Consider the following 57181-nt stretch of genomic DNA (forward strand, 5'->3'; position numbering starts at 1 on the left):
GTCGCAGCTTCGCGGGCTCGGCAGCGGCTACAGGGAGCGCGATCGGTGTAGCCGCTGCCGCAGGCTGCGATCGGCCCTGAACGGGACGTGCTCTTGAGGCCGTCGAAGGTCCTGCGGACCTTGTCGCAGCTTCGCGGGCTCGGCAGCGGCTACAGGGAGCGCGATCGGTGTAGCCGCTGCCGCAGGCTGCGATCGGCCCGGAACGGGACGTGCTCTTGAGGCCGTCGAAGGTCCTGCGGACCTTGTCGCAGCCTCGCGGGCTCGGCAGCGGCTACAGGTTCCGCGTTTACGTGGAGCGCTGGCCCGGCTTCAGAACGACCGCACGATCCTGCCCAGGGTTTCCATGGCCTGTTCCGCCGCTTCGTTCCACGGGCTGCCGTAGTTGAGGCGGATGCAGTTTCGAAAGCGCTGGGTCGGCGAGAAGATCGGTCCCGGGGCGATGCTGATGCCCTGGGCCAGGGCCATCTGGAACAGCTTCAACGAATCCATCTGCGCCGGCAGTTCCAGCCACAGGAAGTAGCCGCCGGCCGGCTGGCTGACCCGGGTCTGCGCCGGAAAGTAGCGGGCGATGGCGGCGAGCATGGCGCTCTGTTGTTCTTCCAGGGCATAGCGCAGTTTGCGCAGGTGGCGGTCGTAGCCGCCGTGTTGCAGGTAGTCGGCGATGGCCGCCTGGGCCGGCATCGAGGCGCACAGTGAGGTCATCAGTTTCAGCCGTTCGATCTTCTGCGCGTAACGCCCGGCGGCGACCCAGCCGATGCGGTAACCCGGGGCCAGGCTCTTGGCGAACGAGCCGCAATGCATCACCAGGCCCTCGGTGTCGAAGGCCTTGGCCGGTTTCGGCGCCTGCTGGCCGTAATACAGCTCGGCGTAGACGTCGTCCTCGATCAGCGGCACCTGATGGCTGCGCAGCAACGCCACCAGTTCCTGCTTCTTCGCCTCGGGCATGGTCGCGCCCATGGGGTTCTGGAAGCTGGTCATGCACCAGCAGGCCTTGATTGGGTGCCGTTCCAGGGTCTGCGCCAGCACCCCGAGATCAATGCCGTCCCGCGGGTGCACGGGGATTTCCACCGCCTTGAGTTTCAGGCGCTCCAGCACTTGCAGGCTGGCGTAGAAGGCCGGGGCCTCGATGGCCACCAGGTCGCCGGGTTCGGTCACCGCCTGCAGGCACAGGTTCAGGGCTTCCAGGGCGCCGTTGGTGATCAGCAGTTCTTCCATGGGCAGCATCAGCCCGCCGACCATGTAGCGCAGGGCGATCTGCCGGCGCAGCTGCGGGTTGCCCGGCGACATGTCGGTGACCACCACCCGTGGGTCCATCTCGCGGCTGGCGCTGGCCAGGGAACGCGACAGGCGTTGCAGCGGGAACAGGGTCGGGCTGGGAAAGGCCGAGCCGAACGGCACGGTGGTCGGGTCCTTGATCGAGTCCAGCACCGAGAACACCAGTTCGCTGACATCGACCTCGGTGGACTCGTTGACCTGGCTGCTGATCACCGGCTCCGAGAACGGGCTCGGCGCATGGGTGTTGACGAAGTAGCCGGAGCGCGGCCGGGCGCGGATCAGGCCGCGCCGTTCCAGCAGGTAATAGGCCTGGAACACCGTGGACGGGCTGACCCCATAGGTCTGGCTGGCATAACGTACCGAAGGTACGCGCTGGCCGGGGCCGAGCACCCCGGAGCGGATCAGTTCTGCGATGTCGTCGGCGAATTTTTCGTAGCGTTTCATGGGGCGGCTCGGGTTGGAGGCTGCGGTGGCTGAGCGATTTATCGCGAGCAAGCTCGCTCCTACAAGGACCAATGCGCACCTGTAGGAGCGAGCTTGCTCGCGATAGCCGCAAAGCGGCGCCCAGTCTAAGGGATCAACGGTTCAAGGGCGCAACAAACCGGCTCTTGGCCACGCTGTAGATCTGCGGCTGGTCGGCGTCGACCACCTTGAAACTCAGCTCCTGGGAACTGCTCTGCGGCTGGTCTGCGATCATCGCCACCGACACCGGCAGGTCGACGATCTCGCCCGCGGCCAGGCTGACTTCGGTCTTGCCTTGCAGCTGGAAGCCGTCGCCGTCCACCAGTTGCAGGCGGTAATCCTGGCGTTGCTGGGTCTTGTTGATGATCTTCAGGCTGTAGATGTTCTCGATCTGGCCCAGGCTGTTTTCGCGGAACAGGCCGCGGTCCTTGCTGACGTCCAGCGACACCATCGGTCGCTCCACCAGCGCCAGGGCCAGGGCGCCGATCATCACCAGCAGCACCGCGCTGTAGCCGATCAGGCGTGGGCGCAGCAGGTGGGTCTTGCCACCCTGCAACTGGTGTTCCGAGGTGTAGCTGATCAGGCCCCGGGCATAACCCATCTTGTCCATGATCGAATCGCAGGCGTCGATGCAGGCGGCGCAGCCGATGCATTCCATCTGCAGGCCGTCGCGGATGTCGATGCCGGTCGGGCAGACCTGCACGCACAGCTGGCAGTCGATGCAGTCGCCGAGGCCGATATTGGCGGGTTTCACGCCGCGTTTGCGCGGGCCGCGGATTTCGCCGCGGGCCGGGTCGTAGGAGATGGTCAGGGTATCCTTGTCGAACATCACACTCTGGAACCGCGCATACGGGCACATGTGCATGCACACCGCCTCGCGCAGCCAGCCGGCGTTGAGGTAGGTGGCGCCGGTGAAGAACAGCACCCAGAACAGGCTGACCCCGCCGATCTGCAGGGTCAGCAGCTCCTCGGCCAGCGGCCGGATCGGCGTGAAGTAACCGACGAAGGTCAGGCCGGTGAGCAGGCTGATGGCCAGCCACAGGGTGTGCTTGGCCGAACGGCGGATCAGCTTGTTCAGGTTCCAGGGCGCGGCCGCGAGCTTGATGCGCTGGTTGCGCTCACCCTCGGTGATCTTCTCGCACCACATGAACAGCCAGGTCCAGGAGCTCTGCGGGCAGGTGTAGCCGCACCAGACGCGGCCGGCGAACACGGTGATGGCGAACAGGCCGAAGGCGCAGATGATCAGCAACGCCGAGAGCAGGATGAAATCCTGCGGCCAGAAGGTGGCACCGAAGATGTGGAACTTGCTTTCCGCCAGGTCCCAGAGCACCGCCTGGCGGCCGCCCCAGTTCAGCCAAACGGTGCCGAAGAACAGCAGGAACAGGAAGCCCGCGCCGCTCATGCGCAGGGTACGGAACAGGCCGGTGAAACTGCGGGTGTGGATCAGGTTGTCGCTGGATTTGGCCTTCGTCTTTGGGCGCGCAGGCTCGAATGTTTCTACTAATCGGACGGGGATTCTTTCGCTCATGGTCGTTCGCTCATCAGCCTCCATCAGGCAGACGAACTATGCCCAGCGATCTGTTTGCATAACAGACTCAGGTATCGCAATAAAAAGCAGATCAGATGCCCGTCAGGCGCCGCCCTGCGACAACTTGCCATACCCGGCCAGGCGCCTGCTATCGGGCGCCGTCGGCGTCTGGCACAAGCCTACGCGAGGCACCGTGATGCAGATCAGTCAAATCACCGAATCACTGTTGCTGGCGCGCAGATGGCGCCGGCCGTCGGTGGCGCCTGCTACGGTCAATGCGTCGGCTTCTGCTTCGGTGATGTAGATACGCCGGCCTTCGAGGTCGACCGCCGACATCGACCTGGCCGCGTCGGTGATCACGGTCACGGCGCTGGCAGGCGGGCGTGAAGGTCTTCGGTGTCGAAATGGCAGATCCGGTTTTCGATGCGCAGGCTCATGGTCGAATCCTGTTGTGCGGTGGGTACGGTTTTTAGGGCCCGGCTGCCGTCCGGGGTTCTGCTCGACCGATCAATGGTCGCCCGCTGGCGGATCGCACCTTTTGCCCGGCGTCGCTGTCCTTTCATTAAGGAGGGCTGCCTCGTTGTCCGCCCGCCCGCCAATAAGAACCTGAGAACCCGAACCGAAAGGACCTGCGCATGAACGCCTGGTGGCATGAAGTCTGGGTCACCCTGCAAGCGGAGTTCGCCGACATCGGCGATGCCCGGCAACTCACCCAGATCACCGTGCGCCTGCTGATCGCCGCGCTGCTGGGCGGCATTCTCGGTTTCGAACGCGAGCACAAGGGCAAGGCCGCCGGGGTGCGCACCCATATGCTGGTGGCGCTGGGGGCGGCGCTGTTCGTGCTGGTGCCGCAGATGTCCGGCGCCCAGGCCGATGCCATGAGCCGGGTGGTGCAGGGGGTGATCGCCGGTATCGGTTTTCTCGGCGCGGGCACCATTCTCAAGGGCAAGCAGGACGAGGAAGGGCATGTCAAGGGCCTGACCACCGCGGCCGGGCTGTGGATGACCGCGGCGATCGGCGTCTCGGCGGGCGTCGGCCGCGAAGCCACGGCGGTGTTCAGCACTCTGCTGGCGCTGGCGGTCTTCAGCGTGATGCCCTGGATAGTGCGCAAGCTGGAAGGCGACGATGAACCGCCCGGATGAACGCCCTGAAGCGTCGCGGGCACACTCGCCGCCAGCAACGAAGGGATGCCCGCTGCCGGTTGGCGACGGCAGCGACGGGCAACCGATTGTCTACGCTTGTCATGGTTTGGGCGTAATGCTGTGACCGCAAGCGATGACCGGTGCCGGATCGATCGGCGGCTCTTCCTTGGGTGGTGGGGTAGTTTCGGGTGGATCTTCTTCGGGCACCGGTTGCGGCTCGGTGGGCGGCAACGTCGGGTGGTCGATGTTCGGGTCGGGCGTTTCCGCAGGGATCGGGATACTCATCGGCATGGCCTCCTTTGTGCTTGGTTTTGCACAGTCTCCCAAGGTGGACCCTCGCCCCGGTGATTTGATTCCCGGCGCGAAGGGAGGCAAATCCAGGTGAACTTTCCCGGCCCTGGTGTCTCGGAACCTAAGTGCTTCGCTGATCCGCGCGGGTCGTCGCCGACCCTGGGGGCCGCTCCCAAGAGAGGGCCCGCGCCGGAATAGACCAGCAACAGAGCGTCCATGGGGCGTAAGGGGTGATGCTCGATGACTGCCGAAAAAAGACCGACTGAACTGCAATACAACCCGAACCTGCCCCTGTCGCAGGCCTTGCTGCTGCCGCGTATCGTCATCGAGAACACCCGGCCGCTGATCGACGGTGGCCAGTTCGCGGTCAAGGCGGTGGCAGGGCAGGTGGTGCGGGTCAGCAGCAAGGTGTTCGCCGACGGCCACGACAAACTGGCCGTGCGCATCCGCTGGTGCGCCGAAGCCGACAGCCACTGGCACAGCGAAACCATGGAAGACCTTGGCAACAACGGCTGGGAAGGCCAGTTCACAGTGCCCAGCCAGGGCCGCTACCTGTATTGCATCGAGGCCTGGATCGATCAGTTCGCCAGCTTTTGCTACGACCTGCAGAAGAAACACCAGGCCGGCATCGCGGTCAGCCTCGAATTGCAGGAGGGCCGCAGCCATGTGCTGCACGCCGCCGAGCGCAGCGAAGGGCCGCTGCGCGAGCAGTTGCTGGCGCTGCACCATGAGTTGGCGACGCTGCTCGAAGCCGAGCAGGTGGCGCTGTTCCTGCACGAACGCAGTGCACGGCTGATGGCCGAGTCCGACCACCGTCCCTACCTGAGCCTGAGCCCGGAATACCCGCTGGACGTGGAGCGCGAACGCGCGCAGTTCGCCAGCTGGTACGAGCTGTTTCCCCGCTCGATCACCGATGATCCGGCCCGTCACGGCACTTTCAATGATGTGCACTCGCGCCTGGCGATGATCCATGACATGGGTTTCGACGTGCTGTACTTCCCGCCGATCCATCCCATCGGCCGCAGCTTTCGCAAGGGCCGTAATAACTCGCTGACTGCCGGCCCCGACGAGCCGGGCAGCCCCTATGCGATCGGCAGCGAAGAGGGCGGCCACGAGGCGATCCATCCGCAGCTCGGCAGCCGCGAGGACTTCCGCCGCCTGGTGGCCGCCGCCGCCGAGCACGGCCTGGAGATCGCCCTGGATTTCGCCATCCAGTGTTCCCAGGACCATCCCTGGCTCAAGCAGCATCCGGGCTGGTTCAACTGGCGCCCGGACGGCAGCATCAAATACGCTGAGAACCCGCCGAAGAAATACCAGGACATCGTCAACGTCGACTTCTATGCCATCGAGGCCATCCCCAGCCTGTGGCTGGAGTTGCGCGACATCGTGGTCGGCTGGGTCGAGGAGGGGGTGAAGATCTTTCGCGTGGACAACCCGCATACCAAGCCGCTGCCGTTCTGGCAGTGGCTGATTGCCGATGTGCGGGCGCGCTACCCGGAGGTGATCTTTCTCGCCGAGGCCTTCACCACGCCGGCGATGATGGCGCGCCTGGGCAAGGTCGGTTATTCCCAGAGCTACACCTATTTCACCTGGCGCAACACCAAGAGCGAACTGGCGACTTACTTCACCGAACTCAATCAGTCGCCGTGGCGCGAATGCTACCGGCCGAACTTTTTCGTCAACACGCCGGACATCAACCCGTTCTTTCTCCATGACTCGGGGCGCCCGGGGTTTCTCATCCGCGCCGCGCTGGCCACCATGGGCTCGGGCCTGTGGGGCATGTATTCGGGGTTCGAGCTGTGCGAGGCGGCGCCGGTTCCGGGGCGCGAGGAATACCTGGACTCGGAGAAATACGAGATCCGCCCCCGGGACTTCAGCGCCCCCGGCAACATCATTGCCGAGATCGCCCAGCTCAACCGCATCCGCCGACAGAACCCGGCGCTGCAGACGCACCTGGGCTTGCAGGTCTACAACGCCTGGAACGACAACATCCTGTATTTCGGCAAGCGTACCGCCGACCTCAGCAACTTCATCCTGGTGGCGGTCAGCCTCGACCCGTTCAACGCCCAGGAGGCGCATTTCGAGTTGCCGCTGTGGGAACTGGGCCTGCCCGACGATGCGCAGACCCAGGGCGAGGACCTGATGAACGGCCATCGCTGGACCTGGTACGGCAAGACCCAGTTCATGCGGATCGAACCCTGGCAGCAACCGTTCGGTATCTGGCGCATCAGCGTTGCCTGATTTTGCGGACGGCCCGGAACGGGACGTGTTCCTGGCGGCCTCGAAGGTCCTTCGGACCTTATCGCAGCCTCGCAGGCTCGGCAGCGGCTACAGGCGCGATCGGTGTAGCCGCTGCCGCAGGCTGCGATCGGCCCGGAACGGGACGCGCTCTTGGGGCCGTCGAAGGTCCTGCGGACCTTATCGCAGCCTCGCAGGCTCGGCAGCGGCTACAGGGCAGTTACACAGCCACGGACCAATGAATTTTTCAGGAGTTACCCATGGCGAAGAAACACAGGTCAGCCACCTTCATCAAGGACCCGCTCTGGTACAAGGACGCGGTGATCTATCAGGTTCACGTCAAATCCTATTTCGACTCCAACAACGACGGGATCGGCGACTTTCCCGGGTTGATCGCCAAGCTCGACTACATCGCCGACCTGGGGGTGAACACCATCTGGCTGCTGCCGTTCTACCCCTCGCCGCGCCGCGACGACGGCTACGACATCGCCGAATACCGCGGCGTCAGTCCCGACTACGGGACCCTGGCCGACGCCCGGCGCTTTATCGCCGAGGCCCACAAGCGCGGGCTGCGGGTGATCACCGAGCTGGTCATCAACCACACCTCGGACCAGCACCCCTGGTTCCAGCGGGCGCGCAAGGCCAAGGCCGGCTCCAAGGCGCGGGACTTTTATGTGTGGTCCGATGACGATCAGAAGTACGACGGCACGCGGATCATCTTTCTCGATACCGAAAAATCCAACTGGACCTGGGACCCGGTGGCCGGCCAGTACTTCTGGCACCGCTTCTATTCCCACCAGCCGGACCTCAACTTCGACAACCCGCAGGTGATGAAGGCGGTCCTGTCGGTGATGCGCTACTGGCTGGACATGGGCATCGACGGCCTGCGCCTGGACGCCATTCCTTACCTGATCGAACGCGACGGCACTAACAACGAGAACCTGTCCGAGACCCACGACGTGCTCAAGCAGATCCGCGCCGAGATCGACGCCAACTACCCGGATCGCATGCTGCTGGCCGAAGCCAACCAGTGGCCGGAAGACACCCAATTATATTTTGGCGATGTGAAGGGCAATGACGGCGACGAATGCCACATGGCCTTCCACTTCCCATTGATGCCGCGCATGTACATGGCGCTGGCCCAGGAAGACCGCTTCCCGATCACCGACATCCTGCGCCAGACCCCGGAGATTCCCGCCAACTGCCAGTGGGCGATCTTCCTGCGCAACCACGATGAGCTGACCCTGGAGATGGTCACCGACCGCGAGCGCGACTACCTGTGGAACTACTACGCCGCCGACCGCCGCGCGCGGATCAACCTGGGCATTCGCCGGCGCCTGGCACCGCTGATGGAGCGCGACCGGCGCCGGGTCGAGTTGCTCAACAGCCTGCTGCTGTCGATGCCGGGCACGCCGACCCTGTATTACGGCGACGAGATCGGCATGGGCGATAACATTTACCTGGGCGACCGCGATGGCGTGCGCACGCCGATGCAATGGTCGATCGACCGCAACGGCGGCTTCTCCCGGGCCGACCCAGCGAGCCTGGTCTTGCCGCCGATCATGGACCCGCTGTACGGCTACCAGTCGGTGAATGTCGAGACCCAGGCCGGCGACCCGCATTCGCTGCTCAACTGGACCCGGCGCATGCTGGCGATCCGCAAACAGTCCAAGGCCTTCGGCCGCGGCAGCCTGAAGATGCTGTCGCCGAGCAATCGCCGGATCCTGGCCTACACCCGCGAATACACCGGGCCGGACGGCAAGCACGAAATCATCCTCTGCGTGGCCAATGTGTCGCGCAGCGCCCAGGCGGCGGAACTGGACCTGTCGGCGTTCGCCGGCATGGTGCCGGTGGAGATGCTCGGCGGGAATGCCTTCCCGCCGATCGGCCAGCTGAATTTCCTCCTGACCCTGGCGCCCTACGGTTTCTACTGGTTTGTCCTGGCGACGGAAAACCAGATGCCGAGCTGGCATGTGGAGCCGGCCCAGAGCATGCCGGACTTCACCACCCTGGTGCTGAAAAAACGCCTCGAGGAATTGCTCGAAGCGCCGTCGCGCACCACCCTGGAGCAGAGTTCGCTGCCGACCTGGCTACCCAAGCGTCGCTGGTTCGCCGGCAAGGACAGCGCCATCGAACAGGTGCACATCGCCTATGGCGTGCGCTTTGGCGATCCGCAGCATCCGGTGTTGCTCAGCGAGCTGGAGGTCAGCGGCGGCGGCCAGAGCGGGCGCTACCAGCTGCCGTTCGGCCTGCTCGGCGAAGAGCAGATCGGCGCCGCGTTGCCGCAGCAACTGGCCCTGGCGCGGGTGCGCCGTGGCCGCCAGGTGGGGCTGATCACCGACGCCTTTGCCCTGGAAAGTTTTGTGCACAATGTCCTGCAGGCGATCCAGACGCACACCGTGCTGCCGTGTGGCGAGGGCGAGATCCGCTTCGAGGCCACGGAGCAACTGGCCGGGCTCGGCCTGGGCGCGGAATCCGAAGTGCGCTACCTGTCCGCCGAGCAATCCAACAGCTCGGTGGTGATCGGCACCAGCCTGGTGCTCAAGCTGATCCGCAAGGTGGCCAGCGGCGTGCACCCGGAACTGGAGATGAGCGCCTACCTGACCGCCGCCGGCTTCCAGCACATTTCACCCTTGCTCGGTTCGGTGATCCGCCGGGACGGGCAGGGCGAGGACAGCCTGCTGATGATCGCCCAGGGTTACCTGAGCAATCAGGGCGATGCCTGGGAGTGGACCCAGAACAACCTGGAGCGGGCGATCCGCGACGAACTGGCCGACGCCATGTCCGAGCAGGACCAGCATTACAACGCCCTGGGCGAGCTGCGCGACTTTGCCGGCATGCTCGGCCAGCGCCTGGGGGAAATGCACCAGGTCCTCGCGGCGCCGACCGCCAACCCGGCCTTCCGCGCGCGGCCGAGTACCGACAAGGACGCCCAGGCCTGGGCCAGGCAGATTGGCGCGCAACTGGAACGGGCCTTGCACTTGCTCAAGCAGCATCAGGCTGAGCTGACGGCCGAGGATCGACAGCGCGTGGCGTCGTGGAGCCAACACAAGACGGCGATCCTGGCGCATATCCAGGGCCTGGCGAAACAGGCGGTCGGCGGCCTGCGCATGCGCGTCCACGGCGACCTGCACCTGGGCCAGGTGCTGGTGATCAAGGGCGACGCCTACCTGATCGATTTCGAGGGCGAACCGGCCCGGCCGCTGGACGAGCGCCGGGGCAAGCACAGTCCGTACAAGGACGTCAGTGGGGTGCTGCGCTCCTTCGACTATGCCGCGGCGCTGGCCCTCGGCGGCCAGAGCCTCGACGCCTCGGCCCACGCCCTGGCGGCCCGGCAGCGGGTCACCGAGCGTTATCTGCGCGAAGCCCGCGAGTCGTTTGTCCAGGCGTACCGGCTGGCGGCAGCTAGTCTTGCTCATGCTTGGCAGGAAAAGAATGGCGAGGACGCCGCGCTGGCCTTGTTCAGCCTGGAGAAAGCAGCCTACGAAGTGGCGTATGAAGCGGAAAACCGTCCGGCCTGGCTCGCGGTGCCGCTGCGGGGGCTGCATGTGCTGCTAAGTGATATGAAGGTTGAGTGATGTGAAACCCTTTTCCGATACAAAAAGTGCTGGAGAGCAGTCATGAGTTTCTCGAACAAGGAACAGGGTGAGGTCAAACAGGCAATGCCCGCCGCGCGGGATGTCGAGGCATTGGTGCGTGCCGAGCACCAGGACCCCTTTGCTGTGCTCGGCCCCCATGGCGACGGCGCCGGCGGCCAATTCATCCGTGCCTTCCTGCCGGGCGCCCTGAGTGTGCAGGTGCTGGCTCGCGATGGCGGGACAGTGCTGGGCAGCCTGGAAGGCACCGAGGTGCCGGGGTTGTTCGTCGGGCACTTTGCCCAGGCCCAGCCCTATCTGCTGCGCACGCAATGGGCCGGTGGCGAGCATATTGGCGAAGACCCTTACAGCTTCGGCCCGTTGCTGGGGGAGATGGACCTGTACCTGTTCGCCGAGGGCAACCACCGCGACCTCAGCGCCTGCCTCGGCGCGCAGCTGAAAACCGTGGAGGGCGTCGACGGCGTGCGTTTTGCGGTCTGGGCGCCGAATGCCCGGCGGGTCTCGGTGGTCGGCGACTTCAACGTCTGGGACGGACGGCGGCACCCGATGCGCCTGCGTCATCCGTCCGGGGTCTGGGAGCTGTTCGTGCCGCGCCTGGGCCCGGGCGAAGCCTACAAATATGAAATCCTCGGCGCCCACGGCATCCTGCCGCTGAAGTCCGACCCGGTGGCGCTGGCCACCCAGCTGCCGCCGGATACCGCCTCGAAAGTCGCCAGCCCGCTGAGCATCGACTGGCAGGACCTCGACTGGATGCAGGCCCGCGGCGAACGCCAGCGCACCGACGCGCCCTTGTCGATCTACGAACTGCATGCCGGCTCCTGGCAATGCGAGGTGGACGATCTGGGCGAGGTGGCGCGCCAGTACGACTGGCACGAACTGGCCGAACGCCTGATCCCCTATGTGCAGAACCTGGGGTTCACCCATATCGAGCTGATGCCGATCATGGAACATCCCTTCGGCGGTTCCTGGGGCTATCAGCCGCTGTCGCAGTTCGCCCCCAGCGCCCGCTACGGCAGCGCCGACGACTTCGCGGCATTCGTCAACGCCTGCCACCTGGCGGGCATCGGGGTGATTCTCGACTGGGTGCCGGCGCACTTTCCCACCGACGCCCACGGCCTGGCGCAATTCGACGGCACCGCGCTGTACGAGTACGGCAACCCGCTGGAAGGTTTCCACCAGGACTGGGACACCCTGATCTACAACCTCGGGCGCACCGAGGTCCACGGTTTCATGCTGGCGTCGGCGCTGCACTGGCTCAAGCATTTCCATGTCGATGGCCTGCGGGTGGATGCCGTGGCCTCGATGCTCTACCGCGACTATTCGCGCAACGCCGGGGAGTGGGTGCCCAACCGCCATGGCGGACGCGAGAACCTCGAAGCCATCGACTTTTTGCGTCACCTGAATGACGTGGTGTCCCTCGAGGCGCCGGGCGCCCTGGTGATCGCCGAGGAGTCCACGGCCTGGCCGGGCGTCAGCCAGGGCACCCAGCAAGGCGGCCTGGGCTTCGCCTATAAATGGAACATGGGCTGGATGCACGATTCGCTGCATTACATCCAGCAGGACCCGGTGTACCGCGCCCATCACCACAACGAACTGAGCTTCGGCCTGGTGTATGCCTGGTCCGAGCGCTTCATCCTGCCGATCTCCCACGATGAAGTGGTGCACGGCAAACGCTCGCTGATCGACAAGATGCCCGGCGACCGCTGGCAGAAGTTCGCCAACCTGCGGGCCTACCTGAGCTTCATGTGGACCCACCCGGGCAAGAAGCTGCTGTTCATGGGCTGCGAGTTCGGCCAGTGGCGCGAATGGAATCACGATCAGCAACTGGACTGGTACCTGCTGCAATACCCCGAGCACCGCGGCGTGCAGAAGCTGGTGGGCGATCTCAACCGGCTGTACCGCGAACAGCCGGCGCTGCACGACCAGGACGACGCGCCCCAGGGCTTCCAGTGGCTGATCGGCGACGACGCGATCAACAGCGTCTACGCCTGGCTGCGCTGGAGCAAGGACGGCAAGCCGCTGCTGGTGGTGGCCAACTTCACCCCGGTGCCGCGCCAGGCCTACCGGATCGGCGTGCCCTTCGCCGGGCGCTGGGGCGAGTTGTTCAACAGCGACTCCGATACCTATGCCGGGTCCAACTATGGCAATGGCGGCGGGGTGTTCACCGAGGACGTGGCGAGCCACGGCCAGGCGTTGTCGCTGGCGTTGAACCTGCCGCCGCTGGCGGTGCTGATCCTGCAACCCGAAGCGTGATATCGACTGCCCGCTGCGCGCAGCGGATCGCGAGCAAGCTCGCTCCTACAGAGGTTGCGTGTTCCCTGTAGGAGCGAGCTTGCTCGCGATGACATCCGCCCAGACACCCTCAAGTTGTCCCTGAAAACCCAATCCCTGTAGCCGCTGCCGCAGGCTGCGATCGGGCTCGCAGAGCCCGCAACCCGGACGACGCGTATGGCCGATGCTCCCTTTGCGTTGGCTGCGCCGCCGATCGCAGCCTGCGGCGGCTACAGGTTTTTACCAGCGCATCCGCACACCCAGGCTGCCGATCAGCCCGTTGAGGTCGTTGTCGTCCACGTCGCTGCTGTAGTCGGCGCTCACATACAGGCTGACGACGGGGGTAAGCCTGGCCACCAGGCCCAGGCCGACTTCGACCGTGGAGGACTTGCGGCTGCTGCTGATCTTGTCGACCTTGTCCAGGGTCAGGGTGTCGCCGCTGTATACCGTGTGCCACAAGCTGGTGCGCACATAGGGTTCCACCGAGTGCCCGGCGACGTCGTAACGGCCTTGCAAGTGGGCCCCGACGCGGCCGCTCCAGGCGTTCAGGTTGCCGGCGGAGTGGGTGCTGCTGTCGGCATTCGGGTTGTCCAGGCTGACGCGCTGGTTGATCAATTGCGCCTGGGGTTCGACCACCCAGTTGTCGCTGATGCCGATGGGAATCCCGCCTTGCACCGACAGGGTCACCGCGCTGCCTTCGGCGGCTTGCCGCTGGCCTTGCTCGGTGCGGCTGAAGCCGCTGACCCGGGCGCCGCTGGCCGACAGATCGACGTGCCAGCCCTGCGGACCGGTCAGGCTCCAGAACGCGCCAAGACTTTGACCCTGGACACTGAAACGGTCGTTACGCGGGTCGCTGAAGCCGCCGGGCACGCCCTGGCCGTTGGCCTGGAACTGGCTCTGGCCGCCCAGCAGGCCGATGCGCTGGGTATGCCCGCTGCTGCTTTCCAGGGTGTAGAGCACCGGGCCGTCGGGCGTGTCGTTGATGCTGCTGGCAAAACGCGAACCGAGGTAGCCGACTTCGGTCTGCCGCGCCGCGGGCCCGTACAGCGGGTCCCAGACCTGCGGGCTGCCTTGCACGATACCCAGGCTGTTGCCCCGGGGCTGGCTGGCCGGCATGGGCGTCGCGGAGGGCGCGGGTGTCAACAGGCGGTTCAGGAGCAGGTCCTGGCGATACCAGAGCTGCGCCTCGTCCTCGGCAGGGGACGCTTGTACCTCCATGGAAGAACACAGCAATACCGAAGCGGAAACTGTGCACAGAATGATCTTGATCTCTTGTGGGGTGAGTGAAGTTTTCATGGAGGGCTACCTTGCAATCGCATGCCGTGTCTCGCCGTGGCGTCTCTCCTACCCCGAATGAGGGGCGACCGAGTTCGTTGAGGCAAGGCTCGGCGGCCCGCTCTAGAGCAGGTATCCGAGGCTTGCCCCTGGTTGTATTTCCGGGGGTAGTAAGCTGTAGCTAAGGAGACGACTCCGCGATCGTCAAGAAAATGACCGACCAATGGCGTAGGTAATTCAGGCGCTGTAACCGACTGAAAAAAAGCGATTCTCTAAGTTCTTGTTTGTGCAAAAAAACGTCGGAAGAGACGGGGGAAAGCAATTTTCGGTAGCCCACTACCGACTCGTCCTTTGCGGGCGAGTCGGTGATTTTCCTGGGCCAAGGGCCGTGGCCAGCGCGCTGGCCGCTTCGTCCATCAGGTCGGCGACCGCGGTTGCCGGAGAGGCGAGAGTGGCCTGGTGGGCCGCCAGACAGATGATCCTCGATGCCTGGGCGAAGGCATCAGAGGTGCACTTCCACCGCCAGCGGCAGGTGATCCGACAGGTGAGTCCAGGGCTTGTGCCCGAGGATCTTCGGTGCGTGGCTGCTGGCGTTGCGCAGGTAGATGCGGTCCAGGCGCAGCAGTGGCCAGCGCGCCGGGTAGGTCTTGGCCGGCCTGCCATGGTGGCGTTCGAAGGCTTCGTGCAGGTCGTCGCGGCGGGCGAGGGTGGCATTGCCATGCAACTGCCAGTCGTTGAAGTCGCCGGCGATGATCACCGGCGCATCGTCCGGCAGCGACTCGAGCAACTGGCACAACAGCGCCAGTTGCAGCTGGCGATGGCTTTCCAACAGGCTCAGGTGCACGCAGATCGCGTGCACTTCGGCATGCCCCGGTACATCCAGCACGCAATGCAACAGCCCGCGGCGCTCCGGGCCGGTGATCGAGACATCGAGGTTGCGGTACTGGCGGATCGGGTATTTCGACAGCAGGGCGTTGCCGTGATGGCCATCGGGATAGACCGCGTTGCGCCCGTAGGCGAAGTCGCTCCACATGCTGTCGGCGAGAAACTCGTATTGCGACTGCTGGGGCCAGTTGCCGTAGCGGCTGGCGTGGCGGTCGTGCTCGCCCAGCACTTCCTGGAGAAACACCAGGTCGGCCTGGGTGCTGCGGACCGCGTCACGCAGCTCCGGGAGAATGAAACGGCGGTTCAGGGCGGTGAAGCCCTTGTGGGTGTTGACGGTCAGGATGCGCAGGCGATGGACCGCCGGGGTTTCGTCTGGCGCTGCCGACGTGACCGGACGCCTGGTTGAATCGGTGCTCACGCTCACTCCTCGTAATCAGGGCGGTTACTCATGCGACTGACACTTTGCCGGTCAGTTCAGGTTTTCCCCCGGTCTGCCCGCATCGGGGCAGCCCTACATGAAAAAGATTTCGTAGGACTGGCGCAGCCGCTCCAGCACCACCGGCGTCAGGGTCGGGGCCAGGCCGATGCCCGGATCGCCCTGCAACTGGCTGGCATAGGCATGCGCCGCGTGGCGCTTGCGGGCCACGGTCCAGGTGTCGAGGCGCAACTTGCGGGCGCGGTGCCAGGGCAGCAGCTGTTCATCGCGCGCCGGCCAGTGCCAGGCCCACACCGGCACTTCGTGGAACGCCACGCCAGCCTGGGCCGCGGCCTTGGCGCTGGCCCGGCCGACGGCGTCGTGATCGTCGTTGCCGTCTTCGCGCCAGGTGCTGAACACCACGTCATCGGGGCGCAGGTAACGGCCAATGAACTGGCTCAACTGATGCTCGCGTTCCTGCAGCCCACTGTCGGCAAAACCGCCGCGAATCCACTGCAGGCTGTGCAGGGGCAAACCCAGGCGGCGCAGGGCCTCGACACTTTCCTGGGGGCGGAACACGCTCAGGCGCCGCTCCGACCACAGGTCGGAGCCGGGGTGGCTGGCGCTGCCGTCGGTGATGGAAATCAGTTGCAGCGGATGGCCATGGTGGGCCAGTACCTGCAGCAGGCCGCCGCAGGTCAGCACTTCGTCGCCGGGGTGCGGGGCAATGACCACCGCACGAAATCCGGGCGGCACCAGGCTGGCAAGGTTGATGGAGGGGACGTCGAGCAGTTGGCGGGCGCCGTTCCAGACCTGCTCCGGCCAGTTGTCGCTCAGGGGTATGGATCTCATGGGTGTCACATCCTTGTTCCGGGGCAGTCGGCGCGCGGTGACGGACCGGGCCGCTTGGGTTCGCACCCGGTATCGGTCCGGGTGCCGGCGCTCCATACCTTGGATTGCCGTCCTGCAAGAGCGTTCAATCATACACAGCCGTTGGCCACCGTCGCAGGGGGCAGCGATTTTTTCCGATGGCGACGCTCAGCTGTTCAAGATAGCGGGGAATGGATATCCGGCACCATCGTACATGTGTCTGATGGGCTGGCCACTGCCCGCCATTCAATCCGGCAAATGGCCAATGACCTGCTCAATCGTCATCCTCGTGCTGCAGTTCGAACAGCAGCAGCGAGCGCCCGGTCACCGAGTACCGGTGGCCGAACTCGAAGCGTTCCTGGCCTTTCACCGAGGGCTGGTTGGTGTCGATCATGCAGGTCCAGAAGCCGCCGTCGGGCACTTCCGGCAGGCTGAAGTTGACGATGTCGTGATGGGCGTTGACCACCAGCAGCAGGGTCGCGTCGGCGCCGGGGCGGCGTATCCCGGTTTCCTGGGCGCGGCCGTCGAGCAGCATGCCCAGGCAGCGGCCGTGGCTGTCCTGCCATTGTTCGATGGTCATCTCGCTGGCGTCCGGGGCGAGCCAGGTGACGTCCTTGACCCCGATATCCTCGTTGTAGTTGCCCACCAGGAAGCGTCCGCGGCGCAGGATCGGGTAGGTCATGCGCAGCTTGACCAGGCGCTTGACGAACTTCAGTAGCGACTTGCCGTCCTCGTCCAGGTCCCAGTTGACCCAGCCGATTTCGCTGTCCTGGCAATAAGCGTTGTTGTTGCCGTGCTGGGTACGGGCGAACTCGTCGCCGGCGACCAGCATCGGCGTGCCCTGAGCCAGCAGCAGGGTGGCGAAGAAATTGCGCATCTGGCGCAGGCGCAGCGCATTGATCTGCGGGTCGTCGGTGGGGCCTTCGACGCCGTGGTTCCACGACAGGTTGTGGTTGCTGCCGTCCTGGTTGTCCTCGTCGTTGGCTTCGTTGTGCTTGTCGTTGTACGACACCAGGTCATGCAGGGTGAAGCCGTCGTGGGCAGTCACGAAATTGACAGAGGTATAAGGCCGCCGGCCGCGCTGGTTGAACATCTCGCCGGAGGCGGTCATGCGCGCGGCGAAGTCGGCGAGCTGGCCGTCGTCGCCCTTCCAGAAGGCGCGCACGGTGTCGCGGAACTTGTCGTTCCACTCTACCCAGCCCGGCGGGAAGCCGCCCACCTGATAACCGCCGGGGCCGATGTCCCACGGCTCGGCGATCAGCTTCACCTGGCGCAGCACCGGGTCCTGGCGGCAGGCCACGAGGAAGCTGTGGCGCTCGTCGAAGCCATCGTGGTAACGCCCGAGAATGGTTGCCAGGTCGAAGCGAAAACCGTCCACGTGCATTTCCGTGGCCCAGTAGCGCAGCGAGTCGGTGACCATCTGCAGCACGCAGGGATGGCTCAGGTCGAGGGTGTTGCCGGTCCCGGAATCGTTGATATAGAAGCGTTTGTCGTCGGGCATCAGGCGGTAGTAGGAGGCGTTGTCGATGCCGCGCATGGACAGGGTCGGGCCTTGCTCATTGCCCTCGGCGGTGTGGTTGTAGACCACGTCGAGTATCACTTCGAGCCCGGCTTCGTGCAGGTGCGCGACCATTTCCTTGAATTCGGCGATCTTGCCGCTGGCCAGGTAGCGCGGGTCGGGGGCGAAGAAGGCGATGCTGTTATAGCCCCAGTAATTGGTCATGCCCTTGTGCAGCAGGTGCTGGTCATTGACGAAGGCATGGATCGGCAACAGCTCCACCGACGACACCCCGAGCTTGCGGATGTGTTCCAGCACATCGTCGACCATCAGCCCGGCGAAGGTACCGCGCACCGCCTCCGGCACCGAGGGATGACGCATGGTGAAGCCGCGCACGTGAGTCTCATAAATGATCGTTTTGTCCCAGGGCACGCTGACCCGATGATCGTGGCCCCAGGTGTGGGCCGGGTCGATCACTTTGCATTTGGGTACGAAGGGCGCGCTGTCGCGCTCGTCGAAACTGAGGTCGGCGTCGGGGTGCCCGATGGTGTAGCCGAACAGCGCTTCGGACCATTTCAGCTGGCCCACCAGCTGCTTGGCATACGGGTCGATCAGCAGCTTGTTGGGGTTGAAGCGATGGCCGTTGGCCGGGTCGTAGGGGCCATGCACCCGATAGCCGTAGATCAGCCCAGGGTGGGCGTCGGGCAGGTAGCCGTGGAAGATCTCGTCGGTGTATTCCGGCAGTTCGATGCGTTCCAGCTCGACTTCGCCCGTGGCATCGAACAGGCACAACTCGACCTGGGTGGCATTGGCCGAGAACAGGGCGAAGTTGACCCCCAGGCCGTCCCAGGTCGCACCGAGTGGGAAGGGCAGGCCTTCGCGGATGCGCGAGGGCTCGGTGGCTTGCGGGGTTTTCGGCGTGGCGGCTGCTTTGGCGGTGGTCATGGGTGCTCCTGCGAATCAGATGGGCGAATGGGCTCCCTGTGGCGCTCGGGCGCGCCACGCACATGGGCAAGGTCGGCAGTGGAGGGTGGCGCGAACGCCTCGCGGCAGAGGCGTCAGCTGGTCGCTGGCTTGCGCGGTGCCCGCGGCTTTTTCGCCGCGCTGCTTTTGCCTCCGGGCGGCACCTTTTCTCCAGGAGGTAGCTTTTCTCCAGGAGGTACCAGGGGGGCCGCCGCCGCGGGTTTGGCGACGGCCTTGGGCTTTGCCGCGGGCTTGCCGGGTTTGGCGCTGGCGGCACGGGTCGCCCTGGGCGGCTTGCTCGGGGCCAGGGCCTCGGCTTCGGCCAGCTTGCGGGCCATTTCCCAATGCCGGTGTTCCTGGCCGTCGGGCCGGCCTTCCGATTCCCAGATTTGATAGGCGAACTCACGAATGCGTTTGTCGTCGGTACTCATCGCAATGCTCCTGAACTGAACTCAAGTTTGGATGAAGAGGTTGACCGGGAAATCCCGCAATGCGCTGCTGATCATCAGATCCTTGTGGGGTGTGACTGCCCCCGTGGAAAAAAGTCCCTTCAGGTGTTGTCCTGGCGCGGCGAATGGCAGATGCACACGCGTATCGCCCCAATCCGGCGCGTCGACCCGCGGTTGCGCGCCGCTTTCCAGCAGCCCGGCGACCAGCCTGGGCACGATCACCACGGCGCGCTGGCCCTGGTGTTCGCGCATGAAGGCCAGCACCTTGCCAGCGTGTCGCCCCTGTACCGGCAGCGGCTGGTAAGTGCCCCGGCGAAACAACTGCGGGTACTCGCCCCGGCGCGCCAGCGTGGCGGCGATCAGGGCCTGCTTGATGCGCCCGTCACGCCAGTGGGCCAACAGTTCCATGGTTTCGCCGCAAGGGTCCAGAGCCTGCTGTCGGGCGGCGAAATCCACCGGGCGACGGTTGTCCGGGTCCACCAGGCTGAAGTCCCAGAACTCGTTGCCCTGATACAGGTCCGGCACGCCGGGCACGGTCATGCGCAGCAAGGATTGAGCCAGGCCGTTGAGGGCACCAGCGGGCGCGATGACCTGGACGGCTGTGCCGATGGCGCTGCGCAACGGCAGGCCCTCGGGGCTGAGCAACAGGCGTTCGATGAAGTGGTGCACGGCACTTTCATAGGCCTCGTTGGCCGCCGCCCAACTGCTGTGCAGCTTGGCTTCGCGCAGGGCTTTTTCCTGCCATTGCCAGAGGCGCTGGGCATAGCCGCGCAGGCCCTGGCGGTCGTCGCTGTGCAGTTCCAGCGGCCAGCTGCCGAGCAGGGCCTGATAGAGGATCAGCTCGTCACCGGCGCCGGGCGCCTGGGGATCGCTGCGCAGGGCCTGGGCCAGGCTGCGCCAGTGTTCCACCTGTTCGACGTACCAGGGGCCGAGTTCGCTGAGCACCGCCAGGCGCGCGCGGGCATCTTCGCCACGCTTGTGGTCGTGGGTGGCGCTGGCCAGCAGGTTGTCGGGGAAAGCCTCCAGGCGCTCGCGGCAGGCGGCGTGGAAGTCTTCCACCGGGGCGCAGAACTGCTCGGTGGAAAAGCCGACGTCGTTGCGTGACAGCAGCACCGCCGAGCGATAGAGCGCGGTGTCTTCCACCGCCTTGGCCGCCGCCGGCGAGGTCAGTTGCTGGAAGCGCACGCAGGCATGCTTGAGCACCTTGCGCGGGCGCCCCGGTGGCAGCTGGCGCCAGCCGCGGCCGCCAAGCCACTGTTGCAGGTAGGCCAGCACCGGCCAGTCGGCTTCGCCCAGGGTGTCGCGGGCGCCTTGCAGGGCCTGCTGGAAAAACACCTCATCTGTCGCCGAGCGCCCGCAGGCACCGATGTAGGTGCGGTACACCGGGAAGTGCACGATCAGTTCCTGCAAGGCACGGCGAATGGCGCCGAGGGTCAAGTCGCGGCTCATTACGTCGTTGCGCGCCACTTGCAGCAGGGCCTGGGCCACGCTTTCGAAATCGCTGGCCAGCGAGCCGTTGAGCAATTGCTGGCGCGCCAGTCGGGCCTCTTCGAGAAACGCCGCCGGCCGTTCGCTGTGCCGGCTCCAGAGTTCGGCCAGGGGGGCGGCGCCTTGCGGGTCGTGTTGCAGCAGCGACAGCTGGTTCATGAACTCATAGCCGGTGCTGCCGTCCACGCCCCAGTCGCGGCGCAGGGTTTCGCCAGCGCCGAGGATCTTCTCGACATAGATCGGCAAGTGCTGGCCGGGACGCAGGGCGTCGACCCGGCGCCGCAGTTTGCGGCAGTAGCCGCGGGGATCGGCCAGGCCGTCGATATGGTCGATGCGCAGCCCGTCCACCAGGCCGGCGGCGATCAACTGGAAGATTTTGCCGTGGGTGGCCTCGAACACCGCCGGGCGCTCGACCCGCAGCCCGCCCAGCTCGTTGACGTCGAAGAAGCGCCGCCAGTTGATGTCATCCGCCGCGGTTCGCCAGCTGGCCAGGCGGTAGCTCTGCTGCTCCAGCAGGGCGTGCAGGCGGGCGAAACCCTGCGGCTGGCGCGAATCGTAGCGCGCCAGGTGCTGCTCGATGGCTGCGCGGACCAGCGGTTCACGGGCGGCGTCCTGCAGCTGCTGTTGCAGAGGCTCGGCCTGGGTGTGGGCGTCGGACTGGTAGCGCAGGGTGCTGAAGGCATCGGCCAATGGCTTGAGACGTTCGGCCGGCGCGGCGTCGGTCTCGCCCTGGAGCCGCAGCAGCTCGCCATAGTCGCTGGGGCAGATCGGAAAATGATGCTGGTAATGCTTGACATGAAACTCGCCCCGTTCGGCATCGAAGCACAGCCTCAGCGCGCCTTTCTGCAGGGCCACGCCGTAGTCGCTGCCGAGGAACGGCAGCAGCAACTGGCCTTCCAGCAAGGGGTCGGGGGAGTGCCACTGGATATCGAAGAATTCGCCGTAGGGGCTCAGGCGGCCCCAGCGCAGCAGATCCTGCCACCAGGGATTGTCCGCGCCGCCGACCGCCATGTGGTTGGAGACGATATCCAGCAGCAGGCCCATGTCGTGCTGGCGCAGGCTGCGGACCAGGCGCTCCAGGGCGGCCTCGCCACCCAGCTCGGGATTGACCCGGGTCGGGTCGACCACGTCGTAGCCATGCATCGAGCCGGCGCGGGCGCACAGCAGCGGCGACGCGTACAGGTGGCTGATGCCCAGGCGGGCGAAGTAGGGCACCAGCGGCACCGCGTCGTCGAGAGTGAAGCCGCGATGAAACTGCAGGCGCAGGGTGGCCCGCATGGGCGGGCTGTGGTGCGTGGAATCCTTCATCGGTCGCGCTCGTGGGCCTGTTGCCGGGCGCAGGCCAGCAGCTCCAGGCGACGCGCGGCGTCCGGGTCGTCGAGCAAGGCCGCGCTGCTGCCGGCCAGGCGCCGACGCCAGTTGGGATGGCTGTCGAGGGTGCCGGGCAGGTTGGCCTGTTCGTCGATGCCCAGGGCGTCCTCCAGGGGCAGCAGCACCAGCGGTGCGCGGGTATGGCCGAGGAAGCGCACGCTGGCGTCCACCACCTGGTCGGCTTCGTGGGTGTCTTCACGAAAATTCTGCGGGTCGCGACTCAGGGCGTGGCGCAGGCCCTCGCGTTCGCGCTGGCGATGTTCGCGCCAATGGGTTTCGCCGCTTGCGTCCACCAGGCCCAGGCGCGCGCTCCAGTCGATGTCGCGGCCCTGCCACCAGCCGTTGAGGGTCGGCAGGTCGTGGGTGCTGGTGGTGGCCAGGGCGTTGTCCGGCCAGTCGAGGATCGGCCGGAAATGCGTGCCGTGCTCCTGCTCGAACAGCAACACGCGCATGCCGAGCATGGCCCGCGCGCTGAGTTTTTCCCGCAGGCCGTCGGGCACCGTGCCGAGGTCCTCGCCGAGGACGATCGCCTGGTGCCGGTGCGATTCCAGGGTCAGCAGGCGCAGCAGGTCGTCCACCGGGTAATACAGGTAGGCGCCGTCGCAGGGCGGGGCGCCGAGGGGGATCACCCACAGCCGCTGCAAACCCATCACATGGTCGATGCGCAGGCCGCCGGCATGGGCGAAGTTGGCCCGGAGCATTTCGATGAAAGCGTGGAAGCCATTGCGCACCAGGCCCTCCGGGGAAAAGGCGGAAATGCCCCAGCCCTGGCCCTGGCGATTGAGAATGTCCGGCGGCGCGCCGACGGTCAGCGCCGCCAGCAGTTCGTCCTGGCGGCTCCAGGCCTGGCTGCCGCCGCCGTCGGCGCCCACCGCCAGGTCGGCGATCAGGCCGATGCCCATGCCGCTGCTGCGGGCGGTGGCCTGCACCCGCTCCAGGCAACGGGCGATCAGCCATTGGCAGAAGGCATAAAAGCCGATATCGGCGGCGTGCTCCTCGGCGAACTGCGCCAGCGCCGGGCTGCGTGGGGTGCGCCAGGCGTCGGGCCATTCGCGCCAGTCGAGGCTTTCGCCGCGGGCCGCGCGCTGGGCCTGGATGGCTTCGAAGCGGCAGTGGTTTTCCAGGGCCTCGCCGCTGGCATGGCGGAAGCTGGCGAAGTCCTGGTGCAGCGGATGCTCGCCCTGGCAGAAGCCGTCATAAAGCGCGCGCAGGACTTTCTGCCGGGCCTGGGCCGCCACCGGCCAGTCGACCATCGGCTGTTGTTCCAGCTGTTGCAGTTGCGGCCCGAGGCCGCTGGCATCGATCGCGCTGCGCCAGGCCCGCTCGCCGAGAATGGTCCCGGGCGCGGCGTACAGGTTGTTGAGAAACAACCGGCTGGACGGCGAATAGGGGCTGTAGCGGCCGGTGTCGCTGCTGAACATGGCATGCAGCGGGCTGATGGCCACGGCCTCGGCGCCCCGTTCGCCGGCGACCCGGACCAGGTCTTCGAGCGCTTGGGTATCACCATAACCGCCGTCGCCTGCGCGGCGCAGCGAATACAGCTGCACGCTCAGGCCCCAGGCACGGGGCGTGGCCTGGTCCACGGCGTCGGCGACGCTGTAGCAGCGCTCGGGCGCCACAGCCAGGGTGAAGTGCTGGCCGGCGATGCTCACCTCCTGGTAACCCACCGGGACCAGGCCCGGCAGCATGGAGTTGGCGTCCAGCTTGAGGTTGAGCACGCCGCCGTCTTCGAGGTGGATTTCGCAGGGCGTATCCGGGGCGAAGTAATGCCCCAGGTCCAGGCCCTGGCCGGCGTCGGCGGTCAGCAGCGGCGGCAGTTGCCGGCTCTGCTGCACCTGTAGCAGCTGGCGCAGGCTGGCTTCGATCTGCCGGTCGTTGTCGGCCGGATGGCCGAGGCTGGCCAGCACGGCTCGCAGCACCCGTGGCTCGACCCGTTGCGGGCGGCCGTTGGCGTCGATCCAGTCGACGGCCAGGCCGGCCCGGCTGGCGAGGATTTCCAGTTGCGCGTCGCTCATGGGTGTTCTCCGTCAAGGTCTGGCGTGGGGGCGACTGCGCCGAGGCTGACCAGCGCGCTATAGGGGGCGAGAGTGCCTTGGCGCAACCGCTCGAACGCCTGGTCCGGGTATTCGAACAGGCGCTGCGCCGCGCTTGGCGGCTGTTGCGCGACGTTGTGCGGGCTCAGGTTGAGGTCGATGCGCAGTTCCTGGCCATTGCCCAGGCGCCAGCGGGCACAGAGCGCACCTTCGGCCAGCACCTCGGCGCCCAGGGCTTCGGCGCCGGGCAGGTAGGGCACGATGTGCTCGCGGCGCAGTTGCAACAGCTGGCGATACAGCGCCAGGGTCTGCTCGCCCTGGGCCGGGTCCGCCTGCGGCCTCGACGCGAGGAAGGTGTCCGGCGCGTTCGGGTCGGGAATCTGCTCGCGTTTATGCGGATCGGCGAAGGCGCTGAAGGCGGCGAATTCCTCGCGCCGGCCTTCGCGCACCGCGTCCGCCAGTTCGCCGTGGTGGCTGGTGAAAAACAGGAAGGGCTGCGGCGCCGCCAGTTCGTCGCCCATGAACAGCAGCGGGATCATCGGCGACAGCAGCAACAGCACCGTGGCCGCCTGCAATGCCTGTGGCTCGGCCAGGCGCACCAGGCGTTCGCCGAAGGCGCGGTTGCCGATCTGGTCGTGGTTCTGCAAAAACAGCACGAAGGCGCTGGGCGGCAAATGGCTGCTGGGTTCGCCGCGAGGGGTGCCGTGGCGGGTGACGTGGCCCTGATAGGCGAAGCCCTGGCTCAGGCAGCGCGCCAGTTTCTCGGTGGGGCGTTCGGCGAAGTCGGCGTAGTAGGCGTCGGTCTCCCCGGTGAGCAGCACATGCAGGGCGTTGTGGCCGTCGTCGTTCCACTGCGCGTCGAAGTGCTGCTCCAGCAGGCTGGCCTGGTTGTACTCGTTTTCCACGGTCAGCCAGACCTGCCGCGCCGGGTCGATCCGGCGGCGCACCCGCTGCGCCAGTTCATGCAGGAAGCCCGGGTCGTCGATCGCATGCACGGCGTCCAGGCGCAGGCCGTCGAAGCGGTACTCCAGCAGCCACATCAGGGCATTGTCGATAAAGAAGTCGCGCACGGGCTGGCGGCGGAAGTCGATGGCCGCGCCCCAGGGCGTGTGCCGGTCTTCCCTGAAGAAGGCCTTGGCGTAGTGGTGCAGGTAATTGCCGTCGGGGCCGAAGTGGTTGTAGACCACGTCGAGTATCACCGCCATGCCCAGGCCGTGGGCGCTGTCGATGAGGTGCCTGAGGTCGTCGGGCGAACCGTAGGAGGCTTCCGGCGCATAAGGCAGGACGCCGTCGTAGCCCCAATTGCGATCGCCGGGAAACTCCGCCAGGGGCATCAGCTCGATGGCGGTGATGCCCAGCTCGGCCAGGCGTGGCAGGTGTTTTTCCACTGCGCGGTAACCGCCGAGCACGCCCACATGCAGCTCGTAGATCACCGCTTCGTGCCACGGCCGGCCTTGCCAGTGCGGGTGCCGCCAGCGATAGGCCCGGGGATCGACCACCAGGCTGGGGCCGTCGATGTCGCCGTCCTGGGCCCGGGACGCCGGGTCGGGCACGCGCAGGTCATCGTTGATCTTAAAGCGGTAGCGGGTGCCGGGCGGGCACTGGCCGATGACCATGAACCAGCCGTTGGCCTGGGGCTGCATGGGCAGCGACACGCCGTCTTCGAGTTCGACGCTGACGTGCTGTGCGTCCGGCGCCCAGAGGGCAAAGCGGGTGCGCTCGGTATCGAGCGCAGTAGCGCCGTGGGGCCAGGTTTCCAGAGTCCTTGACGGCATCCAGGTGCCCTCTCAGGGTTTGGCCGATTTTCCCAAGGCCTTGGCCACCAGCTGTTCATAGAGTTCGGCGTAGGGTTCCACCGCCTTGCACCAGTTGAAGGGTGCGGCCATGGCCCGGCAGCGCATGGCGTTGAGCAACTGCGGATAGGCGAACACCTTGAAGGCGCGGCCCAGGGCCTCTTCGTAGCTGGCCACGGTGGATTCGTCGAACAGAAAACCGGTGACGCCGTTCTCGATGGTGTCGGCCAGGCCGCCGGTATTGCGCGCCACCGGCAGCGAACCGAAGCGCTGGGCGTACATCTGGCTCAGGCCGCAGGGCTCGTAGCGCGAAGGCATCAGCAGGAAGTCGCTGCCGGCGAACATGCGGCGGGCGTCGGTTTCGTTGAAACCGATGTTCACCCCGATGCGCCCGGGGAAACGCGCGGCCAGAGCGCGCATGGCCTGTTCTTCCTCCGGCTCGCCGCGGCCGATGATGGCGATCTGACCGCCGGACTTGACGATGTACTCGGCCACCCCTTCAGTAAGGTCCAGGCCTTTCTGGTAGACCAGCCGCGAGACCACCGCGAACAGCGGGCCGCTGCTGGGGTCGAGGCCGAACATCCGCCGCACATGGGCGGCATTGGCGGCCTTGCCTTGCCAGTCGCCAATGGCGAAGGGGGTGGACAGGTGCGGGTCGGTGGCGGCGTCCCAGCTTTCGTCGATGCCGTTGGGGATGCCGCTGAGCAGGCCTTGCTGGGTCTTGCTGGCGAGGAAACCGTCAAGCCCGCAGCCGAAGGCCGGGGTGGTGATTTCCTGGGCATAGGTGGCGCTGACGGTGGTGATGTGGCTGGCGTAGGCCATGCCCGCCTTGAGGAACGACAGCTTGCCGTAGAACTCCATGCCTTCCTGTTGCAGGGCATGTTCGGGGATGCCCAGCTCCGGGCAGGAAGCCAGGCTGACCACGCCCTGGTACGCCAGGTTATGGATGGTGAACAGGGTCGGCGTGCGTTGCCCGCGCCAGTGCATATAGGCCGGCGCCAGCCCGGCGGGCCAGTCATGGGCGTGCACCAGGTCCGGGCACCAGTGGATCTGTGCCAGGTTGGCGGCGATGTCGGCGGCGGCCAGGCCCAGGCGGGCGAAGCGGATATGGTTGTCCGGCCAATCGCGGCCGTTGTTGGCGCCGTAGGGCGAGCCTTCACGCTCATAGAGTTCGGGGCAGATCAGCACATAGATCACCAGGCCGTCGGGCATGTCCATGCGCCCGATCTTGCAGGCCGGCAGGGCCGCGTGGCCGCCCAACTCGCCAATGATATGAATCGGGTTTTCGCTGTGCATCACCTGCCGGTAGCCGGGGATCAGCAGGCGTACATCGTGCAGGTGCGCCATGGCGCGGGGCAGGGCGGCCGACACGTCGCCCAGGCCGCCGGTCTTGACCAGGTCGGCGATTTCCGAAGTGACGAACAGGACCTTCTTGCGATTGGGGTTGTGGCGGATCAAGGGCAGTGACGTCTTGCCACCTGGGGCGAGAATCGATGTGGAGACCGTTTCACCGGCCAGCGGCAGAGGATGCTTTCCCTGGGTTTGCAATACGGCACTGGTCATCTGTTTCTCCCGTTTTATTGATCTGTTCCTGGCATCTGCCGGCGGTGTCAAAAGGCCAATCCGCTGGCCGGGCACAAAAAACGTTGCGCATGCGAAAGCCGAACGCAGCCTCATGCGTCGACGCAAAGAGGGTGAAGGGGCCATTGCAAGGATTGCACCAGTCGCGAAGGCCCTACCTTTAACCTGACCCAAGGCGTGAGCCAAAAGTTTCGACTTTATTTCCCTGGGAGTGACTGTCCGGTCACTTTTCGAATTCCAGTCTAGGACAGAAGTTAGAGCGCGGGCGTGACGATTAGGTTTTCTCGGGACGAAGGTTGCGCTGCCCCGGAATAAAGCCGACGAAAGGCAGTCTCGCGCACCGGCCGGGGGCGAGGCTTTTTCGCCTTGGCGCGAAAACGGTGAGGGGCTGCAAGCGAGCGGTGCGGGGCGAAGGTGCCGACGCTCGATGATGGTGCAGGGCAGTGCTGGCGCAATGCCCTGGCGTGGTTCAGCCTAACTGGCGGATCGGCTGGCCGGCGACCCAGGCCTGGATGTCTTCGATCATCTGGGCGAAGAACTGCCGGTAGTTCTGTTGGCTGACATAACCGACATGGGGCGTGGCCAGCACGTTGGGCAGGCGGCGCAACGGATGATCGAGGGGCAGCGGCTCCTGCTCGAACACATCCAGCGCCGCGCCGGCCAGGCGCCCGCGTTCGAGGGCGCTGATCAGCGCCGCTTCATCGACGATCGGCCCGCGGGCGGTGTTGACCAGCAGCGCCGAGGGCTTCATCCAGGCCAGCGCCTGGGCGTCCACCAGGCCGCGGCTGCGTTCGCTGAGCACCAGATGCACCGAGAGCACGTCGGCCTGTTCGAACAGCTGCTGCTTGTTCACGTAGGTCACGCCGGCCGCCGCGGCCCGTTCGGCGGTGAGGTTCTCGCTCCAGGCGATCACTCGCATGCCGAACACCTGGCCGAACTGCGCCACCCGCTGGCCGATGCTGCCCAGGCCGAGAATGCCCAGGGTCTTGCCGTGCAGGTCGCCGCCCAGCCCCTGTTGCCAGAGGCCGGCGCGCAGCGCGCTGGCTTCGCTGAGCAGGTTGCGGGTCTGGGCCATGATCAGCGCCCAGGTCAGCTCCGGCGCCGCGTGCTTGTAACTGTCGGTGCCGCACACCTGGATGCCCAGGCTGGCCGCGGCGGCCAGGTCGATGGCGGCGTTGCGCATGCCACCGGTGAGCAGCAGCTTGAGCCGCGGCAGGCTGCGCAGCAGGGCCGCGTCGAAACGGCTGCGCTCGCGCATGACGCAGATCACCTCGAACGGCGCCAGGCGCTCGCTCATGGCGGCGGTGTCGCTGGGGTAGTCATGGATAAAACTGACCTGGCCGATGCCCGCCAGCACCGACCAGTCCACGACGTCACGGGCAACGTCCTGCCAATCATCGATTACCGCGATCTGCACACTCATGAAGGCTCCGGGGAAAACGCATCAATGTGACGCCAGCCAGCCCAGCAGGGCCTGGTGGAATTGCGCCGGTTGTTCCATCTGCGGGGCGTGGCCCAGGCCCGGGAACTCGATCAGGGTCGAGTGCGGGATGAGCCCGGCCACCTGCTTGCCCAGCACCTGGTAGTTGCCGATCCGCGCCTTGACCGCCGGCGGCGCGATGTCGCTGCCGATCGCCGTGGTGTCGGAGGTGCCGATCAACAGCAGGGTCGGCATCTTCAGGTCCTTGAACTCGTAGTACACCGGCTGGGTGAAGATCATGTCGTAAATCAGCGCCGAGTTCCACGCCACCCGTGTGTGCCCAGGGCCCTTGTTGAGGCCGGCGAGCATGTCCACCCAGCGCTCGAATTCCGGCTGCCAGCGGCCGCCGTAATAAGTGCTGCGCTCATAGTTGCGGATGCCTTCGGCCGACAGCTTGAGCTCGCGGGCGTACCACTGGTCGACGCTGCGGTAGGGCACGCCGAGGGCCTTCCAGTCTTCCAGGCCGATCGGGTTGACCAGCGCCAGTTGCTGCACCTGCTCGGGGTATTGCAGGGCATAACGGGTGGCCAGCATGCCGCCGGTGGAATGGCCCAGCAGGCTGACCTGCCGGACGCCCAGCCGGTCCAGCAGTTGCCGGGTGTTCTGCGCCAGCTGCTGGAAGCTGTATTGATAGTGCTCGGGCTTGCTGGAGGTGCAGAAGCCGATCTGGTCTGGGGCTATGACCCGGTAGCCGGCGTCGCTCAAGGCCTTGATCGAGGTGTCCCAGGTCGCGCCGCAGAAATTCTTGCCGTGCATCAGCAGCACGCTGCGACCGTTGGGCGTGCCCTTGGCCGGCACATCCATATACCCCATCTGCAAGGCCTGGCCCTGGGACTCGAAGGCAAAGTGCTGCAGCGGGTAGGGATAGTCGAAGCCTTGCAACTCGGGACCGTAGGCCGGGCCTTCGGCGGCAAGGGCGGGCAGGGCAGCGGTCAGCAACAGGCCGGGTAACCAGCGGGCGAGGCTCCAGCGGGTGGGGCTTAGGGACATACATGACCTCTGAGAGCAATGGGGCGATCCTGGCGTGGCGTGATTAGCGCGACATTAATAAGCAGAGGCCATCGCCAGGGCGAAACGTTCCCTTCGTGGTCATGCTTATGAGCCTGGAGGCGTGCCCCGTCAGCTCAGCCCACCCAGCCGAGGGTCATCCAGGCCAGCACGCCATACCGCGCGCCCTTGGCCAGGGTGACGATCAGCAGGAAGCGTTTCAGCGGTTCGCCCATGATTCCGGCCACCAGGGTCAGCGGGTCGCCGATGATCGGCAGCCAGCTCAGCAGCAGGGACCAGTGTCCGTAGCGCTGGTAATGGCTGCGGGCCCGTTGCAGATGGCGTGGGCCGACGGGGAACCAGCGGCGGTCCTTGTAGTGTTCCAGGCGCTGGCCCAGCCACCAGTTCACCAGGGAACCCAGGACATTGCCGAGGGTGGCGACGGCCAGCAGCAGCCAGACCGGGTGCTGGCCGTTGAGCAGCAGGCCCACCAGCACGGCCTCGGATTGCAGCGGCAGCAGGGTGGCGGCGCCGAAGGCCGCCAGGAACAGACCGAGGCAGGCGGTGAGGATCAATGGGCCGGGTAGTCCGCGACCACCACGTCCTTGCCGTCCCTGGTCAGGCCGATGACCTGGTAGGCGTCGGCGGGCATGCCGTCCATTTCCATGCCGGGCGAGCCCATGGGCATGCCGGGAGCGGCGACGCCGAGCAGGTCATCGCGCTTGCTCAGGGCCAGCACCTGGTCCGCCGGTACATGGCCTTCGACGAATTTGCCGTTGATCACCGCGGTGTGGCACGACGCCAGGCGCGGGGCCACGCCCAGGCGCTGCTTGACTTCGCTCATGTTGCTTTCGACGTGGTCGTTGACCTTGAAGCCGTTGGCTTGCAGGTGCTCGATCCATTTCTTGCAGCAGCCGCAATTGGCGTCGCGGTGCACATCGATCGGGATCAGGTCGGCGGCCTGGGCCAGGGAGCCGACGAGCAGGGCAGACAGGGCTGCCAGGCGCAGAGTGTTGTTCATAGGAAGTCTCTTGATCATCAGGGCGCCTTGGGGCGCGGTGTTGGGCCGACAGGGTGGCGTATTTTGCTACTTTTCTCGAGCGCGGCGCTTGTGTTTCAACGTTATACCGAGCGCTGGCCGTTCAGGTTGTCTGGTACTGCGCGTTGTCGTTCATCGCGGGCAAGCCTCGCTCCTACAGAAGCGTGCCCGCGATAGGCGTTCATTCGGGAGCCGGGCTCAGGATACCGAGCATGGCCACCAGGCCTAGGATCAACAGGGCCGCCGCCAGTTCCAGGACCATGCTGCGACGCAAGGCGGGCAGGGCTGCCTGGGGCGAGGCCTGGTGCAGCGCTTGCTCCAGCTGCGGAACCAGATGGAAGCGGTTCAATGCGGCGAACACCAGCATGCTGGCGAACACCGCCACCTTCAGGCTGAGGAGCAGGCCATAGGTGCTGGCGCTCAACGTTGCCAGGTCCGGGCCGACGATCAGCAGGTAGTTGAGCACGCCGCTGATGGTCAGGACGACCACGATCAGCATGCCCAGGCTGGCAAACCCCTTCAGGGCATCGAGCAGGTGGCCTGCCTGCGGTTCGTCTTCGCAGGCGCCACGGCGCAGCAGCAGGGCGAAAGCCGCCAATGCCCCCAACCAGGCGCCGGCGCCCAGTAAATGCAGGATGTCGCTGCCCAGGTGCAGGTAATGCCGGCCACCTTCGCTCATCGCCCCGTGGCCGCCCCAGGCCAGGGTGGCCAGGGCTGCCGCCGTGCACAGAATCAGGCCGTAGAGGGTGAACCTCGGCCAGCCACTGCTGAACAGAAGCAGCCCCCCCGCCAGCAGCAACGCCGCCAGGCGCAGCAGCCAGCTTTGGCCGACAGCGGTTTCCAGCATGAGCGCAGGCAGCAGCGCCGGGTCCAGTTCGGCCAGGCTGGTCGCGCCACTCATCGACAGCGCCAGCTGCAGCAGCGCGGCGCCCGACAGCAGCGCGCCCAGCACCAGGGCGGTCGCCAGGGGCCGGCGAAAACGCCATTGGCTCTGCGCGCCACGCAGCCCGTAAAGGCTGAACAGCGCCAGGCCGAACAGCAGCGTCAGATCGAGGTACAGGGCAAAACGCAGGGCGAGGTTGATGAGTTCGCCCATGGCTCAGTTGACTTCGAAGGTCAGGTTGCCGGTGATCGGATGGGTGTCGGCGGACACCGCCCGCCATTCGACTTTGTAGCTGCCCTTCGCGAGCGGAGTGGCGGGGCTGATGATCATGCTCTTAGGATCGCTGCCGCCGGCCACGCTGGCCTTGACCGGCATCGGTGCGTGGCTCATCCCGGGCATGCCGGTCATCAGCAGCCGAGCCCCGGAGAACTGGGTGGTGAGGGGTTCCGAAAATTGCAGTTCGATCTTCGCCGGTGCCGCGCCCTTGGCGCCTTGGGCCGGGCTCGAGGCCAGCAGCTTGGGGTGCGCCTGGGCGACGCCGGTGAGTAACAGGCCGGCACCGAAAGTGGCGGCGATGACGAGATGCTTGAGGTGGGACATGCAAGGCTCCAGGCGGCATTGGCCGCGTGATGTTTTTAGTTATCTATTGAAGGGAAGTCAGAACCACAGGCGCACACCGAGCACCAGGCGGGCTTCGCTGTTGTCTTCGCCTTCTTCACGGGCGTAGTCCGCGGTCTTGCCGTAGCTGCGGCTCCAGGTCACGCCGATGTAGGGCGCGAACTGACGGTGCAGCTCGTAGCGCAGGCGCAGGCCGGCCTCCAGCGAGGAAAGTCCCGAGCCAATGCCCCGTTGCGGGTCATTCTTGCCGTACAGGCTGACCTCTGCGTTGGGCTGCAGGATCAGGCGGTTGGTCAGCAGGATGTCGTATTCGGCCTGGAGTCCCAGGGCACTCTGGCCGCCTTCGCCGAGGTAGGCGGTGGCCTGGCTTTCGAAGTTGTACAGGGCCATGCCTTGCAGTCCGAGGGCGGCCCAGGTCTGCGGCGCGCCGGGCTTGAAGTCCTGGCGCACGCCGCTGACCACATCCCACCAGGGGCCGATGGCATGGCCCCAGAGCGCCTCGACCTGGGCGTTTTCGGTCCGGCCGTTAGTGCGCTCGCCCTCGCTGCGCAGCCACAGCCGGTCGATGTCGCCGCCGATCCAGCCGTTCATTTCCCAGGCCAGGGCACTGCCGTCATCGGCGTCCTGGTATTCCAGGCGGTCGACCAGCCACAGCGAGTTGATCGCCTTGTCGTGCACGCCGTGGCCGGACACCGGCGGGAAGGCGGCGCGGCGGTCGGCGTCGGTGAGTACCGGGATCGGCGTGCGACTTTGGGTGGGCGCCGCAGGTTCCATAGTCTGCAGCGGTTCGCCGTCCATCCCGGTCATCTGGCTGTGGTCCATGCCCGGCATCGGGTTGCCTTGCATGGAGGAGGCCGGCATGGACGAATGATCCATGCTGGAGTGATCCATGCTTTCGGCGGCCTGCAAGGTGGCGGCGCCGAGGCCGAGCAGGGTGGCGAACAGGGTCAAGGCGTTTTTCGGCATCATGCGGCGCTCCCGGCTTCGTCCACGCGTACTTCGCGAAACATGCCCATCTCCATGTGGAACAGCAGGTGGCAGTGATAGGCCCAGCGCCCCAGGGCATCGGCGGTCACCCGGTAGCTGCGCTTGCTGCCCGGCGGCATGTCGATCGTGTGTTTGCGCACCAGGAAGCGCCCCTGTTCGTCTTCCAGGTCGCTCCACATGCCGTGCAGGTGGATGGGGTGGGTCATCATGGTGTCGTTGACCAGGATGATGCGTACCCGCTCGCCATAGGTCAGGCGCAGGGGCTCGGCGTCGCTGAACTTGATGCCGTCGAACGACCAGGCGAATTTTTCCATGTGCCCGGTCAGGTGCAGCTCAATGGTGCGGCTCGGTTCGCGCCCGTCGGGGTCTTCGAAGGTGCTGCGCAGGTCGGCGTAGGTCAGTACCCGACGGCCGTTGTCGCGCAGGCCGATACCCGGGTCGGCGAGCTTCGGCGTCGGGCTCATGGTCTGCATGTCCACCAGCGGGTTGTCGTCCTCCGAGGCCGGGTGGCTTTGCATGGCGCCGCCCATGGTGCCGTGGTCCATGCCCGACATGCCGGCCATGCCGCTGTGGTCCATGCCGGCCATGTTGCTGGAATCCATCCCCTGCATCTGGCTGTGGTCCATGCCCTGCATCTGGCCATGATCCATGCCGGGCATGTCGCCCATGCCAGCCATGCTGCCGTGATCCATGCCCATGTCGGCCATGCTGATCAGTGGCCGCGGGTCCAGGGGCGGCACGGGCGCGCTCAGCCCCGGACGCTGGCTCAGGGTGCCGCGGGCATAGCCACTGCGGTCCATGGCCTGGGCGAACAGGGTGTAGGCCTCCTGCGAACCGGGCTCGACCAGCACGTCGTAGGTCTCCGCCACGGCGATGCGCAGTTCATCGACGCTGACCGGCTGCACATACTGGCCGTCGGCGGCGACCACGGTCATCTTCAGGCCGGGAATACGCAGGTCGAAGTAGCTCATGGCCGAGCCGTTGATCAGGCGCAGGCGCAGCTTCTCGCCGGGCTTGAACAGCCCGGTCCAGTTGCCGCCCGGGCTCTGGCCGTTGATCAGGTAGGTGTAGGTATGACCGCTGACGTCCGCCAGGTCGGTGGGGGTCATTTTCATCTGCGCCCACATCTTGCGATCGGCGAGGGTGGCCGCCCAGCCGTCGCGGCTGACGTCCTCGATAAAGTCGCCGACCGTGCGCTTGTGGAAGTTGTAGTAGCCGGGCTGCTTTTTCAGGATGTGCATCAGGCGCTCGGGCGCCTCGTCGCTCCAGTCGCTGAGCATCACCACGTAGTCGCGGTCGTACTGGAAGGGTTCCGGATCGCGGGCCTCGATCACCAGTGGCCCGTAGACCCCGGCCTGCTCCTGCAACCCCGAGTGGCTGTGGTACCAGTAGGTGCCGTTCTGCCGGACCTTGAAGCGGTATTCGTAGAGGCCGCCCGGGGCGATGCCGTGAAAGCTCAGGCCCGGCACGCCGTCCATGTTGGCCGGCAGGATCAGGCCGTGCCAGTGGATCGAGGTGTCCTCCTTGAGGCGGTTGCGCACCCGGATGGTCACGGTGTCGCCCTCGCGCCAGCGCAGCAGCGGGCCGGGCAGGCCGCCGTTGATGGTCATCGCGGTGCGCGACGTGCCGCTGTAGTTGACCTGGGATTCACCGATGAACAGGTCGAACTGCTGGCCGCTGAGGGCGGGCAGCTGGCCGTCTTCGCTGCGCGCCCAGAGCGGCTGTTGCCACAGCCCGGTGCCGGCCAGTACGCCGCCGGCGGCCAGGCCCTTGATAAAACTGCGTCGTGTGGGTTTCACATGCATGCCCCAAGGCTCCCTCGATCCTACTGTGTCAGGTATGAGGCGACCTTAAGCGGCGCGGCCTGTCAGAAAACTGAGGTGAAGATTACAGATTTGTCAGCCAGCGCGGCGCCACCCGTTGCCGGATCAGTGGGCGATCTGTTCCAGGTTGCGCTTGAGGTTGGCCAGCGCCAGTTGGGACAAGTGCTCGATACGCGGGCGCAGGCTGAGCAGGTTGAGGTCAGAGCAGTAGTGCAGGGTGCGCTTGAACAGGGTTCCGTCCCCGTATTTGCACAACTGGTAGTGGATCGAGCCGTCTGCTGGCGCAGAACTGAAGACGATCTTGAACTCCTTGGGAAACACCGCGACCAGCACCCGGCAGCTCAGGTGGATCTGCAGGCCGAGCAGGTCGATGGTTTTGCTGAAGCGATGCCCTGCTGGCAATGAGCCAGCCAGGCCGGTGTCGGCGCGCAGGGAAGCGGGATGCCACTCATGCCAGCGATCCGGCTGAGTCACGTAGTAGTAGACGGTATCGATCGGCGCGTCGATGTAGAGCTCATGGCTGATGAGCTCGTCCAAAAGGTGCTGCTGACGTTGTTCCATGATGCACCTCCTTGTGTAGGGACCCTGAAATATAGTTGCCCCTGCGCCTGTCACGGGGGTGTGGGACAGACCGTTCGGCGGACTTCGGACAAGCCCGTCCAGGCAACTAGCCAGTCGCTACGCTAGAGGCCGCAAGTTATTGCTTAGTTGTCATGGGTTTGATTGTTAAACAATTGTTTCGGCCAGCAAAAACGGGCCTTCCGGCATTTGTATCGGAAATGTACAGAAATTGTAAAAACCAGAAATATTTGTTGGTGAGGCGCTCTGGCGCGTCGATACTCGCGACCATCGTTTTCCCTCAATCAGGCTTTTCAGACGTTTCTTAGTTGAACTTGCGCGATCCTCTTGTTGGCCGCGCAAGACGTATGTCGAAAGTCCGTACACAGGAGTCTTTTTATGACAATCGGATATGTCGGCGGCTGGACCAGCAAGGCCGGTCTGTTGGTGCAGGACACTGGCAGCCGGGGCAAGCCGGTCAGCCAGAGCACCAAGGTCAAGCAGATGCTCGCCCTGGTCGGCCAGAACCCGCTGGCGCTGAACGTGTTCAAGATGGACGAAATGAAGCTGCACAAGCAGATCAAGGGTTTCGATCCGGAGAATGTCAGCGCCAAGCAACTGGGCAACATGAGCACCTTCCTCAAGCAGAAGGGCCTGATCAGCGACGTGACGGCGATGACCCTGCTCAACGCCGGCGATAAGTTCGACCGCTTCGGTGTGCAGGCCGACCCGGATGCCAAGTTCAATGCCCTGGAGTACTTCGCGATCCAGCTGGACAACATCCAGACCAACAACCTCAAGGGCAACAAGTACGCCAGCTACCTGATCCCCGAGTACAAGAAAGCCATCTACGTGCTGCAGAACCTGCAAAGCTACGGCAAGGGCAACGGCACCACGGTGACCGACAAGAATCGCTCCACCAAGGCGTGAGGCGACAAACAAAGGCCCTCGACCGATAAACCGGTCGAGGGCCTTTTTTGTGGCTGGCTGTTTACCGGTCGAGCAAGGCCATCACCGCTTGCGGGTAACGCTCGCCGGCAGTGGCGTCGGGGGTGAAGATCCGTTCCAGGGCCTGCAGTTCGTCAGCGCCGAGGCGGACCTGCAGCGCGGCGACATTCTCCTCCAGGTATTTGCGTTGCTTGGTGCCCGGAATCGGGATCAGGTAATCGCCCTGCGCCAGCACCCAGGCCAGGGCCAGTTGCCCGGCGGTGATGCCCTTGGCCGCCGCGAGTTGCTTGACCTGTTCCACCAGCAGCAGGTTCCTGGTGAAGTTCTCACCCTGGAAGCGCGGGCTGAAACGCCGGTAGTCGTCGGCGGCGAAATCCTCCGGGCTCTTCAGGGCGCCAGTGAGAAAACCTCGCCCCAGCGGGCTGTAGGGCACAAAGGCGATGCCCAGGCGCTGGCAGGCCGCCAGGCAGCCGTTGTCTTCCTGGTCGCGGCTCCACAACGAATATTCGCTTTGCAGGGCGCTGATCGGATGCACCTTGTGGGCCCGCTCCAGCGTTGCCGCCGAGGCTTCGCTGAGCCCCAGGTAGCGGACCTTGCCGGCCTGCACCAGCTCGGCCATGGCGCCGACGGTTTCCTCGATGGCCACGTCCGGGTCGATGCGGTGCTGGTAATACAGGTCCAGGGTGTCCACGCCCAGGCGTTGCAAGGTGCCGTCGATCGCCTGGCGAATGTACTCGGGGCGGCCGTTCACTCCGCGCGCCGCCGGGTCGTCGGGGTTGCGGACGATGCCGAATTTGCTGGCCAGGAACACTTGGTCGCGTTTGCCGCGGATCGCCTGGCCGATCAGGATTTCGTTGCTGTGGGGGCCGTACATGTCGGCGGTGTCCAGCAGGTTGATCCCCAGTTCCAGGGCACGGTGCAAGGTGGCGGTGGCCTCTTTGGTATCGGTGCCGGTGGTGTAGAAATCGGTCATGCCCATGCAGCCAAGGCCGATGGCTGACACCTGCGGGCCGTTCTTGCCCAGTTGACGGGTTTGCATAGGAGAAGCTCCGGTGGATGGGGTGGCGGCCATTGTTCTCCTCGACAAAAACAAGATAAACCGGCTAAAAGCGCTATCACTATTCGTAATTTCTAAATAATCCGCGACAGGCCAAGCCAATGGACCGTTTTAATGCCATGCGTGTGTTCACCCGCATCGTCGACCTCGGCGGTTTCGCCAAGGCCGCCGACAGCCTGCAGATGCCCCGGGCCTCGGTGACGGTGCTGATCAAACAACTGGAGGCGCATCTGGGCGTGCAGCTGCTGTTGCGCACCACCCGCCAGGTCACGCCGACCCTGGACGGCACCGCCTATTACCAGCGTTGCGTGCGGCTGCTGGCGGACCTTGAGGAAACCGAAGCGGTGTTTTCCGCCGCGCGCCACAACCCGCGCGGCACCTTGCGCATCGACATGCCAGCGGGGATCGGGCGGCTGGTGGTGATCCCGGCGTTGCCGGCGTTCTCCGAGCGCTACCCGCTGGTCGACCTGGAAATCGGCCTCAACGACCGGCCGGTGGACCTGATCCGCGAAGGGGTGGACTGCGTGTTGCGCGGCGGCCTGTGCCTCGACGACTCGCTGGTGGCCCGGCCGTTGCTGGCGCTGGAGCAAGTGACGTGCGCCAGCCCCGCCTACCTGCGCCAGCGCGGTGTGCCGCAGAGCCTGGATGAGCTGGCCGGGCATCAGATGATCGAGTATTTCTCCAGCGTCAGCGGCAAGCGTTATGGCCTGGAGTTCGAGGTGCAGGGCCAGGTGCTGTTGCCGGAGTTGTCCAAGCAGGTATCGGTCAACAGCGCCGATGGCTACCTGGCCGCCTGCGAGGCCGGCTATGGGTTGGTGCAGACGCCTTACTATCACGTCGCCCAGCAGTTGGCCGAAGGTCGCCTGAGCGAAGTGCTCCGGCACATCCCGCCACCCAGGATGCCGTTGAGCGCGCTGTACCCGCCGCACCGGCACCTGTCGACGCGGGTCCGGGTGTTCGTCGACTGGCTGGTGGAGCTGTTCGCCCAACCGGGGATTCACAACACCCGGCTGGCGTAGCTCGACAGTAAAGACAGACGCCCGCGGCGAGGCGGGCGTCGGGCAATTTCGTGGTGGGTTACAAGGGGGAAATACTGGCGCTCTGGATGACTTAGCGGTGGTAGTAGTAGCCGGGGCCGCCGTCGTAATGGCGGTGATGCCAGCCGTCGTGAGGGAAGATGATGCAGCCGGACAGGGCCAGCATCGCCAGCAGGGGAATCAGCCGGGTGATTCGACGGAACATTGCGCAGTCCTCAAAGGGCTCTGGGGTTAAAACCGCCGCGATGCAGCGAAAACTCTTCGGCGGCTGTAACATGAGACCCCGTTCGCCCGCGCCCATCCCCGATTCTCGGTAGGCGTTTGGCATCTGTTTTGATACAGAGTCGATACATTCACATGCGGCATTTTCAGGCCGCACCTTTACAGGTTCAGGAACCCGCAATGACCCAGAAGCAACGCTTGATCTATTCGATTGTGATTTCCCTGGTGGTACTGGGAATCATGCTTGGCCTTTCTTACCTGCAGAACGCTGGAATGATCACCGAGAAAATGTTCCAGTACATCGCCATTGGCGTGGCGGTGACCGTGGTCGTGATCAATGGCGTGATGCGGCGCAAGGTCAAGCCTTGAGAGACACCCACAGGCGGCCTCAGTCGCGGCCGTCGAGTATGGCTTCAGCCTGTTGATGCAGGCTGAAGCTCTTGTCCGCATTGAGGGTGATCACGCCTTCGCTGCACAGCCGCTTCAACACCTCGCGCACGCTGAGGAACGACAGCGGGATATCCAGCTCCAGCAAATGACTGTGAATGCCTCGCACCCCCAGGGCGCGCTGGCTTTCGGCTGCCTGCAGCAAGGCATCGATGACTTTCAGGCGAATCAGGCTGGTGCGCAGGCCGAAGCTTTTGAGCAGGTGCCTGATGCGTTCGTTGCGGTTGCGCTCGGCTTGCTTGCCGAAGACACCGGCGCCGGCGTTCAGGGAGGACGCGGGTTGTGCGGTGTGGCCATCCGTTGGCAGTTGCGGGTCGTACATGCAAAAACTCCTTTTCAGAGCCTGATCAGGAAAATGACGGGTGCTCTCACATAACTAGACGAACGAGCCGCACAAATCATGAGGAATCAGTTGTAGAAAATTTGTGAGGGCTTTGTCGTCGACAGGTTGGTGGGCGATCGGCGCCTGACGCGAGGGCGCTAAATTTTCCGTGGCGGTTTCGTCTGTAAGGGCAGGCGGGCTTTGGCTGATGCCGGGTCGTGCCGTCCTTTACCGGGCTGGAATCCGTATCCCCTGTGTGCTCATCGGCATGCCGCGCCAGCCTGGGTTGTGCATCTTCTTTCGATCAGGAGTCGGCGTGATTATTTCCAGCCAGTTGCCCAGGTTTTGCCTTGCGGGTTTGTTTCTCGGGCTGAGCCTTGCGGCTCAGGGGCGCGAGGTCCAGGGTGGCGAGGCAAGCGCCGATATTCGCCGCACCGGTTTTGGCGTCCCGCATATTCGCGCCATCGACGAGCGCGGGCTGGGTTACGGCATCGGCTATGCCTATGCCCAGGACAACCTGTGCCTGCTGGCCAACGAAGTGCTGACGGTCAACGGCGAGCGTTCGAAGTATTTCGGCCCGCAGCAGCAGACCGTCGAGCAGCGGGAAAACCTCACCAGCGACCTGTTCTTCAACTGGCTGAACACGCCCCAGGCGGTGTTCGGCTTCTGGCAGGCGCAGACGCCGCAGGTGCGGCAACTGATCGAAGGGTATGTCGCCGGCTATAACCGCTCCCTGGCCGAGCGCCGGGCCCAGGGCCTGCCCGAGCAGTGCCAGGGTGACTGGGTGCGGCCGTTGACCGCCCTGGACCTGGTCAAGCTGACCCGCCGGCTGTTGGTGGAGGGTGGCGTCGGCCAGTTCGCCGAAGCCCTGGTGGGCGCGACGCCGCCATCCGCCACGGCGCAGCTGAAGCCATCGGCCCAGGCCTTCGCCCAGGCGGATGCCCGCGGCCAGCGGTTCGCCCTGGACCGTGGCAGCAACGCGGTGGCCGTGGGACGCGAGCGCTCGTTTAATGGTCGCGGCATGTTGCTGGCCAACCCGCATTTTCCATGGGTCGGCGGCATGCGCTTCTATCAGATGCACCTGACCATTCCCGGCAAGCTGGACGTCATGGGGGCCGCCTTGCCCGGCCTGCCGATGATCAATATCGGTTTCAGCCAGCACCTGGCCTGGACCCACACGGTGGACACCTCCAAGCATTTCACCCTGTACCGCCTGCAACTGGACCCCAAGGACTCGACCCGCTACCTGCTCGACGGCAAGTCCCTGCCGCTGGAGAAACAAGCGGTCAGCGTCAAGGTGCAGGGCGAGGACGGCCAGCTCACGACCGTCAGCCACAGTGTCTACAGTTCGCAATTCGGCCCGCTGGTGCAGTGGCCCGGCAAGCTGGACTGGGACAACCGTTTCGCCTACAGCCTGCGCGACGCCAACCTGGAAAACGACCGGGTGCTGCAACAGTGGTACGCGATGAACCAGGCCCGCAGCCTCAAGGAGTTACAAGCTTCGGTGCATCAACTGCAGGGCATTCCCTGGGTCAATACCCTGGCCGTGGATGACCAGGGCCAGACGCTGTACATGAACCAATCAGTGGTGCCCAACGTCAGCACGGAAAAACTCGCCCACTGCAGCGACCCGCGAATCGGCACCCAGCTGATCATTCTCGACGGTTCCCGTGCGGCCTGTGCCTGGGACATCGACCCGGCGGCCGCGCAAAAGGGCATCTACCCGGCCAGCCAACTGCCGCAACTGCTGCGCAGCGATTACGTACAGAACTCCAACGACTCGGCGTGGATGGTCAACCCGGCCGCGCCGCTGCAAGGCTTCTCGCCGCTGATCAGCCAGCAGGACCTGCCGCTGGGGCAGCGCGCGCGTTTTGCCCTGAATCGCCTGATCGGCACGGGCAAGGGCGAGCCGCTGAGCGCCGCCGACCTCAAGCACATGGTGATGGACGACCAGGTGTACCAGGCCGGGCAGGTGATGCCGGACCTGCTGCAGTTCTGTGCCGCCGACCTGGGCAGCGATGCCCAGACCCTGGCGCCGCTGTGCGCCAGCCTCAAAGCCTGGGACCGCAGCGCCAACCTGCAAAGCGGGGTGGGCTTGGTGCATTTTCGCAACGTCATGGAACAGCTGGAGGCGGTCGATAATCGCTGGCGCGTGGCCTTCGACGCGCGGGACCCGCAGCACACGCCGCGCGGCCTGGCGATCGACCGGCCGCCGGTGGCCAAGGCGCTGCGTGCGGCGATGCTGGCCTCGGTGCAACAGGTGGCCGAGTCGGGCCTGAAGGCCGACAGCCGTTGGGGCGATATCCAGGTGGTCAGCAGCGGCGGCCGGCAGACGCCGATTCATGGCGGCCCGGCCAGCCTGGGCGTGTACAACGCGATCCAGAGCGTCCCCGCGGCCGACGGCAAGCGGGAGGTGGTCAGCGGCACCAGTTACCTGCAAGTGGTGACCTTCGACGAGCAGGGCCCGCATGCCCAGGGCCTGCTGGCGTTTTCCCTGTCCAGCGATCCGGCGTCGCCGCACTCGTGGGATCAGACCGAGGCGTTCTCGAAGAAGCAGTGGAGTGTGTTGCCGTTCACCGAGCAGCAGATCCAGGTGGACCCGCAGTATCGGTTGCAGGTGATTCACGAAGTGGATGATCGGTTGCGCAAGGTCGCGACCCAGTAAGCGCGTTCAATCTGCCGTCAAGCGCAGGCCGCACCCGCGAGGGTAGCGGCCTTCAGCTTTTTGGCGCGGTGCCTGGCAGCGAATTGATGACCGGGTTGCCGTCCTGGTTGCGGGTCAGGTACACCGGCAACACCTTGGGCAGCGTGGTCACCAGGCTCTTGACCGCGGTGACATCATAGATGCCGCCGACCCGAATGTTGCCCGTGGCGCTGTCGGCCAGCATCACCGGCTTGCTGAGGTAGCGGTTGATCAGCGGCAGGGCCTCGCCGAGCGCCAGGTTGTCCAGCACCAGCTTGCCCTGGCGCCAGGCCAGCGAGCTGTCGTTGGCAGCGGTCTGGCTGATCAGTGGCTGGTAATCGCCCTGGCGATAACGCGCCTGCATGCCCGGATCGAGAGGCACGCCAGCGTCGGGGTGGCTGTTGTCGCTGCTCACCAGCACCGAACCTTCGAGCAGGGTGACCCGCACCTGATCCTCGTACATCCAGACATTGAACTCGGTACCGGTGACCCGCACCTGGCCGCTGGCCGCCTTGACCACGAACGGATGGGCGCTGTCGTGGCTGACCTTGAAGAAGGCTTCGCCTTTTTTCAGGGTGACCCGGCGCTGGTCCTTGTAGTTGCTGTAGGTCAGCTCGGTGCCCAGGTTGAGTTCGACCTGGCTGCCGTCGGCCAGGGTCACCTGGCGCATGCTGCCGTCGGCCTGGAAATGTTCGTAGGAGGAGGGCAGCCAGCCCAGGCTCCAGCCGCTGTAGGCGGCCAGGGGCAGGGCCAGGGCGCTGATCGCCGCGGCCATGCCGTAGGCGCGCCAGGGGTTGCGCGGCGCCGGCAAGGGCAGGACGGTGGTGGCTTGAGGGCGAGGCAGATGGTCGGCGACTTCCCAGATTTCCTGCATCGCTTCGTATTCGAAGGCATGCAGCGGGTGGGCATCGCGCCATTGCTCGAAGGCCTGGCGTTCGGCGGCCGTACAGTCCGCGGCATGCAGACGCATGCACCACTGCGCGGCGGCATCGGTGATGGCGTCGTATTCGGCTTCTGTGAGGTGCTGTTCGCTCATTGGCTCTTCCTGGTTTCGCGCATTCTACCCTTCGCAGCCAGGCTTGGAGAACCGCCGTCATGGCTAATGCATATCAAAGTTGAGGTTATTTTTGGAGCAAAGCCTCTGAAACACAGGACTTCTGTCAGCAGTATCCACAGCTGGAGTGAAAAAATGATCAAAAACACCCTGGCCGCGGTCATCGCCACTGCCACCTTGCCGAGCTCCGGCGCGCCATCCTCGGCTGACGGCGTGTTGGTGGCGGCTCTGTCTCTTGCTGGCATCGCCGGTGCCAGGCCATGGCCGAGGTTGACAGGGCGCGCGCAAAGCGTTGTTTAATCGTCGGGCGCACTCACCTGGGTGCCTTCTCATGCGCTGTAGCCCATTCCAATAATTAATCCGGAGCTCCAGATGTCTGTATCGCCCCCGGTTGTTGAAACACCGCAGGAACACCTGTCGCTCGAGGCACTGGTGACGCTGCTGGAAACGATCTTCCTGCGCCATGGCACCAGCGCCGAAGTGGCGCGTTGCCTGGCGCAGAACTGTGCCGCCGCCGAGCGCGACGGCGCCCACAGTCATGGCGTGTTCCGTATTCCCGGTTACGTGTCGACTCTCAACAGCGGCTGGGTCAACGGCAAGGCCGTGCCGGTGGTCGAAGACGTGGCCCCGGCCTTTGTCCGGGTCGATGCGTGTAACGGTTTCGCCCAACCGGCGCTGGCGGCGGCGCGTGCGTTGCTGGTGGAGAAAGCGCGCCACGCCGGAATCGCCATTCTAGCCATCCGCAATTCCCATCACTTCGCCGCGCTGTGGCCGGACGTCGAGCCGTTCGCCGAGGAAGGGCTGGTCGCCCTGAGCGTGGTCAACAGCATGACCTGTGTGGTGCCCCACGGTGCCGATCGGCCGTTGTTCGGCACCAACCCGATTGCCTTTGCCGCGCCCCAGGCCGGGGGTAACCCCATTGTCTTCGATCTGGCCACCAGCGCCATTGCCCATGGCGACGTGCAGATCGCCGCGCGCAAGGGCGAACGCCTGCCGCCGGGCATGGGCGTGGACGGCCTCGGCCAGCCCACCGACGATCCGAAAGCCATTCTCGAAGGCGGCGCGCTGCTGCCGTTCGGCGGGCACAAGGGTTCGGCGCTGTCGATGATGGTCGAGCTGCTGGCGGCGGCGCTGACGGGGGGCAACTTCTCGTTCGAGTTCGACTGGTCCAACCACCCGGGCGCGAAGACGCCCTGGACCGGCCAGTTGTTGATCGTCATCGATCCGAGCAAGGGCGCCGGGCAGAATTTCGCCGAGCGCAGCCAGGAGCTGATCCGCCAGATGCATGGCGTAGGGCTCAAGCGTCTGCCGGGGGATCGCCGGCATCGCCAGCGGGAAAAGTCCCTGCGCGAGGGGATTGCCCTGGCCGCCGCGGAGCTCAAGCAGTTGCGGGAACTGGCGGGGCTTTAAAACGCGCTTTCAACACGCAAGGACCAGGCAAGCATGCTGCAAGCCTGGTCCTTTTTTTAGCGGTCGCGGGTGGCGCTGGACGTTACAGAAAACCGGTTACGAACGACGCCCCAGCAACAGGCCCACCACCAGGCCGACGCCGGCGGAGATGGCCACGGTCTGCCACGGATGGCCTCCGATGTATTGCTCGGTAGCGTCCACCATTGGCTTGCTGCGCTCACGCACGCTGGACACCGAGTCCAGTGCCTGCTTGAGTTTCAACCCGACCTGTTGGCGCAGGTTCTCGCCTTCCTCACCCACCAGCGATGCGCTGCTTTTCAGGAGCTTTTCCGATTCTTCGATCAACGCTTGAAGCTCGCTGAATTCCTGGTCCTTGATTTGTTCGTCAGCCGCTTGCGCAGCAGTTTTACGAGCCATTGAGTTACTCCTTGCGGGTCAGTGATGCGATGAACAATGGAGTTGCGGGGCCGGCGAAAAGTTGCAGATATTTTCTCCACCCGCTCCATGCCGGCGGGAAAACCCCAGCCGTCACAGTGTAAGATGTCGGCTATTTTACGCAGCAGGAAATTCCCATGAGCTTCAATCTGGCCAACAAGACTCTCGCCGAGCGTGCAGAGATCGAAGATGAAAAGTCCCGTCTGTTCGAGCTGTGGCAGAGCAACCTGGGCAAGGCCAAGGGCGAAGCCGCACGGTTGTTCGGCGAGCGCGGCAAGCGCAAGGGCAAATGGGCCGAATGGGTGCGTGCCGAACTCGACGGCATGTCGCCGCCGGAATACGCCAACATGGTGCGCAGTGAAGTCAATCGCCTGATGGCGGCGAACAAGTAAGCTCGAAGCTGGCGACGATCGCCTCGCGCACTTTCAATACCACCGGATCGATCTGCGTGCTGGTGCGCCAGCCCAGCTCGATCGGGTAGCGCGGCAGGTCCAGCGGGCAGGGCAGCAGCACCAGCCCGGTCAGTTCGGCGATGCTCCGCGCGGCGTGGGCCGGAATGGTCGCCACCGCCTGGCTGCCCTTGAGCAGATGGGGCAGCGCGGCGAAATGCGTGGTCGAGGCGCAAACCTGGCGACTCAGCCCCAGGGCCGCCAGGCCCTCGTCGGTAATCCCGATAAAGCCTTGCGACGACACCAGCACATGCTCGCGGGCGACGAATTCGTCGAGGTCGATGGCCTGCTGTCCCGGGGCCAGGCTCGCCGGGTCCGCCAGGCACAGATAACTGCCTTCCCCCAATACCTGACGGCTGAGCATGCGTTCGGCGAAACCGCCGGCGCTGATGGCCAGGTCGATGCTGCGCTGCAACAGCGCTTCGCCGACGATCTGGCTGTGGCTCTGGCGAAAGATCAGCCGCAGCTTCGGCGCCCGCCGGGCAACTTCCTCGATCAGGCGCCGACCGTAGGCAATCTCGAAATCGTCCGACAGCCCGATCGCCACCGAGCGGCCCTGATAATGGCTGGCATGGGGATCGACCATGGCCAGGCTCTGCCGGCATTTGTTCAGGGCCTCGCTGACCACCGGCTTGAGCTGGTTGGCCCGCAGGGTCGGCGCCAGGCCGCGCCCGGTGCGCACGAACAACTGATCGCCGTACAGCTCGCGCAGGCGCCGCAGCGCCGCGCTCATGGCCGACTGGGTGACGCCCAGGCGCAAGGCGGCGCGGCTGGCGCTGGATTCGTCATGCAGGGCTTCGAAGGCCTTGAGCAGGTTGAGATCGACCTGGGCGATATTCATCTGGTTCATATCATTCAGTATCAGGAGGGGCTTTCTGCATGATCGGCGAGGGCCGGACAATGGGCAACACTTCATCGCCACAGGAGTTTCCCCGATGTCCAAGTCCGTTGTCGCCGCGTTGCAGATCGGCTCCCTGCCAGGGGGCAAGGCCGATACCCTGGAGCAGATCCTGTCCTTTGAAGCCGCCATCATTGAGGCCGGCGCGCAGCTGGTGGTGATGCCCGAAGCCTTGCTCGGCGGCTACCCCAAGGGCGAGGGATTTGGCACCCAGCTCGGCTATCGCCTGCCGGAAGGCCGTGAAGCCTTTGCCCGTTATTTCGCCAATGCGGTCGATGTGCCGGGCGCGGAGACCGAGGCCCTGGCCGGCCTGGCGGCACGCACCGGGGCCAACCTGGTGCTGGGGGTGATCGAGCGCGCTGGCAGCACCCTGTATTGCACGGCGCTGTATTTCGATCCGCAGCACGGCCTGGTGGGCAAGCACCGCAAGCTGATGCCCACCGGCACCGAGCGGCTGATCTGGGGCAAGGGCGACGGTTCGACCCTGCCGGTATTCGACACCCAGGTCGGCCGGGTCGGCGCGGTGATCTGCTGGGAAAACATGATGCCGCTGCTGCGCACCGCGATGTACGCCAAGGGCGTGCAGGTCTGGTGCGCGCCGACCGTGGACGAGCGCGAGATGTGGCAGGTCAGCATGCGCCACATCGCCCATGAAGGCCGCTGCTTCGTGGTCAGCGCCTGCCAGGTGCAGGCGTCACCCCAGGCACTGGGGCTGGAGATCGCCAACTGGCCGGCCGAGCGCCCGCTGATTGCCGGCGGCAGCGTGATTGTCGGGCCCATGGGCGAGGTCCTGGCCGGGCCGCTGGTGGGACGCGCCGGCCTGCTGACGGCGCAGATCGATACTGACGAGCTGGTGCGGGCGCGCTACGACTACGATGTGGTCGGCCACTATGCCCGTCCGGATGTGTTCGAGCTGACGGTGGACGAGCGGGCCAAGGCCGGCGTGCGTTTCATCTGAGGCGACGCCACTCTTCGCGGGTGATTTCCCAGATATCACGGGGCAATCGCCCGCAGACGAAGTCGTCTTCGTCACTGCGGATCAGGCGCATGCCGGCGCGTTCGGAAATCCGCCGCGAGGCCAGGTTCGGCGCGGCCTTGGGCACCCGCATGACCTCATGCCCCAGCACCTCGAACCAGTACTCGGTGACCGCCGCGCTGGCCTCGCTCATATAGCCCTGGCCCTGCCACGCCGGAGCCAGCCAGAAGCCGCGGTTGTTGTCGGCCTGGTCCATCAGGCTGACATTGCCGATCAATTGTTCCGGCGCGCTTTTCAGGCGGATCGACCAGTGCCATTCCTCGCCGCGCTCGATGGCCGGCAGCGCCAGGTCGCGCAGGTAACTCAGGGCACCATCGGCGGGATAGGGCCAGGGCACCCGCGCGTTGAGGTATTGCACCACTTGCCAGTGCGCAAACTGCAGCTGGACAGCCTTGGCATCGGCCAGCTCCAGCGGACGCAGGATCAGGCGTTCGGTGTACAGGGTGGGTATCGGTTGCATGCTTGCGGTACATTCCTTGTGATTGGCCTTATAAGGGCGTTTCAGCGTCCGCCCAGCACCAGGCGTTCGCTGAGAAAATCGACGAACACTCGCAGTTTCGGCAACAGATGTCGACTGCCGGGCCAGAGCACCGAGAACTTGCCGCTGTCGATCTGATAGTCGTCCAGCACCGACACCAGCGAGCCGTCGGCCAGGGCGTCACGCACCACGAAGTCTGGAACGAAGGCGATGCCCAGGCCCTGGGTGGCGGCGTGGATCAGCGATTCCAGGTTGTTGCTGGTCAGGGCGCTGCGCAGCAGCAGCGGTGGGGCGTCGGCGGGCAGGCGCAGTTTCCATTCCTGCAATTGCACAGTGCCGGGAAACTTGTAGCGCAGGCAGGCATGTCGCTCCAGGTCAGATGGGCACTGGGGCACACCATGGCGTGCGAAGTAGTGGGGGGCGCTGACCAGGACGAAACGAAACGGCCCCAGGGTGCGCGATTTGAGCTGGGAGTCCGCCAGCTCGCCGCTGCGGATCACCGCGTCGACGCCTTCGGCGATCACGTCGATCAGCCGGTCGTTGAAGTCCAGGTCCAGTTCGATCTCCGGGTAGCGTTCGGCGAACTCCGGCAGGATCGGCAGCAGCATGCGATAGCCGATGGCGGGCAGGCTGACCCGCAGCTTGCCGCGGGGCTTGTCGCTGATACGCGCCAGCTCGGCTTCGGCGTCTTCCACCTCGCCGACGATGCGCTGGCAGCGCTCGAAGAACAGCGTGCCTGCGTCGGTCAGGCTGATGCGCCGGGTGCTGCGATTGAGCAGGCGCACGCCGAGCCGCTCTTCCAGGCGCGCCAGGCTTTTACCCACCGCCGAAGCGGAGATGCCCAGGCGCTCCGCCGCGCCGACAAAACTGCCGGCCTGCACCGTGCGCACAAAGGCCAGCATGCCACTGAGGTTGTCCATGGGGATCTCGATTAGAGCGTTAATATCCGTAAAGAACGGACTTTAGCCCTGTTTGTGGATGATTGCGGCGAATCTACCATTGATCGCACCCTAACGTTCCCCCTGAGGTGCTGATGAGTTCGCCAACCGATGTGCCTGCTGCCTTAGATCACACTGTCGCCGGCGGCTCTTCCTACGCCGTGCTGGCCGCGGTGTGCCTGGCAGCGCTGATCCTGCCGCTGACCTTCGTCGGCGTGGCCGTGGCGACCCCGGCCATCGGCCGCGAGCTGGGCGGCGGCCCCCTGGCCCTCAGCTGGATCACCAATGCCTTCATGCTGAGTTTCGGCAGCGCGCTGATGGCTGCCGGCACCCTGGCCGACGAGTACGGACGCAAGCGCGTGTTCAGCCTCGGTGTCGGCCTGTTCGCCCTGACGTCGCTGGCCCTGGCTTTTGCGCCTTCGGTGCTCTGGCTCGACCTGTTGCGGGCGGTGCAGGGGCTGGCCGGCGCGGCAGCGCTGGCGGGCGGCTCGGCTGCTTTGGCCCAGGCGTTCGAGGGCCCGGCGCGGACCCGCGCCTTCAGCCTGCTGGGCACCACCTTCGGCGTCGGCCTGGCATTCGGGCCGATCCTCGCCGGGGTGTTGATCGAAGCCTACGGCTGGCGCTCGATCTTCGTCTCCGGGACCTTGATCGGCGGCCTGTCGCTGCTGTTCGGCGTGCCGCGCATGCCTGAGTCCCGCGACCCGGACGCGGCGGGGGTCGACTGGCCCGGCACCTTGAGTTTCACCGCGGCGCTGGTGGCGCTGACCTGGGGCATTTTGCAGGCGCCGCAAAGCGGTTGGGGCAGCCCGCTGGTCTGGGGCCTGCTGCTGGTGGCGCTGCTGGCGTTGCTGCTGTTTATCGTGGTGGAGCTGCGGGTAAAGCGGCCGATGCTCGACCTGTCGCTGTTTCGCTACCTGCGCTTTGTCGGCGTGCAGCTGCTGCCGATCGCCACCTGCTATTGCTTCGTGGTGTTGCTGATCCTGCTGCCGATCCGCTTTATTGGCGTGGAAGGCTACAGCGAGATCGATGCCGGACTGATGATGATCGCCCTGTCCGCGCCGATGGTGGTGGTGCCGTTGCTGGCCGCGTGGCTGACCCGTTGGTTCGGCGCCGGGACCCTGTCCAGCGTCGGCCTGGTGATTGCCGCGCTCGGGCTCTATCTGCTCAGCCGGATTGCCCCGGGGCAGGCGCCGGCGGCCAATGTCTTGCCCATGCTGTTGATCGGCTTCGGTGCCGGCTTGCCCTGGGGCTTGATGGACGGGCTGTCGGTCAGTGTGGTGCCCAAGGAACGGGCGGGGATGGCCACCGGCATCTTCAGCACCACCCGGGTGGCGGGCGAGGGCATTGCCCTGGCCCTGGTGGTGGCCCTGCTGGCCGGCTTGCTGCAACTGTCCATGGCCGCGGCACTGCCGGAGCATCCGCAGCTGTCGCTGGCCGCGCAGCAACTGGCCAGCGGCAACCTGCAGGCCAGCGCGGCCTTGTTGCCCGAGCTGGGCCGGGAGCTGCTGCTCGGGCTCTATGCCAAGGCCTTTACCTGGCTGCTGTATGCGCTGATCGCCATCACTCTGGTCGCGGCGCTGGTGGTGCGGCTGATGCTGCATGAGCCGCGCCGGGCTTGAGAGCGTTCAACGAAACTCGAAGAACTCGTAGTGCAGGTTGCGCTCGGGAATCGCGTATTCGCGCATCAACGCCTTGACCCGTGCCAGCAAGCCCTTGGGCCCGCAGAAACTGATCTGGATCTGCCGTGGATCGGTTTCGCTGGCCAGCCGTTGCAGGGTTTCGCCCAGGCGGTCGGCGCCGTCGGTGTGGCCGATGAACGCCACCCCGCGCTGCTCGGCCAGGCCCTGCAAGGTTTCGAGGCTGGGGAAAGCCCGTGACGGGTTGCAGCAGTACACCAGGGTCGCCTGGTCGAAGCGCCCGGCGGCGGCATCCTGCAGCCATGAGATAAAGGGTGAGATGCCCACGCCACCGCCGATCCAGATCTCCCGGCCGGCATCGAGCCGGCGCTTGAAGCGGCCATAGGGCGCGTAGAGGTCGGCGAGCATGCCGACCTTGACCTGCTGTCGCAGCTTCTGGGTGTAGTCGCCCAGGGCGCGGATCACGAACTCGATGCGCCCGTCGCTGGCGTGGGCGCTGGCGATGGTGAAGGGGTGCGGTTCGCGCAGGCCTTTTTCACGCATGGCGAGAAAGGCGAACTGCCCGGCCTTGAAGGCGAAACCGCGGTGCAGCGGGGTCAGCTCCAGGTGCAGGGAGTTTTTCTCCAGGGTCACGGCGCTGACCCGGTATTCGCCGGCCTTGGCCAGCAACGGATAGAGCAGCAGCTTGTACAGGGCACCGAGCAGGCCCAGGCCGCAGAGCGCGGTGAGCCAGATACCCGAGGGGTTATCCAGGGCAATCGGCGACTTGAAGCTCAGCCAGTGCAGGATGACGATCGCGAACAGCGGCCCGGACAGCTTGTGCCACCAGCGCCACTGGCCGTAGGGAATGTTGCGGTTCAGCGCCAGCAGCACGATCAGGCCGAGGGCGACGTAGCTCAGTTGGCGCACCATGCGCGTCCAGTACTTGGACAGCTCGATGATCGGCACGCTTTGCCAGGTATCCAGGTTGGCCTTGAACACCAGGTGATAGCTGGCGAAGACCAGCGCCCAGATGCCCAGCCACTTGTGGCTTTCATAGACCCGGTCGAGGCCGCCGAACAGCCGCTCGACCCAGCGCCAGCGGCTGGCCAGCAGGCAGGACAGGGCCATGTAGGCCAGCGCCGTGGCGCCGAGGACCAGGCTCAGGGTGGCGGAGGTCAGCCAGGTATCGCTGGGGATTTCCAGCAGCACGGTGAGGGTGGTGATCAGCAGGACGCCGACCACCGAGTACCAGGTTTTCAAGGGGGACACCTCCAGAAAGATGGCGCCAGTGTCGGCGCATAGGATGGGTCGTGGGCTGCGCGCGGGTCAGGGCGCAGCCGGGTGAGGGCGTATTTTACTGGCAGGGCGGCAGTCCTGAGCTGACCTGCATCAGCGCCTGCTCAGTGCGGGTGTGGCAAGGGGTTTTCCACCAGCCAGGCCTGGGCGAAATCCAGGTAGGCGCGGACGATGTTCGAGGGCGGGCGCTGGTTCGGATACAGCAGGTGCAGCTGTTGTTCCGGCATTGGCAGGCGCGGCAGCAGGGCTTGCAGGCGACCGTCGCGCACGGCTTCGGCGGCAAGAAAGGCTGGCAGCTCGGTGACCACCTTGGCGGTCAGCGCCAGCTGGCGCAGGTGCAGGTAATCGTTGGCGGCGAACAGCGGATCGGGGCTGTAGTACTGGTCGCCCAGCTGCCACTGTTCCCGGGCATCGGCCTGGCGCGACCAGACGGCACAGGGAAATCCGCGAAGGTCGGCGGGGGTTTGCGGGGTGCCGAGGCGTTCCAGCAGCAGCGGGCTGGCGACCAGCATATGCCGGTAGCTGCCGAGCAGGCGCGCCGGGCGCTCCTCGTCGAACAACGGCCCGGCGCGCAAGGCGACGTCGATGCCGTCTTGCGCCAGGTCGCTTTCCCGCTCGCTGGTATAGACCGCGACCTGGACCTCGGGATGGCGCCGCTGGAACTCGGCCAGCAGCTTCCACCAGCTCTCGAATGCCGCAGGCACCGACACACTCAGGCGGCCCTGCAAGTGCATCCGATCATTTCTGACAGCCTGTTCGCCCTCGGCCAGGGCTTCGATACCGCGGCTGGCGTGTTCATAGAGCTGGCTGCCGGCGGCGGTCAGCCGGGTGCCGCGGGTGGAGCGTTCCAGCAGTTGCACGTTGAGGCTGCGTTCCAGTTCACGAATGCCCCGGCGGATGGTGGCCAGCGGTAGTTGCAGCAGGTTGGCGGCGGACGAAATGCTGCCGCATTGGACCACGCTGACAAACATCCTGGCGGCGTTGAGATCCATGAGCGCTCCCTGTCGAATGTAGTGGAAAGCCTATCAGCTGCGGCTCTGCCCGATCAAAAATGCGCGGTCCGCGGGCGATTTTCATCGACGGTTTTTTTTCCCGCACGGGGGCGGTGCGAGGGGCCGCGCCAGGGATGGCCACGACAACTGTGTTCTCGACGCGGCGGGATGCGTCTAGCAGCGATAGCTTCGCGGCGGTGCGAGGCGGAACGTGCGAGTCTGAACATGCAAGCGTTGTTGAACGAGATCCTCGATGAGGTCCGTCCCCTGATTGGCCAGGGCAAAGTGGCCAGCTACATTCCGGCGCTGGCCGACGTGCCGGCCAACCAGCTGGGGATCGCCGTGTATGGCAACGATGGCCAGGTGTTCAGCGCCGGCGACGCCGATACGCCGTTCTCGGTGCAAAGCATTTCCAAGGTATTCAGCCTGGTACAGGCCATCGGGCATTCCGGCGAGGCGATCTGGCAGCGCCTGGGGCATGAGCCTTCCGGGCAGCCTTTCAATTCCCTGGTGCAGCTGGAGTTCGAGCGTGGCCGTCCGCGCAACCCGTTCATCAACGCCGGGGCGCTGGTGATCTGCGATATCAACCAGTCGCGCTTCGCCGCGCCGGCGCTGTCCATGCGCGATTTCGTGCGGCGCCTGTCCGGCAATATGCAGGTGCTGGTGGACGGCCGCGTCGCCGATTCGGAATACCAGCACCGCGCGCGCAATGCGGCGATGGCCTACCTGATGCAGTCCTTCGGCAATTTTCACAACGACGTCGAGGCGGTGCTGCGCAGCTACTTCAGCCACTGCGCGCTGCGCATGAGCTGCGTCGACCTGGCGCGGGCTTTCTGCTTCCTGGCCAACGATGGCTTCTGCAAGCACAGCGGCGAGCAGATCCTCACGGCGCGCCAGACCCAGCAGGTCAACTCGATCATGGCCACCAGCGGCCTGTACGACGAAGCCGGCAACTTCGCCTACCGCGTTGGCCTGCCGGGCAAGAGCGGCGTGGGCGGCGGCATCGTCGCGGTGGTGCCGGGGCAGTTCACGGTGTGCGTGTGGTCGCCGGAATTGAATGCGGCGGGCAATTCCCTGATGGGCATGGCGGCACTGGAATTACTGAGCCAGCGCATCGGCTGGTCGGTGTTTTAGCGGAGGGGAGTTGGCGACGGCTACGCCGCCGATCGCAGGCTGCGCCAGCGGCTACAGGGACGCGGTGTCTGTGTAGCCGCTGCCGAGCTTGTGAGGCTGCGCTCGGTTTGGGCGGCATTGCGACGTAGCAACTGCAAAGCCTGAGTCCGCGGTCTGTCTGGATAAGCGTATTTGCGAGTGCTGCGCGTGCGATTACCAGGTGAAGTTGGCGGTCTTGGGCAGGCTCAGCTGGCCTTTTTCGACGAAACGCATCGTGCCGAACGGGCCGCCGGCGAGCTTGCCGCGCAGCACGTAGGGCAGGTCGTCGAGGCTTTGCGTCTGGCTCAGGCCCAGGGTCTGGCGCAGCACGGCGAAGGCGGAGACGCTGACCGGCACCACCAGCACCCCCTCGGAGAAACGCCCGATGCTGCCGCTCTGGTCGCTGACCCCGGAGGCCAGCGGCCGGCCGTTGACTTCCAGGTCCAGGGCCACGCCGTTGTAGTTGATCGCGGTTTCGTTGGGGTTCTGCAGGCGCAGCTTGACCGCGAAGCGCATTTCCAGGTCCTGGCTGGGCAGGGGTTCGATACCGACCACATTGATGTGCAACTGATCGCGCTGGGGAAACAGGGCGCAGGCGCTCAGGCTGAGCAACAGCAAGGAAAGGGTGAGGCCGAGGAATCTGCGCATCAGGGGTCGTCTCTGCGGGAAGGGAGGCACTGATGAATCTAGCGCGGCCAGGTCTGCACCACAAACCACGATGTCAAGAACGCCCGGTTTCTGTAGGAGCCAGGCTTGCCGGCGATTGGGCCGGCAGGGCTGGTAGTGAGCTTGAGGCCTGCCGTCTGGTGGTGTCGCCACCGACGCCATCGCGAGCAAGCTTCGCTCCTACAGATGCCAGTTTGGCGGTGCGGCCAATAACGCCATCGCGAGCAATCGAGCGTCGACCGGCTGCTCCTACAGATGCTCGGGGTCAGGCGTTGGCCTTGGCGCTCACATCCGGGTCCTGCATGACTTTGAGGGTGGCTGCTTCCGGGTCGAACTCGTCTTCTTCCAGCTCGATGAACTCTTCCGGCAGGAAGATGTTCAGCAGGATCGCGCACATCGCGCCCACGGTGATCGGCGATTCGAAGATGTTGTGCAGCGCCTTGGGCAGTTCGCGCAGGACTTCCGGCACCGCCGCCACGCCCAGGCCCATGCCCAGGGAGATCGCCACGATCAGCACGTTGCGTCGATGCAGCCCGGCTTCGGCGAGGATCTTGATCCCGGCCACGGCCACGGTGCCGAACATGATCAGGGTCGCGCCGCCCAGCACCGGCTTGGGCATCAGTTGCAGCACCGCGCCGATCACGGGGAACAACCCGAGCAGCACCAGCAGGCCGGCGATGAAGTACGCCACGTAGCGGCTGGCCACGCCGGTCAGCTGAATCACCCCGTTGTTCTGGGCGAAGGTGACCATCGGCAGGCTGTTGAACACTGCCGCCACCATCGAGTTGAAACCGTCGGCCAGCAGCCCGGACTTGATGCGCTTGATGTACAGCGGGCCCTTGACCGGCTGCTGGGAAATCATCGAGTTGGCAGTCAGGTCGCCGGCCGCTTCCAGGGGCGAGATCAGGAAGATCACCGCCAGCGGAATGAAGGCGATCAGATCGAAGGAGAAACCGTACTTGAACGGCACCGGCACGCTGACCATCGGCACGTCCGGCATCGCCGCCATGTCGACCCGACCCAGCAGCCAGGCGACCACGAAGCCCAGGGTCAGGCCGATGACGATCGAGCCCAGGCGCAGCATCGGGTGACTGAAACGGTTGAGCACGACAATGGTCAGCAGCACCAGGGCGGCCAGGCCCAGGTTGCTGGCGGCGCCCAGGTCCGGCGCGCCGAAGCCGCCGGCCATGTCGGTGACCGCCACCTTGATCAGCGACAGGCCCATCAGGGTGATGATGGTGCCGGTCACCACCGGGGTGATCAGCTTGCGCAGCTTGCCGATGAACTGGCTGAGGAACATCTCGATAAAGGCCGCGCAGAAGCAGATGCCGAAGATGGTCGAGAGGATGTCCTCGTTGCTGCCACCACGGCCCTTGACCATCAGGCCGGCGCTGAGCAGCACGCTGATAAAGGAAAAGCTGGTGCCCTGCACGCACAGCAGCCCGGAGCCGATCGGTCCCAGACGCCGGGCCTGGACGAAGGTGCCCAGGCCCGAGACGAACAGCGCCATGCTGATCAGGTAGGGCGTTTCGTTCTGCAGGCCCAGCACGCCGCCGAAGATCAGGGTCGGGGAGATGATGCCGACAAAACTCGCCAGCACATGTTGCAGCGCGGCGAAGATCGCTGCGCTGAAATGCGGGCGGTCCTCCAGGCCATAGATCAGGTCGGACTTGTAGCGCGGCGTGGAGCGATCAGGTGCGGTCATGGGGAAAAGCCTGCCAATGACGTGTCAATAGGGCATGAAACACGTGGAGAAAAGGGGCGCGACGCGGGCTGTCGGAGGACGTAAGGCAAAATCTGCGGACCCGGTCAGAAAAATGGAGGCGCAGGATGCCAGAAAGGTGCCCGGGCCAGAAGGGCCAGCCTCACAATCACCCAGACACACCGGTCCCTGTAGCCGCTGCCGCAGGCTGCGATCGGCAACGCAGTTGCCGCAAAACCTGAGCCTGCGGTGCATCAGACAGAGTGCATTGTCCGGATTGCGGCCGCTTCGCGGCCGATCGCAGCCTGCGGCAGCGGCTACGGGGCTCGCTACTGACAGAACCTGACAGGGGGCTCTGCTAAGCTGCGCCGATCTTTCCCTGTCGAGCCTGATGCCGTGTCGCGTACCACGCGTTTGTTGACCCTGTTGCAAGTGCTGCGCGGCAAGCGCTGCCCGGTGACCGCCGCGGCGCTGGCGGCGGAGCTTGCGGTGTCCGAGCGCACCCTGTATCGCGACATCGCCGAGCTGACGGCCCTGGGGG

General features: G+C 65.4%; 47 protein-coding genes and 1 pseudogene (1 of these 48 cut by a window edge). 14 read left to right on the top strand and 34 right to left on the bottom strand.

Annotated features, from left to right (window positions below; translation table 11 throughout):
- Window positions 1-309: 309 nt before the first annotated feature.
- The 3 genes and pseudogenes from mapR to AC07VU_RS19180 all read right to left on the bottom strand — a co-directional run bounded on the left by mapR (window position 310) and on the right by AC07VU_RS19180 (window position 3702).
- Window positions 310-1719, bottom strand: a complete 1410-nt coding sequence (gene mapR, locus AC07VU_RS19170) for a GntR family transcriptional regulator MpaR (RefSeq protein WP_007930974.1) — start codon at window positions 1717-1719, stop codon at window positions 310-312.
- A 133-nt stretch (window positions 1720-1852) separates the two neighbouring features.
- Window positions 1853-3265: a cytochrome c oxidase accessory protein CcoG gene (gene ccoG, locus AC07VU_RS19175; protein WP_274306717.1), complete on the bottom strand. Its 1413-nt coding sequence runs from the start codon at window positions 3263-3265 to the stop codon at window positions 1853-1855.
- A 207-nt stretch (window positions 3266-3472) separates the two neighbouring features.
- A pseudogene (locus tag AC07VU_RS19180) lies at window positions 3473-3702 on the bottom strand (DUF3203 family protein).
- 198 nt (window positions 3703-3900) lie between these two features.
- Between AC07VU_RS19180 and AC07VU_RS19185 the strand changes: the two are divergent.
- The gene (locus AC07VU_RS19185) at window positions 3901-4407 is read left to right on the top strand and encodes an MgtC/SapB family protein (RefSeq protein WP_007930978.1); all 507 of its coding nucleotides are present in this window, start codon (window positions 3901-3903) and stop codon (window positions 4405-4407) included.
- Between the two features lie 99 nt (window positions 4408-4506).
- Here the strand turns inward: AC07VU_RS19185 and AC07VU_RS19190 are convergent, their stop codons facing one another.
- Window positions 4507-4692, bottom strand: coding sequence for a hypothetical protein (locus AC07VU_RS19190; protein WP_007930980.1), 186 nt, complete (start codon window positions 4690-4692; stop codon window positions 4507-4509).
- A gap of 246 nt (window positions 4693-4938) precedes the next feature.
- On the opposite strand from AC07VU_RS19190, the gene AC07VU_RS19195 reads away from it, so the two are divergent.
- The 3 genes from AC07VU_RS19195 to glgB all read left to right on the top strand — a co-directional run bounded on the left by AC07VU_RS19195 (window position 4939) and on the right by glgB (window position 12785).
- Complete coding sequence (locus AC07VU_RS19195) at window positions 4939-6939, top strand: alpha-1,4-glucan--maltose-1-phosphate maltosyltransferase (RefSeq protein WP_457276336.1); 2001 nt, start codon at window positions 4939-4941, stop codon at window positions 6937-6939.
- A 257-nt stretch (window positions 6940-7196) separates the two neighbouring features.
- Window positions 7197-10514, top strand: coding sequence for a maltose alpha-D-glucosyltransferase (gene treS, locus AC07VU_RS19200; RefSeq protein ID WP_495030261.1), 3318 nt, complete (start codon window positions 7197-7199; stop codon window positions 10512-10514).
- A 42-nt stretch (window positions 10515-10556) separates the two neighbouring features.
- The gene (glgB, locus tag AC07VU_RS19205; protein WP_274306721.1) at window positions 10557-12785 is read left to right on the top strand and encodes a 1,4-alpha-glucan branching protein GlgB; all 2229 of its coding nucleotides are present in this window, start codon (window positions 10557-10559) and stop codon (window positions 12783-12785) included.
- Window positions 12786-13043: 258 nt separating this feature from the next.
- On the opposite strand, the gene AC07VU_RS19210 is transcribed toward glgB, so the two are convergent.
- The 18 genes from AC07VU_RS19210 to AC07VU_RS19295 form a co-directional block, all read right to left on the bottom strand.
- Complete coding sequence (locus AC07VU_RS19210) at window positions 13044-14099, bottom strand: autotransporter domain-containing protein (RefSeq protein ID WP_277588922.1); 1056 nt, start codon at window positions 14097-14099, stop codon at window positions 13044-13046.
- 481 nt (window positions 14100-14580) lie between these two features.
- A complete protein-coding gene (locus tag AC07VU_RS19215) occupies window positions 14581-15381 on the bottom strand; it encodes an endonuclease/exonuclease/phosphatase family protein (RefSeq protein ID WP_274300799.1) in 801 nt (266 codons plus the stop codon).
- Between the two features lie 93 nt (window positions 15382-15474).
- A complete protein-coding gene (locus AC07VU_RS19220; RefSeq protein WP_007926788.1) occupies window positions 15475-16230 on the bottom strand; it encodes a PIG-L deacetylase family protein in 756 nt (251 codons plus the stop codon).
- A gap of 292 nt (window positions 16231-16522) precedes the next feature.
- Window positions 16523-18691, bottom strand: a complete 2169-nt coding sequence (glgX, locus tag AC07VU_RS19225) for a glycogen debranching protein GlgX (RefSeq protein ID WP_102679984.1) — start codon at window positions 18689-18691, stop codon at window positions 16523-16525.
- A 113-nt stretch (window positions 18692-18804) separates the two neighbouring features.
- Window positions 18805-19140, bottom strand: coding sequence for a DUF2934 domain-containing protein (locus tag AC07VU_RS19230; protein ID WP_053261022.1), 336 nt, complete (start codon window positions 19138-19140; stop codon window positions 18805-18807).
- Window positions 19141-19161: 21 nt separating this feature from the next.
- The gene (locus AC07VU_RS19235) at window positions 19162-21954 is read right to left on the bottom strand and encodes a malto-oligosyltrehalose synthase (protein WP_495030262.1); all 2793 of its coding nucleotides are present in this window, start codon (window positions 21952-21954) and stop codon (window positions 19162-19164) included.
- Window positions 21951-24032, bottom strand: coding sequence for a 4-alpha-glucanotransferase (gene malQ / locus AC07VU_RS19240; RefSeq protein ID WP_495030263.1), 2082 nt, complete (start codon window positions 24030-24032; stop codon window positions 21951-21953). The genes AC07VU_RS19235 and malQ overlap by 4 nt, the downstream gene beginning before the upstream one ends.
- A complete protein-coding gene (gene treZ, locus AC07VU_RS19245; RefSeq protein WP_495030264.1) occupies window positions 24029-25825 on the bottom strand; it encodes a malto-oligosyltrehalose trehalohydrolase in 1797 nt (598 codons plus the stop codon). Before treZ ends, malQ begins: the two co-directional genes overlap by 4 nt.
- Before the next feature lie 12 nt (window positions 25826-25837).
- Window positions 25838-27406, bottom strand: a complete 1569-nt coding sequence (gene glgA, locus AC07VU_RS19250) for a glycogen synthase GlgA (protein ID WP_053261026.1) — start codon at window positions 27404-27406, stop codon at window positions 25838-25840.
- Between the two features lie 487 nt (window positions 27407-27893).
- Window positions 27894-28847, bottom strand: a complete 954-nt coding sequence (locus AC07VU_RS19255) for a D-2-hydroxyacid dehydrogenase family protein (RefSeq protein ID WP_457276342.1) — start codon at window positions 28845-28847, stop codon at window positions 27894-27896.
- 21 nt (window positions 28848-28868) lie between these two features.
- Window positions 28869-29894, bottom strand: a complete 1026-nt coding sequence (locus tag AC07VU_RS19260) for an alpha/beta fold hydrolase (RefSeq protein ID WP_053261028.1) — start codon at window positions 29892-29894, stop codon at window positions 28869-28871.
- Between the two features lie 134 nt (window positions 29895-30028).
- Entirely contained in the window at window positions 30029-30466 is a 438-nt protein-coding gene (locus tag AC07VU_RS19265; RefSeq protein ID WP_150050955.1) for a YqaA family protein, read from the bottom strand.
- Window positions 30463-30912 (bottom strand): DUF411 domain-containing protein, encoded by a 450-nt coding sequence (locus AC07VU_RS19270; RefSeq protein ID WP_053261030.1) that lies wholly within the window; start codon window positions 30910-30912, stop codon window positions 30463-30465. Before AC07VU_RS19270 ends, AC07VU_RS19265 begins: the two co-directional genes overlap by 4 nt.
- 199 nt (window positions 30913-31111) lie before the next feature.
- Complete coding sequence (gene copD / locus AC07VU_RS19275; RefSeq protein WP_274306728.1) at window positions 31112-32026, bottom strand: copper homeostasis membrane protein CopD; 915 nt, start codon at window positions 32024-32026, stop codon at window positions 31112-31114.
- Between the two features lie 3 nt (window positions 32027-32029).
- Window positions 32030-32413 carry a copper homeostasis periplasmic binding protein CopC gene (copC, locus tag AC07VU_RS19280; RefSeq protein ID WP_274306729.1) on the bottom strand — a complete coding sequence of 128 codons (384 nt, stop codon included), beginning with the start codon at window positions 32411-32413 and terminating at the stop codon, window positions 32030-32032.
- A 57-nt stretch (window positions 32414-32470) separates the two neighbouring features.
- Complete coding sequence (locus AC07VU_RS19285; RefSeq protein WP_457276345.1) at window positions 32471-33400, bottom strand: copper resistance protein B; 930 nt, start codon at window positions 33398-33400, stop codon at window positions 32471-32473.
- Window positions 33397-35223 carry a copper resistance system multicopper oxidase gene (locus AC07VU_RS19290; protein WP_495030265.1) on the bottom strand — a complete coding sequence of 609 codons (1827 nt, stop codon included), beginning with the start codon at window positions 35221-35223 and terminating at the stop codon, window positions 33397-33399. The genes AC07VU_RS19285 and AC07VU_RS19290 overlap by 4 nt, the downstream gene beginning before the upstream one ends.
- A 123-nt stretch (window positions 35224-35346) precedes the next feature.
- Window positions 35347-35802, bottom strand: a complete 456-nt coding sequence (locus tag AC07VU_RS19295) for an SRPBCC family protein (protein WP_053261035.1) — start codon at window positions 35800-35802, stop codon at window positions 35347-35349.
- 396 nt (window positions 35803-36198) lie between these two features.
- Here AC07VU_RS19295 and AC07VU_RS19300 point away from each other — a divergent pair, with 396 nt between their 5' ends.
- Complete coding sequence (locus AC07VU_RS19300; protein ID WP_274306732.1) at window positions 36199-36729, top strand: hypothetical protein; 531 nt, start codon at window positions 36199-36201, stop codon at window positions 36727-36729.
- 61 nt (window positions 36730-36790) lie between these two features.
- Here AC07VU_RS19300 and AC07VU_RS19305 read toward each other — a convergent pair whose 3' ends face one another.
- Entirely contained in the window at window positions 36791-37786 is a 996-nt protein-coding gene (locus AC07VU_RS19305) for an aldo/keto reductase (RefSeq protein WP_495030266.1), read from the bottom strand.
- Window positions 37787-37905: 119 nt separating this feature from the next.
- On the opposite strand from AC07VU_RS19305, the gene AC07VU_RS19310 reads away from it, so the two are divergent.
- On the top strand, window positions 37906-38823 hold the full coding sequence (locus AC07VU_RS19310) for a LysR family transcriptional regulator (protein ID WP_495030267.1): 918 nt from the start codon (window positions 37906-37908) through the stop codon (window positions 38821-38823).
- Between the two features lie 91 nt (window positions 38824-38914).
- Here AC07VU_RS19310 and AC07VU_RS19315 read toward each other — a convergent pair whose 3' ends face one another.
- Window positions 38915-39046 (bottom strand): hypothetical protein, encoded by a 132-nt coding sequence (locus AC07VU_RS19315; RefSeq protein WP_007928589.1) that lies wholly within the window; start codon window positions 39044-39046, stop codon window positions 38915-38917.
- A gap of 197 nt (window positions 39047-39243) precedes the next feature.
- Here AC07VU_RS19315 and AC07VU_RS19320 point away from each other — a divergent pair, with 197 nt between their 5' ends.
- The gene (locus tag AC07VU_RS19320; RefSeq protein WP_007928588.1) at window positions 39244-39432 is read left to right on the top strand and encodes a hypothetical protein; all 189 of its coding nucleotides are present in this window, start codon (window positions 39244-39246) and stop codon (window positions 39430-39432) included.
- 19 nt (window positions 39433-39451) lie between these two features.
- Here the strand turns inward: AC07VU_RS19320 and AC07VU_RS19325 are convergent, their stop codons facing one another.
- Entirely contained in the window at window positions 39452-39832 is a 381-nt protein-coding gene (locus AC07VU_RS19325) for a hypothetical protein (RefSeq protein WP_007928587.1), read from the bottom strand.
- 316 nt (window positions 39833-40148) lie between these two features.
- On the opposite strand from AC07VU_RS19325, the gene pvdQ reads away from it, so the two are divergent.
- Complete coding sequence (gene pvdQ / locus AC07VU_RS19330; RefSeq protein WP_495030268.1) at window positions 40149-42497, top strand: bifunctional acylase PvdQ; 2349 nt, start codon at window positions 40149-40151, stop codon at window positions 42495-42497.
- A gap of 52 nt (window positions 42498-42549) precedes the next feature.
- Here the strand turns inward: pvdQ and AC07VU_RS19335 are convergent, their stop codons facing one another.
- Entirely contained in the window at window positions 42550-43551 is a 1002-nt protein-coding gene (locus tag AC07VU_RS19335; RefSeq protein WP_495030269.1) for a FecR family protein, read from the bottom strand.
- Between the two features lie 390 nt (window positions 43552-43941).
- On the opposite strand from AC07VU_RS19335, the gene AC07VU_RS19340 reads away from it, so the two are divergent.
- Entirely contained in the window at window positions 43942-44979 is a 1038-nt protein-coding gene (locus AC07VU_RS19340; protein ID WP_495030270.1) for an Ldh family oxidoreductase, read from the top strand.
- 96 nt (window positions 44980-45075) lie between these two features.
- Here the strand turns inward: AC07VU_RS19340 and AC07VU_RS19345 are convergent, their stop codons facing one another.
- Window positions 45076-45396 (bottom strand): ElaB/YgaM/YqjD family protein, encoded by a 321-nt coding sequence (locus AC07VU_RS19345; RefSeq protein WP_087091079.1) that lies wholly within the window; start codon window positions 45394-45396, stop codon window positions 45076-45078.
- A 155-nt stretch (window positions 45397-45551) separates the two neighbouring features.
- Between AC07VU_RS19345 and AC07VU_RS19350 the strand changes: the two genes are divergently transcribed.
- The gene (locus tag AC07VU_RS19350) at window positions 45552-45806 is read left to right on the top strand and encodes a hypothetical protein (RefSeq protein WP_007928582.1); all 255 of its coding nucleotides are present in this window, start codon (window positions 45552-45554) and stop codon (window positions 45804-45806) included.
- On the opposite strand, the gene AC07VU_RS19355 is transcribed toward AC07VU_RS19350, so the two are convergent.
- Entirely contained in the window at window positions 45778-46713 is a 936-nt protein-coding gene (locus tag AC07VU_RS19355; protein ID WP_495030271.1) for a LysR family transcriptional regulator, read from the bottom strand. The genes AC07VU_RS19350 and AC07VU_RS19355 overlap by 29 nt on opposite strands.
- A gap of 85 nt (window positions 46714-46798) precedes the next feature.
- On the opposite strand from AC07VU_RS19355, the gene AC07VU_RS19360 reads away from it, so the two are divergent.
- Entirely contained in the window at window positions 46799-47719 is a 921-nt protein-coding gene (locus AC07VU_RS19360; protein WP_053261042.1) for a carbon-nitrogen hydrolase family protein, read from the top strand.
- Here the strand turns inward: AC07VU_RS19360 and AC07VU_RS19365 are convergent.
- Both AC07VU_RS19365 and AC07VU_RS19370 read right to left on the bottom strand, forming a co-directional pair.
- Entirely contained in the window at window positions 47712-48257 is a 546-nt protein-coding gene (locus AC07VU_RS19365) for a GNAT family N-acetyltransferase (RefSeq protein WP_274302561.1), read from the bottom strand. The two genes, AC07VU_RS19360 and AC07VU_RS19365, sit on opposite strands and share 8 nt — an antisense overlap.
- A gap of 41 nt (window positions 48258-48298) precedes the next feature.
- Window positions 48299-49195 carry a LysR family transcriptional regulator gene (locus AC07VU_RS19370; RefSeq protein WP_277588912.1) on the bottom strand — a complete coding sequence of 299 codons (897 nt, stop codon included), beginning with the start codon at window positions 49193-49195 and terminating at the stop codon, window positions 48299-48301.
- A 113-nt stretch (window positions 49196-49308) separates the two neighbouring features.
- Between AC07VU_RS19370 and AC07VU_RS19375 the strand changes: the two genes are divergently transcribed.
- Window positions 49309-50832: an MFS transporter gene (locus AC07VU_RS19375; protein WP_274302564.1), complete on the top strand. Its 1524-nt coding sequence runs from the start codon at window positions 49309-49311 to the stop codon at window positions 50830-50832.
- A 6-nt stretch (window positions 50833-50838) separates the two neighbouring features.
- Here the strand turns inward: AC07VU_RS19375 and AC07VU_RS19380 are convergent, their stop codons facing one another.
- Window positions 50839-52092 (bottom strand): ferredoxin reductase family protein, encoded by a 1254-nt coding sequence (locus AC07VU_RS19380; RefSeq protein ID WP_495030272.1) that lies wholly within the window; start codon window positions 52090-52092, stop codon window positions 50839-50841.
- 140 nt (window positions 52093-52232) lie between these two features.
- On the bottom strand, window positions 52233-53120 hold the full coding sequence (locus AC07VU_RS19385; protein WP_495030273.1) for a LysR family transcriptional regulator: 888 nt from the start codon (window positions 53118-53120) through the stop codon (window positions 52233-52235).
- Window positions 53121-53345: 225 nt separating this feature from the next.
- Here AC07VU_RS19385 and glsB point away from each other — a divergent pair, with 225 nt between their 5' ends.
- Entirely contained in the window at window positions 53346-54254 is a 909-nt protein-coding gene (glsB, locus tag AC07VU_RS19390) for a glutaminase B (protein WP_495030274.1), read from the top strand.
- Between the two features lie 192 nt (window positions 54255-54446).
- Here the strand turns inward: glsB and AC07VU_RS19395 are convergent, their stop codons facing one another.
- Both AC07VU_RS19395 and AC07VU_RS19400 read right to left on the bottom strand, forming a co-directional pair.
- Entirely contained in the window at window positions 54447-54920 is a 474-nt protein-coding gene (locus AC07VU_RS19395; protein WP_495030275.1) for an LEA/WHy family protein, read from the bottom strand.
- Between the two features lie 283 nt (window positions 54921-55203).
- Window positions 55204-56643, bottom strand: coding sequence for a nucleobase:cation symporter-2 family protein (locus AC07VU_RS19400; RefSeq protein ID WP_009043732.1), 1440 nt, complete (start codon window positions 56641-56643; stop codon window positions 55204-55206).
- A gap of 393 nt (window positions 56644-57036) precedes the next feature.
- Here AC07VU_RS19400 and AC07VU_RS19405 point away from each other — a divergent pair, with 393 nt between their 5' ends.
- Window positions 57037-57181 carry the beginning of a helix-turn-helix transcriptional regulator gene (locus AC07VU_RS19405; RefSeq protein WP_062825795.1) on the top strand. Its footprint extends 572 nt past the window's final position, so only the first 145 of its 717 coding nucleotides appear in the window; it begins with the start codon at window positions 57037-57039; the stop codon falls past the right edge of the window.

This window comes from Pseudomonas sp. GW821-FHT02B10 (genome assembly GCF_059421865.1).

Bases quoted from the DNA above. Each gene is read 5' to 3' on its own strand.
- mapR (WP_007930974.1), bottom strand. From the start codon at position 1,719: ATGAAACGCTACGAAAAATTCGCCGACGACATCGCAGAACTGATCCGC.
- ccoG (WP_274306717.1), bottom strand. From the start codon at position 3,265: ATGAGCGAAAGAATCCCCGTCCGATTAGTAGAAACATTCGAGCCTGCG.
- AC07VU_RS19185 (WP_007930978.1), top strand. From the start codon at position 3,901: ATGAACGCCTGGTGGCATGAAGTCTGGGTCACCCTGCAAGCGGAGTTC.
- AC07VU_RS19190 (WP_007930980.1), bottom strand. From the start codon at position 4,692: ATGAGTATCCCGATCCCTGCGGAAACGCCCGACCCGAACATCGACCAC.
- AC07VU_RS19195 (WP_457276336.1), top strand. From the start codon at position 4,939: ATGACTGCCGAAAAAAGACCGACTGAACTGCAATACAACCCGAACCTG.
- treS (WP_495030261.1), top strand. From the start codon at position 7,197: ATGGCGAAGAAACACAGGTCAGCCACCTTCATCAAGGACCCGCTCTGG.
- glgB (WP_274306721.1), top strand. From the start codon at position 10,557: ATGAGTTTCTCGAACAAGGAACAGGGTGAGGTCAAACAGGCAATGCCC.
- AC07VU_RS19210 (WP_277588922.1), bottom strand. From the start codon at position 14,099: ATGAAAACTTCACTCACCCCACAAGAGATCAAGATCATTCTGTGCACA.
- AC07VU_RS19220 (WP_007926788.1), bottom strand. From the start codon at position 16,230: ATGAGATCCATACCCCTGAGCGACAACTGGCCGGAGCAGGTCTGGAAC.
- glgX (WP_102679984.1), bottom strand. From the start codon at position 18,691: ATGACCACCGCCAAAGCAGCCGCCACGCCGAAAACCCCGCAAGCCACC.
- AC07VU_RS19230 (WP_053261022.1), bottom strand. From the start codon at position 19,140: ATGAGTACCGACGACAAACGCATTCGTGAGTTCGCCTATCAAATCTGG.
- AC07VU_RS19235 (WP_495030262.1), bottom strand. From the start codon at position 21,954: ATGAAGGATTCCACGCACCACAGCCCGCCCATGCGGGCCACCCTGCGC.
- malQ (WP_495030263.1), bottom strand. From the start codon at position 24,032: ATGAGCGACGCGCAACTGGAAATCCTCGCCAGCCGGGCCGGCCTGGCC.
- treZ (WP_495030264.1), bottom strand. From the start codon at position 25,825: ATGCCGTCAAGGACTCTGGAAACCTGGCCCCACGGCGCTACTGCGCTC.
- glgA (WP_053261026.1), bottom strand. From the start codon at position 27,406: ATGACCAGTGCCGTATTGCAAACCCAGGGAAAGCATCCTCTGCCGCTG.
- AC07VU_RS19255 (WP_457276342.1), bottom strand. From the start codon at position 28,847: ATGAGTGTGCAGATCGCGGTAATCGATGATTGGCAGGACGTTGCCCGT.
- AC07VU_RS19260 (WP_053261028.1), bottom strand. From the start codon at position 29,894: ATGTCCCTAAGCCCCACCCGCTGGAGCCTCGCCCGCTGGTTACCCGGC.
- AC07VU_RS19270 (WP_053261030.1), bottom strand. From the start codon at position 30,912: ATGAACAACACTCTGCGCCTGGCAGCCCTGTCTGCCCTGCTCGTCGGC.
- copD (WP_274306728.1), bottom strand. From the start codon at position 32,026: ATGGGCGAACTCATCAACCTCGCCCTGCGTTTTGCCCTGTACCTCGAT.
- copC (WP_274306729.1), bottom strand. From the start codon at position 32,413: ATGTCCCACCTCAAGCATCTCGTCATCGCCGCCACTTTCGGTGCCGGC.
- AC07VU_RS19285 (WP_457276345.1), bottom strand. From the start codon at position 33,400: ATGATGCCGAAAAACGCCTTGACCCTGTTCGCCACCCTGCTCGGCCTC.
- AC07VU_RS19290 (WP_495030265.1), bottom strand. From the start codon at position 35,223: ATGCATGTGAAACCCACACGACGCAGTTTTATCAAGGGCCTGGCCGCC.
- AC07VU_RS19295 (WP_053261035.1), bottom strand. From the start codon at position 35,802: ATGGAACAACGTCAGCAGCACCTTTTGGACGAGCTCATCAGCCATGAG.
- AC07VU_RS19300 (WP_274306732.1), top strand. From the start codon at position 36,199: ATGACAATCGGATATGTCGGCGGCTGGACCAGCAAGGCCGGTCTGTTG.
- AC07VU_RS19305 (WP_495030266.1), bottom strand. From the start codon at position 37,786: ATGCAAACCCGTCAACTGGGCAAGAACGGCCCGCAGGTGTCAGCCATC.
- AC07VU_RS19310 (WP_495030267.1), top strand. From the start codon at position 37,906: ATGGACCGTTTTAATGCCATGCGTGTGTTCACCCGCATCGTCGACCTC.
- AC07VU_RS19315 (WP_007928589.1), bottom strand. From the start codon at position 39,046: ATGTTCCGTCGAATCACCCGGCTGATTCCCCTGCTGGCGATGCTGGCC.
- AC07VU_RS19320 (WP_007928588.1), top strand. From the start codon at position 39,244: ATGACCCAGAAGCAACGCTTGATCTATTCGATTGTGATTTCCCTGGTG.
- AC07VU_RS19325 (WP_007928587.1), bottom strand. From the start codon at position 39,832: ATGTACGACCCGCAACTGCCAACGGATGGCCACACCGCACAACCCGCG.
- AC07VU_RS19335 (WP_495030269.1), bottom strand. From the start codon at position 43,551: ATGAGCGAACAGCACCTCACAGAAGCCGAATACGACGCCATCACCGAT.
- AC07VU_RS19340 (WP_495030270.1), top strand. From the start codon at position 43,942: ATGTCTGTATCGCCCCCGGTTGTTGAAACACCGCAGGAACACCTGTCG.
- AC07VU_RS19345 (WP_087091079.1), bottom strand. From the start codon at position 45,396: ATGGCTCGTAAAACTGCTGCGCAAGCGGCTGACGAACAAATCAAGGAC.
- AC07VU_RS19350 (WP_007928582.1), top strand. From the start codon at position 45,552: ATGAGCTTCAATCTGGCCAACAAGACTCTCGCCGAGCGTGCAGAGATC.
- AC07VU_RS19355 (WP_495030271.1), bottom strand. From the start codon at position 46,713: ATGAACCAGATGAATATCGCCCAGGTCGATCTCAACCTGCTCAAGGCC.
- AC07VU_RS19360 (WP_053261042.1), top strand. From the start codon at position 46,799: ATGTCCAAGTCCGTTGTCGCCGCGTTGCAGATCGGCTCCCTGCCAGGG.
- AC07VU_RS19365 (WP_274302561.1), bottom strand. From the start codon at position 48,257: ATGCAACCGATACCCACCCTGTACACCGAACGCCTGATCCTGCGTCCG.
- AC07VU_RS19370 (WP_277588912.1), bottom strand. From the start codon at position 49,195: ATGGACAACCTCAGTGGCATGCTGGCCTTTGTGCGCACGGTGCAGGCC.
- AC07VU_RS19375 (WP_274302564.1), top strand. From the start codon at position 49,309: ATGAGTTCGCCAACCGATGTGCCTGCTGCCTTAGATCACACTGTCGCC.
- AC07VU_RS19385 (WP_495030273.1), bottom strand. From the start codon at position 53,120: ATGGATCTCAACGCCGCCAGGATGTTTGTCAGCGTGGTCCAATGCGGC.
- glsB (WP_495030274.1), top strand. From the start codon at position 53,346: ATGCAAGCGTTGTTGAACGAGATCCTCGATGAGGTCCGTCCCCTGATT.
- AC07VU_RS19395 (WP_495030275.1), bottom strand. From the start codon at position 54,920: ATGCGCAGATTCCTCGGCCTCACCCTTTCCTTGCTGTTGCTCAGCCTG.
- AC07VU_RS19400 (WP_009043732.1), bottom strand. From the start codon at position 56,643: ATGACCGCACCTGATCGCTCCACGCCGCGCTACAAGTCCGACCTGATC.